A 48,064-nucleotide genomic window follows, 5' to 3' on the forward strand; every position below is an offset into this window, starting at 1 on the left:
GAAAGGTTCACGTACGGTTCTTAGAAGGGGGGAAGAGAGTAATCTCTTCTTCCTATTCGACTACAATGTTTTGTCAATTAACAATAGGGAGTTATATGGGATTAAATGTAGAAAATAATTATAAATATCGTTTTTATATGGGGTCTGTATTACCATATCCTGATGAGATATATTTCATACCCGCCTTGGACAAAAATCTACCCTTCTCGTCATTCTATTTAATCACTCATATCTGGGATCCATCCAATTTTTGAATAAACAGGTTTCGGATCAAGTATTACCATGCCCTCCCTATATGTAAGAAACCATGCGATGTGCTGTATTCCATGATTATTTTAGTTCAATTGGTGGAGGTGAGCAGGTTGCAACTATGCTTGCATACTGTCTCTCAGCTGATCTGATCACAACAGAATGTAAAGAAACAGCGTTACCTAAAAGCCTTGGTATCCCTATTTATTCGCTTGGAAAGATTATTCCATTTCCTGTTATGAAACAAATGTCCACAGCATGGCTTTTTTCCCGATCAAATTTTTCAGAATCATATAATTTTTTTGTTTTTAGTGGAAATTGGGCATCACATGCTTCAAAATTTCATCATCCCAATATCTGGTACTGCCATACTCCTGTTCGTGCATTTTATGATCTTGCTGATCTCTTTGAACAGAGGTTGCCGGTTTTTATGAGACCTCTTTACCGTGTCTGGGTTAAACACCAACGTAACGTAGATCAGAAGGTGGTTGCAGATATTGACAAAATAATAACTAATTCTCACAATACCGCAGCCAGGATCCTTCATTATTATGGGCGTAAGGCCCGGGTTGTTTATCCACCTGTTGATCTGGACCGGTTTTCATTCAAAGAATCTGGAGGGTTCTGGCTATCAGTAAACCGGTTGTACCCTGAAAAGCGGATAGAGCTTCAGGTAGAAGCATTTCGTTTGCTGCCTGAAGAGGAACTTCTGATAGTTGGCGGAGCAGGAAGCGGTGATCACGCGATTCGATATGCATCAAAAATTATGACGAATCTCCCATCCAATGTGAAGATGCTCGGTTCTGTCTCTTCTGAAGAATTAACTGATCTGTATAGTACATGCCGGGGATTGATATGTACTGCAATTGATGAGGATTTTGGAATAACTCCTTTGGAAGCGATGGCATCGGGAAAACCTGTGGTTGCTGTTAATGAGGGTGGTTTTCAGGAGACTGTTGTTCATGGAGAAACCGGGCTTCTTATTGAGCCTACTGTGAAGGCGATAATCAAGGCGGTCATAGAAGTAGGAGTCGATCCAATCAGGTACAAGGATGCTTGTATCAGGAGAGCTGAAGAGTTTGGTGGGGTGGACCGGTTTTGCATGGAGATCCGGGAAATTGTTTCAACTTTTTATTAAATTAATAGCGATAAAATATAAATAATTCATTTTTTGGCATGAGAGGTTTTTTCAACGTTGATATTTACCCGAGAATGGATACAAAAGTTACATTAATTACTGGAATTACGGGACAAGATGGGTCGATCTTTATATAACTTCTGTTAGTTAAAGAGATTTGAGGTTCATGGGCTCGTTCGTCGGGCATAATATCCTAAAGAACGATTTTTCTTACATAACGTCAATCTTTCAGACCTTGATATGATCTCTCATGTTCTCCATAATATCAAATTCGATGAAAACTATCACCTTGATACACAAAGCCATGTCCGTGTGAGTTTTGAGACACTGGATATGACGGGAATGAGACCGGTCTTGAGATAACCCGATAACTTCAAGAAAACGGGTCAATCAATCCGGAAGTCCGATTTTATAAGGCTTATTTAAGTGAGATGTTTGGGCATATTGCCCCTCCTTAGAATTCCGTTTACCTGTGCCAAGGTGCATTCATACTGGATACCACGCAATTACCGTGACGGATATGGCATGTTTTCATGCTATGGCATTCTCTTTAATCATAAATCATTGAGAGGTGGAGACACTTTCGTCACAGGAAAGATCACCCGGGGGATTGTAGCAATTCTATGGGGGAAAAAATTCACCTTGAAAATCTTGATGCCAACGCGACTGGGGTTTTTCTCCTAAGTATGTAGAACGGAGGTGATTTTTTTTGTAACAGGAAAAACCTGATGATTATATGATTGGGACCAGCGAGATCCACAATGTACAGAAATTTGTGGATTTTACTTTTAAATACGCTGAACTTGATTTTGAGAAGCATGTCCGAATTGATCCGAAGTACTTCCACCCGACTGAAGTAAAAGCATTTTAAGCAGACTCGCAGAAGTCAGAACAGAAGTTTGGGTGGAATGTCAGAATAATACTAGTGATTTGATGAAGGTCATGGGTGACGCTGCCATGGGTGTTTTGGACTTGATCTGGTTGGAGAAGGAGATGAAATAATCAGTAGGGAGTTCCCTGTTAGGTGGTGGAGGAAGGATTGATCCCCAATATCATAATACTTTATTTGTCAGAGTTTTCTATTATGAGCGTATATCCATTAGGGTGTGATTGTATGAAAAAAACAGCTTCAGTTTCTGAAACATCATGAAAACCGCAATATTTCATGACTATTTTGGTTCGATTGGAGGTGGGGAGAAAACTGTCGTCAGTATGGCGAAAATACTTGACGCAGATATTTTTACGACTGATATAGATGCTTTTTCGATCTTCAATTCTAAAGTTCCGGTCCACACACTTCGCCGGACAGTAAAAAAAAGCCCACTTAAACAAATTTCTACATCACTATCCTTTTCGCATTGTGATCTTCATGATGAGTTTGATTTTTTCCTCTTTACCGGCAACTGGAGTGTTCATGCAGCAGCTGTTCACCATCCAAATCTTTGGTACTGTTATACCCCAACTCGTGCGTTTTATGATAATTATCAGAATTTTCTGAATACAATGCATCCGGTTGTCAGACCAGCTTTTGCTGCTTGGGTTGCTTTTCATCGGCGCTGGAATGAGAAGGCTATCAAGTCGGTTGATTCTATCATTTCAATATCAAATACTATATCAGAGAGAGTGCAAACGTACCTGAATCGGGAGTCCTTAGTAATTTACCCACCTGTTGACACCAGACGGTACTCCTGCGTTGAGTATGGGGATTTTTGGCTCTCTGTGAACCGATTATATCCGGAAAAACGACTTGAACTCCAGATTGAAACTTTCAGGTCTCTTCCTGATGAGCATCTGGTTATCGTTGGGAGTTATTCCCGAGGTGATCAGGCTGAGGGGTATGCCCGGAAGATACTACATAATCTCCCTAAAAATGTCACATATATTGGGGAAGTAACTGAAGAAGAACTTATTTCATACTATGCCCGTTGTAAAGGGCATATCACTACCGCTTCTCATGAGGATTTCGGGTTAACCCCGGTTGAGGCGATGGCAAGTGGCAAACCGGTTGTAGCCGTCTGTGAAGGTGGATATCGTGAAACTGTAACAAATGCCACCGGAATTCTGACTTCGGCTGAAGTTCCAGTTCTGCGTGAAGCTGTCCATTTTTTATCTGAAAATCCAGAGTCATATCGTTCTGCATGTCTTCAACAGGCAACAAAGTTTGACAAAGATAATTTCGCAAAAAAAATTCGTGAGGCAGTATATAATGGAATGGCTAAAAGGGAGAATTTTCCGTGAGTCCGAAATACCCTTTGATTTCAGTGATAACTCCTTCGTATAATCAGGGACAGTTTATCAGAGAGACAATTGAGAGTGTACTTTCACAGGATTATCCTGCAATTGAGTACATTGTTGTCGATGGTGGTTCATCTGATGGGACAGTAAATATTCTACAAGAGTATGGGGATCGGATCATCTGGATATCTGAACCTGATGAGGGGCAGGCTGATGCGGTGAATAAAGGTGTAAGGCTGGCAAAAGGTGAATTTATTGGATGGTTAAATTCTGATGATATCTATGAACCTGGTGCTCTTTCCACGGTGATTGAGACGTTCCAAAAGAATCCTGATATTTCAGTGGTATACGGTGAGGCATGGCATATCACTAACTCCGGTCAGATTATTGCACGATACCCTATTGAACCGTTCAATTATCGCAGGCTGGCAGAGACCTGCTATATCTGTCAGCCTGCTTCTTTTATTCGCACTAATAGTTTTCTTGAGGCTGGTTTACTTCGTACTGATTTACACCTCTGTATGGATTATGAGTTCTGGATACGACTAGGGCATGAAAAACCATTTCTATACACTTCTAGAGTTCTTGCATCATCCCGTCTCTATCCTGAGAATAAGACGTTCTCACGAACTGATGAGGTTTTTCGGGAGGTAATGACCATGGTTTCTCAATATTATGGATATGTCCCGATTACCTGGGTCTATGGGTATCTTCAGAACCAGACAAGAGGGAAGTGGTCACTCCAATTTCCTGTTCAGGTGCTTATCACATTTATCCGAATGAATCGATCATGTGTATTAGGTGCCCTGCAGTACTGCGTCACCCTTTTCATTCCTTATCGAAATAATGGTCGGCTCACAGTAGATCTCATATCCCTGATTAAAAAATCTCGGACTATGGATGATCTCCGAAAAAAATTATAACTCCTTTATATTTAATTTTGGTGAATTTCTGCAACACTGCACTCATATGTAGGGACGACGAAAAAATAATGAAGTACTAATTGTCCGAACGCCCGATAGGAGTATGTATCAGTGGATATGAGATATGTTCGAGAATAAACGGATTCTTGTGACCGGTGGAGCAGGTTTTCTAGGAAGTAAAGTGATTGATGCGCTGATAGCACAAGGCATCTCCCGATCAGACATCATTGTTCCCAGAAGTGCTGATTATGATTTACGACATATGGAGAATTGTCATAAGGTTGTAAAAGATGTTGATATTGTCATCCACCTGGCTGCACGGGTCGGGGGGATTGGGTTTAATCAGGAACACCCTGCTGAACTTTTCTATGATAATGCCTCCATGGGTATTCATATGATGGAGGCGTCACGGCTGGCAGGAGTATCCAAATTTGTTGCGGTCGGGACGGTCTGCGCCTATCCAAAATTTACTCAAGTTCCATTTAGGGAAGAAGATCTCTGGAACGGGTATCCGGAAGAAACAAATGCTCCGTATGGTCTTGCCAAGAAGATGCTTCTTGTTCAGGCGCAGGCATACCGACAGCAGTATGGATTTAATGCAATTTTTCTCCTTCCGGTCAATTTGTATGGGCCGGGTGATAACTTCGATCCTGAAAGTTCTCATGTGATCCCAGCGTTAATCAAGAAGTTTGTTGATGCCAAACAGATGCATGCTCCAGTGGTTGAGGTATGGGGATCCGGGTCAGCATCAAGGGAGTTTCTCTACGTTGATGATGCTGCCCGGGGTATCGCTCTTGCTACCGCACGATATGACGGGATTGAGCCGGTAAACCTGGGTGCGGGGAGCGAGATATCAATTCGGGATCTGGTGGAGATTATTAAAACGCATGTTGGATATGAAGGAGAGGTAGTGTATGACACAACCAAACCAGATGGACAACCCAGGAGATGTTTGGATACGAGTCGGGCACGAATGTTCTTTGGATTTAACGCGGAGATGTCATTTGAAGAAGGGCTTAAAACGACGATTGGATGGTACGTGAATAATCCAATATCCTTCTAATTCGATATAATTTTAGCCAACCCATTACTAAATGAACATTATTAAATCGTAGATTTTACGATTTCCAAAAAATAGTGTTTTTACTTAATAATATTATAGGGAAAAAACGAGTATTACATGTCTCAAATTAACTTTTGTATATGCTACTTTGTTAAACAAATGGATGCAAAAAAAGAATTTTTATCATTCTAGGAGAATTGAATTATGGAAATAACCGTAGTCGGGGGAGGATATGTTGGACTGGTCACATCGGTTTGTTTTGCAGATATGGGGCATAGGGTCAGGATTATCGAGATTGACCCCCAAAAAGTGGAATTGATAAACAAGGGAATCCCCCCGATATATGAAGATAATCTTGAAGAGATACTAAAGAAAAATATAGGCAAGAATTTAACTGCCCAGTCAGATTACCAATTCATTGAAAAATCGGATGTTTTTTTTATCTGCGTCGGTACACCTCCTCAGGAGGATGGATCAGCCAATCTCCGCTATCTCTCACAAGCTGCTGAATCAATTGGACAGGCTTTGAGAGATTCAACAATCTTTCAGGTAATCACTGTAAAAAGCACAGTTCCCCCTGGAACTACAGAATCTGTTGTAATTCCGGCAGTTATAAAGAGTTCAGGGAGGACTAAAGACTCAATAGGATTCTGTATGAATCCTGAATTTCTCCGTGAAGGAAGAGCGATCAAAGATTTTAAAAATCCTGATCGAATTGTGATTGGAGGGAATTCAGATATTGCAATTCAGGTTGTGAGAGACGTATACTCAGGTTTTTCAGCACCAACTATCACAACTTCATTAAAAGCAGCAGAAATGATAAAATACGCATCTAATTCATTTCTAGCAATGAAAATTTCCTTTGCCAATGAGATCGGAAATTTATGCAAAAAACTGGGAATAAATGTTTATGATGTGATGAACGGTATAGGATATGATCATAGAATAAATCCATATTTCCTAAATGCAGGGCTTGGTTTTGGCGGAAGTTGTTTTCCCAAAGACGTGATGGCATTAATACGGTTAGCTGAAAAGAACGATTTGGACCCTCTCTTATTGCAGTCGGTAATTGCCGTCAATGAAAAACAGCCGAATAAGATCATATCTCTCTTGAAAGAACGTATTGGATCAGTGAGTGGTAAACGGATTGCTATCCTTGGACTGGCGTTTAAAGACAATACTGATGATGTCAGGGATTCAAGGGCAATTCCGGTCATACAAAGTCTTCTCGATGAAGGAGCAGATGTCGTTGCATATGATCCCATGGCAATTGCTTCTATGAAAATCTATTACCCGGATATCCAATATAGAAATACAGCTGGAGATGCCCTTGATGGAGCAGATGCCTGCCTCGTCCTCACCGAGTGGCCGGAATTCAGGGATATTGATACGTGTTTTGACCGGATGAAATCACGAGTAATTATTGAAGGTAGAAAAATTCTCTCGATTGAGGGAGTCGAAGGAATATGCTGGTAAATTATGGTGCAAAAAGTCAGAAAAGTAGTAATTCCGGCAGCAGGTCTAGGTACCAGATTTCTCCCCATAACAAAGGCTCAACCAAAAGAGATGCTACCGGTGGTGGATAAACCTGTCATCCAGTATGTTGTTGAGGAAGCAGTTGCATCCGGTATAGACGATATAATCATTGTTACGGGTAGAAACAAACGGGCAATCGAAGATCACTTTGACCGGTGCATTGAACTTGAGCATGTATTTCCATCAAACCAAGGATCAGGTGCCTCAGATGCTTATGTTGATTTGAGTGATATTCCTAACATTCATTACATCAGACAGAGGGAACCGAGGGGACTAGGAGATGCCATTCTACTATCAGAAAAACATTGTAATGATGAGCCCTTTGTTGTTCTTCTTGGAGACACCATCACAATAGCGCCTGAAAATGAGAAGACCTGTACAAGCCAAATGATTCATGCTTATACAAAATATGGTCAATCAATAATTGCAGTCGAACCGGTCCCAGAAAAGAAAATTCCGGATTATGGCATTATTGATGGTAATCTCATCGATAAAAATTTCTATGAAATTAAGAATATCGTAGAAAAACCTACCATAAGCGACGCCCCCTCAAATCTTGGTGCTATTGGATGTTACCTTTTCACTCCCGAAATTTTTTCATGTCTTAAACAGACCACTCCGGGTAAAGGAGGAGAGATTCAACTCACGGATGCGATAAAAAAACTTTCTCATTCTATAGGGATGATCACTAACTGTCGCAGGTATGATATTGGTGATAAGATTGGATGGATGAAAGCTTTTTTTGAGCTAGCTCTGTCACGTAAAGAATTTCATGATGATCTCATGTCAATTCTACAAGAAAAAGTATGTACAAGGAGAAATGAATGAGTACTTCAATTTCGAAGTCAGAGGATATTGAAATAATTCTCGCCGGTCTGAATAATGTCGATTTCAATGGTCAGACGATATTAGTAACCGGTGGATCCGGATTTCTCGGTTCCTGGATGTGTGAGGCCCTACTCAATAAAGGTGCAGAGGTCATTTGTCTTGATAATTATGCATCCGGAAGACCTGAAAATACAAATCACCTCCTTGATCACCCAGGTTTTACCAGAATAGTCCATGATATATCAAAACCATTTGATCCTAAACGGCAAATTAATCTGGTATGTCATCTCGCTTCCCGGGCAGGCCCACTTGAATTTGAACATTATCCTATCCAGATTCTAAAATCAAATACCTTAGGGACAATGCATTCGCTTGGCATTGCAAAAAAGTATGGTGCTCGCCTCTTATTCACTTCTACCAGTGAGATATATGGAGAAGCAACAGTGTTCCCAACACCTGAAACCTATCGGGGTAATGTTAATACTCTGGGTATCAGAGGATGTTATGATGAGGCGAAGCGGGCTGGTGAGGCCTATTGTATGGCATATCATCGTCAGCATGGTCTTGACGTCAGAATTGTCCGGATATTTAACACATACGGACCACGAATGCGCTCAGATGGGCATTATGGAAGGGTAATTCCCAGATTTTTATCACAGGCGAAAAATAATCAACCAATCACCATATTTGGAGATGGAACCCAGACCCGTTCATTTTGTTATGTGACCGATCAGATCATCGGGTTGCTGAGGCTGGCAGGGCTTCCGGGGTTGGCAGGGGAAGTGGTGAATATTGGGAATCCAACGGAGCATACTGTTATCGGTCTTGCAAATATAATAAAAAATCTCCTGAATTCATCATCTTCTTTTATGTATAATCCGCACCCCCAGGATGATCCTATGCGAAGATTTCCAGATATATCTAAAGCTAAAAAGTTACTCCATTTTGAGCCACAAATTGGTTTAGAAAAAGGGCTTATCCGTGTCATTGAGGGTACATATTAATGAAAATAACGCTGGTTGTCCCCGCATATAATGAAGAGCAGGCAATAGGCCCTGTTATTGAAGAATATTATCCATATGTTGATGAAATCCTTGTAGTTGATGATGGTTCATCAGACAAAACTTATGAAATCGCCTGTAGTTATTCTGATGAAAAAGTCTTTGTAAACAGGCACGAGCAAAATCAGGGAAAGGTCGGAGCACTAATGACTGGTGTAAAAAACGCCACTGGAGACATCATTGTATTTACTGATGCAGACTGCACATATCCTGCCCGATATATCCCTGCTTTTGTCGAAGAACTGAATAAAGGTGCTGATCTGGTTTTAGGTTCCCGGGTAATTCAATCTGAAAATATTCCATTATTTAATCGGGTAGGTAATACAATCTTTTCCACACTTGCGACCTACATCAGTGGTAAGGAGATTGTTGATGGACAGACCGGGATGCGGGCCTTTAAAAAAAGTATGTTTGATTCATTGCATGTCCAGGCAAAAGGTCTTGAATTTGAGACGAAGATGACAGTCCGTGCAGCAAAATTAGGATATATTATCGTTGAAATCCCCATTGAATATCGTGAGAGAGTTGGGGTTTCTAAACTTCATCCGGTGCGGGATGGATATCGAATGTTTCGTGCGTTGATATCCATTGCCTGGAACGAAACATCACCATTAGCGAAAATGATTTCGGTGCCTGGAATTCTGTTTATTGGAATTGGAATGGTTTTTGGAATTTATAGTATATACGAACGTGTTTCTCATTATTATCTAACTCATGAGTTTTACCCATTGATATCTGGCTTTTTGATCTTATTTGGGTTACAACTTTCTTCGATTGGCCTCATCATCGATTATCTGGCAAAAAAATTGGATAGAATTGAAGAGCGGTTGAAAAAATGAAAGAGGAATTATTTGAACCCTTGTTTAGGAAGATGAGAGTCAATCGCATTTTGCCTTGGATCCCAAAAAATGCAACGCTCTGTGATATTGGGTGTGGATTTGATGCTCAATTTTTAAAAATGATTTCGCCCTCTATTAAAAGGGGGTATGGGTTTGATCGAAAAGTTAACTCCAAACTTCAGGGAAATTTGACCATCCAATCTTATGATTTAAATAATCCTCTTCCACTTCCTGATAATTCGGTTGATTGTGTTACATTGCTTGCAGTACTTGAACATCTTTCAAATCCAATTACAGTTTTTGCAGAAATCAGACGGATATGCCGCTCCAATGGAAGGATTATTCTTACAACACCGACACCTCTTAGTAAACCCATTTTAGAATTCCTATCCTTCCGAATGGGGCTTGTAAGTTCCCAGGAAATTTCTGATCATAAACATTACTGGTCGCTAGAAGAAATTCGTAATCTGTTAAAACAGTTCGACTTTCATGTTGTTGAACTAAATACTTTTTCTATCGGATTAAACTCGTTTGCGGTTGCAGAAAAAGTGACTGAATGAATGTAATTATTATTATCATAATTGGGATTTTATTTGCCTCATTTGGACAGATACTCTGGAAAATTGGGATGAATGAAATTGGAGTTGTGAGTGAAATATCTGTTGAGGGAATTACACATATTGTTTTAAACCCATATATTTTCGGAGGACTTTTTAGTTATGGTATTGGAACGTTGTTCTGGTTAATTGCTCTTTCAAGAGCTGAGTTATCTTTTGTATATCCATTTATTGCATTAACATTTGTTATAATTTTTATGGCTTCTTTTTTTCTATTCCATGAAAATATTAGTTTTCAGAGATTAATTGGTGCTGTGATTATTGTGATTGGTATTGTGGTACTGGTAAAAGGGTAATTCTTCAATATAAATCATTATGAGTTTGACTATTAGTTTCAAAATAGAACATTGTGTAAAACCCATTTTTGGGATCCTTAATGATCTTAATGGTAGGATCAAAATCCGGAGTGTTTGGAAGAGGAGCATTCCACACCTGATCAGTTAACTCACTGGGTGGAACAAAAATTGTTTCACCGTCATTAGTGATATGTGCTGATACGTTCATATCGGGCATTGAAGGAAGTAGCCCTTTTTCATTTATTTTTAATAAACCGGTATCCTGATACAATCCAAGAAAAGTAATACCTGAAAAAATGATACATCCCATAATAAAATATTTTTTCCAGGTATTGCTCAATCGGGGATTAGGATATTTTATTTTTAAAAATGGGTACACAAATAATAGTAATGGAAAAGAATAAAGAAATCCAATTCCAAATCTGGGTTCTGGCGCTGAAACGAACCAGAATAGTAACCCTACAATTGTCACTAATAATGGATATAACATTATCAGGAAAGAGTTATTCCAATCTAAAATGATGTCTGAATTGTAAATATTATATAAAAAAATGAGTGTTACTATACATGCCACAATAATTAGTCCAATGCACAAAAAAAACCTGGGCGTAGTAATAATACGATGGAACCATTCATTCATCCATGAAATAGTACCTAATGACTCCATATAGTTTGGGCCAGGAAGTCTTGCCCATCCTGTTATGGCGTCTGCTTCAGCTTTTGTTTGTTGAGCAGAAACGGACCATGGAAAAAAAGATAACGAACCATATGATAATGGATAAATTGGGTTTCCAGATAGTAATATTCCCCTTATAATCAAAGGGATAGTTAAAAGGAAAAATATTAGGTAGCAATATTCAGGTATTGATCTCAACATGGTTTTTAGATCTGTAAAAAAAGTAAAGAGACCTGAGTTTTTTATATGGTTTAAATTAATTATCCTGATGAAAACTGCCAACAGTGTCATCGGTATCATAATCACTGCAGATAATTTAATGGCAGTAGAAAAGAGTGCCAGAATGAATGGTGCCCAGGTACAAAAATCATAAAGATCCGTTTTTTCTTCGATCATTTTTATGAGAAAGAAGAATTGAACCAACGTTAAAATGAAAACCGGGTAATCTGGAGATGGATTTGATAAATAGAATCTGGATTCAAATATTACCGGAAGTATGGAAAGAAGGAGAAACATTTCATGAGCAGATAATGGGTTTAATCCACCCTGTAATTGTTTAACGATACCTTTCAATGAGGAAGAAGACATTTCACTCCATCTGTCCTGTATGACTTCTGTCACCAGAGTTGAGTAAAAGAAGAAAAGAATTGCATTGATTATAAAAACTGGTCGATTAAACCATATTACACTCTGATCTATCATGGCACTGATGGGGAGCCATGCGCAATTAAACCCCAACCTCCCATGCAGATTTGCGAGGCCTAATGGAATTGGGTATTCAATCATCCATTTTATTGCAGGAAGGTGGTAAAGGCCTGTATCTGTTCCATGAATCCAATTATATACAGTACAGTAAAAAAGAAATAGAACACCAAAAAAAAGGGCTAATATTGAGAATTTCTGCTGAATTCTGATCTTATTCGTAATTAGATGAATACTTGTCATAACAATCCCTACAAAAAGGATTGCAATTGAGATTTCAGATGATATTGGAATAAATATATTTATCAAACTTGTTAATACGAAGATAATGATAAAACCAAAGATTCCATAATTCCAAATCAGATATTTATGGATCGGATACTTTTTTAGAACGTAGGTCGCAAAAAATGAGCCATATCCAAATAATGAAACAATCCAGGCAAAAAAGAGGAGAATTAATATAATTAGCTGTAAGGCAGGGTTCATTATTATGAATATGTTGGGTGAATTCTTTTTTATATTTTGGTAATTTTTTCTCCCGATTCGACTAAATCATAGGGTTTTACAGTTAATCATAATAATATAGAATTGCAACACCAGAAACTTAAGAATTTGTTTAATTCAAGTAGAGCAATTGAAAACAGTACAAAAATTCAGAATTTACTCAGAAAATTGGTTAAATTTTTTAATGACTCGGCTGATTGTATTTCTTTACGTTTAAAAATTGAGGATTTATTAGCATTTAACAAAAATGCAGTTATATGGGAGCCTTTATATAGTTACACTAAAACATCAGCCCATATAACTGCAAAATTGAATTCACTATTATTGGGAATAATGTTTTTACCTGATTCAGACGTAAAAAGAAAATTAAACATGTTGCTGAGTGATGAGTTTAGGAGGGAACTAATCCTATTCATACATGTGAAAAAAACCGTGGTTTTTTCGCTATCTTGATAAAATGAAATGAAAGACCTATTAAAAAATTAAACTCCTTACAGGCGGTGTTTAATGAATACTTACTTCTACTATCTTCTCACGATGTGATTTTCATTAAGGATCATGATGTCTTTTTGTTAATATTATCATAGGATATTGACCATATTTACAGAAAAGTTTAGGAAACCTCTCTTCAAGATAATACAGAATTTTCAGAATTTTTTTTCCCAATTTATTATTTGGAATTAACAATTTTTGAGTTGAACTATCGAAAGAACGCCAAGGAACCATTTTTATTGTGGCAATTTCATCAAATCTTCTCCACCATTTATTTGGATGTGGATAAAAATATAGATCATTTACTGTTCCTCCTTCCTTTTCTCTTTTTTTTCGATTAATAATTCTCAACAGTCCCTTTGCTATCCAGTTATTAAGGAAAAATGCATTTGGATTTGAATATACAATAATTATATTTTTCCCAGGTTTAGTAACATCAATTAATTTTCTAATAACTTCATCTTGATTATCTTTATCGATATGATAAATTGTGTGAAGACTAACTGAACAATCAAAAAAATTTTTCTTTAGATCAATGTCCAAAAAATTACCACAAATAAAGACTCCATGATCACCAATCTTCGCTTTCGCTTGATCTAATGCTCCTTGAGAAAGATCAACACAATATCTAAATAAAAAATTTTTAGAATATTCTAAATATTCTTTATATTGAATAGGCCCAGATGCCATATCTAGGATATTAACTCCAAAATCAGGAATATATTTAAGAACTCTTAATCTACATTTACTCACATATTCACGTGAGTTCTCTCTCAAATCTTCAAATCTTATAGCATCTTCTGTTTCATTTCCACTTATAATCCATCCGATTTCATCATAAAACGTTTTTACCGATATTTCCACATTATTTCTCATAAAAAAGCCTTATAATATAATATCATTGGTTAGATTAAATTTACGGACGATATAAAATTGCATTTATTTGCTAGAATCTATCCAACTAGTCAATATAGCACCCTCCTAAACATACCAATCAGCGGTCAGTTTAATTTTCTTTTTATGTCTGAATCAGTTAATAACGAGAATCCCAATAAAAGTGAGTGCATTTAAGTATCCAGTATTTGCTTTTATAATAATCAATTTTTATAATTTGTTCATTATCACCTATAGGCGAAAGTGACACCAATACAAGGTTCTGTGAAAATCATTATTCATATTTTTATTACAGCATATTATAAATCATTACGTAAGAAAATTAATGCGTGAAACTTTGATTTTACCAACTCAAGGAAGAATGAAAGAAAAAAAATCTCCCGATTATACCATTCTTAAACTTCGATGATAAAGCAGATTAGCGTTCATATATTGGTGGATGTATATCTCCATCTTATATTAGTAATTATTACTAGAGTTTAAGATGGAATTATTAATGGACGGAAAAAAAAACTTTAAGGACCCCAACAACATTGTTATTTTTTTTGTTCTCATTTTTTTCCTCATATATTATTTAATATTTAGGTGGGATAGTGTTTTCTGGGCACCATTGACCCCTACAGATGCATCTCATTATGTTGAAATCGCAGTTCATTTAACTCAAGGAGAAATCTTCCAGTCAGGTGGGTTTCCTTTTGGGTTTCCAGCACTTCTTGCCCTATCAATTTTAATAATGGGACCTGGAAGTTTTTCTTTGCAATTCCCTATTATTATTTGTTTAGTCCTGTGCCTTCTCGTTTTATATTTAATAGCAAAAAAGAAAATTGGTGTTTTGAATTCACTAATTTTAGTTTTTTTGGTAGGATTCTCGCCGTATCTTTTAATCTATAAAGGATGGGTGATGTCAGAAATCCCTTTCACTCTTGTGTTTCTATTTTTTGTGTTTCTCCTTGATAGAAATTATAACCCATATAATCATACTGCAAATCCCTTTGAAAATATATGTATAGGTATATCGGTTGGAATAGGATGTATGATTAGATCTGTAGGATATGTCCTGATACCGATTTTATTAATCACTCAACTAATTCATTTATTTATTGAAAACGATTATTCAAAAAAGAAATTATTTTCTCTATTCACTCCATATTTTGTGTTTGCTCTAATTTATATACCATATCTAATCATTTTTCGGTTTTGGGGACAGAAATACACCAGCCATACATATGGATGGTGGCAATGGGTTTATGCTAATATTTCGGGGTATGCAACGTGTCTTACAGTTTATTTTCCCGGAGGTAATTATTACTGGATTAATTCCCTTTTCTATACACTCTTTGTCTGTTTTCTTCTCTATTCTTTATCTGTTTTTTTTCGAAAAGAATATCCCATAATTATTTCCTTTTTTATTTATCTAATAGTTATAACACTCTGGCCTTTTGACCAAAGAGAACGATTTATTCTTCCAGTCTTCCCCATCTTTATTTACCTTGCCATTCGGGGTATTGATCACATTCAAGAAGTAATTTCTAGGTGTTTTGATCACGGTAACTTGCGTAGCAGATTATCTAAAGTTATTTTACCCGTTATTTGTGTTATATTTATTTTTGCTACCCTCTATTGTGATATACCCCTCTTTGTCAATCAATATCATATTTTTGGTGAACACCAAGCAATTATACAAAGAGATGAAGGTAATGACATTTTCCGTCCGTATGGTTACTTAAATTCATTAGATACGAATGAAAGTATGGAATTATTCCATTATATTAAAGGTAATATGGAAAAAACCAGTACAATCGCATTTCAGTTTAATGGATATCTAATGATGTATGTGGGTAAATTTACACCATGTGGATATCCAATAACTTCTTCGAGAGATGTGGAATTGATTCCAATAGCACAAAAATGTCATTCAGATTTTATTATTATTCATAACATTGATGAGGATGCAATAAAAATTTTAAACAGTGACACTAGATATCACCGAGTTTTTTTAAATACTATCTATAGTGTCTATAGCCATAATATTTTGAATTCTACGGACAATTCAAATTAAAGGGTTATTTCAGACAATCCCTTTGTTATTGCAATTCTTTATTCGTTAGTGGTAAACATGATATATTGTCTGGTGATCCTATCCCGGGTTATCGATAAATTTTCATCAAAATATATTGAATTTGGAAGAGGGAGATTCCATGTTTGATCAGTATTTTCTGGAATAATAATTCTTTCTCCGCTATTGGTGGTATTTATAGTATATGAAACCTCTGGAAATACTGGGATTTCACCATTGTTATTAAATAATCCTACGTAATATGGCCCCATCAACGTAGCTGAGATAAGGAATTGTCCGATGAGAATTACAATAAGGATTTTAACCAAATAGGATGAAAATGGTCTTTTTAGTATTATATACGGAAATAATAAAATAACAATTGGCAACGCATATAGAAATCCTAAAGCGAATCGAGTGTCTGGAGCACTCATAAACCAAAAGGTGAGTCCCGCAAGGATTAATACAAGAGGATAGCATGAGATGATAATTTTTTTACTCTCTTGTAATTCCATTTCAGGTTTCACTGAAAAATACAATACAATTCCTACTAAAATTAGTGCTCCACTGACTGTCACAATCAAAGGCATTTGGTGTACAATAAATTGGTCTATCCAATCCCATATCCAAGAGTTATTACCAAGTGAATCTTTATAATGAACTCCAGGAAGTCTAGCCCAGGCAGTAACATCCTCTGCTGCAACTCTAGTTGTTTCAGCAGAAGTAGCCCATGGTAAATAACTTTGTGAACCTATTGCTATAGGAAAAATCGGATTACCAGAGAGAATAATCCCCCTTATTGTCATGGGAATAAAAATGATCAGAAAAAAAAACCAACAATATCTAGGTATATTACGTAAAAAAGGGAAAATTGTTTTCGGTAGTATTGGCATCTCAACTAATTCCCTCGTTGATCTGATTTTTATTTGAGAAAAAAACAAAAAAAGTGCAGACATTAATAAGAGTAATATCGCTGATAATTTTATTGCAAATGCGAATGATGCAATTATGATTGAAATCCATGTTTGAAAATTATCGACTTCTGTTTCCTCTTCAACTAATTCAATTGCATTTCCTATCACTGTCAGTGTTAAGAGGAATATTGGAAAATCTGGTGAGGGGCTTGATAAGAATATTGGTGTCACATAGGTTACCGGAAGAATGGTCAATAAGAAAAACCAGTCCTTACAGTTCAGTGATCTAACAAACGTGGATATTTTTGAAGTAGATATTGAGAATATGTTCTGGCGGATTTCTTTGATGAATGGCTTTAAAATATCCCCAATAAGAGTTGTATAGAAAAAAAGAAGTATCCCATTGATCAAAAAAATGGGCCTATTCAATAATATACTCCCTTGATCAATTAAGGCACTTAATGGAAACCAGATACTATTAAACCCAAATCGAAAATGAAGGTTAGCCAGGCCAAAGGGTGTTATATTATTGATAATCCATTTAATTGCAGGCAGATGATATAGTCCAGTGTCATAATAGTTAGACCATCCAAAAATTACTGCATAATAAATGATGAATGTGACTAATCCATATAATACAATTATCTGATAATTTGGCTTTATTTTGATAAACTGTATGGATCCAAGAATTAATCCAATTATTAGAATAATACTTGCAATTAAAAGAGAAATTGGTAAGAAAATATTAATAATTGTTATTAAAGAACTTAAAAAAATGAGACCAAATAATCCTGATATCCAAATGATATTACTCGGAATAGGGCACTTCAAGGTGAAGAGTTTCGCAATGTAATGGCCATAACTATAAACCGCAACAATCCATCCCACAAAAAGAATGTAAAAAATTATGAAGTATAAAATATTGTCCATTTTTATATAATGTTGGAATAATGTTTAAACTGGAAAACTAAATACTCTTTGAAGTTTTTTATTAACATTAGATTAATTCTCACTTATGTTTATATATCATTTCTCAAACCTTTTATGAATAATATGTTGATAATTCAAGTAAATACTTCTGATATTTCCTGTGGTGGGGCAGAACAAATCAGTTGGCGACTACATGATTATTATAAAAAAAATAATTATGAATCGTATTTAGTAGTGGGTAAAAAGAATTCTTTTGAAACTACGGTTATTCAGATTCTAAATCAACATGTAAAATATGTTCAAATAATAGAAAATTGCCTTGGTAAAAAGGCCATAAATGATAAAGTTAATGGGAAAAGATCAATAACGCAAATGATTTATGATAGACGGTGGTTTATCGCTCAAACATTGCGTAGTATTCTAGATCCACAACTTATTATTTCTGATATAAAAGGGTATGAAGACTTTTCATATTCTGGCATCTGGGTTCTTTCATCACTTTTTTCAAATGGAAATGAAATATTTCATCTTCACAACTTACACGCCCGATATTTTGATTTAAATGCATTACCATTTTTATCTTCTCAATCTCCAGTAATCATAACTCTACATGATCTCTGGTGTTTTACTGGTCATTGTGCTATTCCTTTGAATTGTGAGAGATGGAAAACCGGGTGTGGTAATTGTCCTGGTTTACATCTCTACCCTCAAATACTCCATGATTCATCTCATAAAAATTGGTTGCATAAGAAACATGTATTTGAGTCATGTAACCTGTATATTGCTACTCCAAGTAAATGGCTTATGGATCAGGTAGGACATTCATTTTTAAAAAATACAGCAATGGACTGCCGTGTTATTCCTAATGGTGTTGATACATCAATATTTTATCCCCGCTCAAAGGAATATTCACGAAAAACTCTTGGACTGCCTAATAGTATAAAGATATTGCTTTTTGTCGCCAATGGAATCCGGAAAAACCCCTGGAAAGATTACATAACTTTTAAAAGGGCAGTAGAACTTTTATCAAATAAATATTCGGGAAAAATACTTGTTATAGGTCTTGGAGATAATACTCCGTCCTTGTTAATTAATGATATTGAGTTTCGGTTTGTTCCTTACCTCAATGATCCAAGTATTATAGCCCAATATTATTGTGCTGCTGATCTCTATGTACATCCTTCAAATTTTGAGACCTTTTCACTCACGATATTAGAAGCGAGAGCATGTAAAATTCCGGTTATTGCTAGCAATGTCTGTGCCATTCCGGAACAAATAATTGATGGAGTATCTGGATTTCTTTATTCTCCTGGGGATTACCAAGATCTATCTGAAAAAATCCTTATGCTATTACAGGATTCAGAATTGGCCAGCCAATTTGCTGAGCGAGCATATTCTGATATTTTATCCCGGTATACTGTGGAAATAATGGCAGAATCATATCTTTCGTGGTACAAGGAAATTAATGACAAAAGAGAAATTGGTGAGAAAGTTTGAAAATTTCGGTAATTACAGTCTGTCGTAATGCTGAAGAGGAAATCGAGAAAACCATATTATCGGTAATAAATCAAACCTATCAAAATTTTGAATATATAATTATTGATGGAGTTTCAACAGATAATACACTCTCAATTTTATCACAATATAAAAAATTTATAAATGTACTGATATCTGAACCTGATCATGGTATTTATGATGCTATGAATAAGGGGATTACCTACGCCACTGGTGACATTATATGTTTCATGAATGCTGGAGATTATTATTACTCATGTGATATTTTCCAAGAGGTGATTAATTCATTTAATAAATCCTTTCCCAAGCCTGATATTATTTATGGAGACACTCTCGTCCGATCAGAAGATAATAATGAAAACGTAGTGTCAGCACATCGGCGAACATTAACTGATTTTATATGGAGGGGGCCGATCTGCCATCAGTCAACTTTCGTGAATCGTAACTTATTTGGCCGAGGTTTTTCGAGACTATATCATATTTGTGCTGATTACGAGTGGTTATTATATTCGTTAATTTATCGGAACGCTCGTATTTCTTATATTCCCCGCCCTCTTTCAATCTATCAAATGGGAGGTTTCAGTGCTCAAAACCTATCATTGTATGATCAGGAACAATCAAGAATAATATTAAAATACTTGTTAATTTCAATTTTTCGCGTTTCACCTAAAGAAATAATTTCATTATACGATCAGGTTGGCTCAAAAAATTTCTTTATTAGGATTGCATATTTAATCAGATTAGGCTATTTAAATGTGAAGTAGGAATAATGGATCGGTCAAAATTTTATGAAATTATTTACATCGGTCGTTCATAAATACTTTGAATTATTAAATAGTTTTATTATGGACAGTTACGATTTTTAGGTTTCCATAATTTTTTTAATTAAAGGATGAATATGTAAATTTAAATCCAATTTTTCCTTGAATAATTTATAGCATCTTTCTTTACATCCTGAAAAGTTAATTTTCTGTAATATGTCTGGTATATCTTCAACATTGTTAATAGTGTACCCTGCTTGGTATTCCCTAATATATTCTCCAATAATACCATTCTGATTTGTCAGTACGGGAATTCCATGTTGTAAGTATGTTGCAATCTTTCCAGAACTAAGACCTAAATATTTTATATTTTTACCCGTATATATTGACTCGAATGTTGGATTGTATAATGCAATTCCTAGGTTAACTGAAAAAAGCATCTCACTTAAGTCCTGCAGTTCATTATAGGAATCAAATGAAATAAATATCGATTCAGTATCATATTGAAACTCCCAAAGGTCTTGATAATTTATTCCATATCTACTGTGTAAAACGAGAACCCAATTATCAGGCCATTTTTGAACTGTCATAATCAATTCTTCAATCATTGACCATTTGCTTATGGAACCTGCGAAGAGGGCAATCTTCTTTTCTTTAGGGATATTTAATTTTTCATGGAGATAGTGACTTTGTTTTCCGGTTCTGATTTCTCTCCCAGCAACTGGGATATTCACAATATTTGGCTGTGAAATTTGGTTTTCTTGAACTAATAAAGACGAACGTAATGGATCCTGACAGACCGCAAATGCTATCTCTTTACAAGCGGAAATTTCTGGTTTTTTGAATTCCTCACTCGTTTCATCAAGAAAGAATATTTCATATGATATCAAGGCGTAGGGAATATCAAATATTTTTGAAAAATAAGATGCTTCAATAATTCCATCTCTATCTATTCCGATAATAATTTTATATTTTGTTCTATCCCACAAATAATTGGATATTAATATGAATACGATATTATTTTTTCGAATGACTTTTTTTTTAAACAAAAAATCTCTTATTAAATAAATGGACCTATTAATTTTTTCCTTCCTAATATTATTATTTCTTCCTATCTGTGCGATTTTAAGAACAATTGGAATTTTTTTATTAAAAAAATATTTTCTCTTGCTGCTTGAATTATATAATAATAATTTCGATCCTACACAAGGAGTTTCTTGAAAAAAATTCATCTCTGGAGAAACAATATCAACATTATATCCGATATCACAAAGGATTTCGACAATACCTGAAAGGTTAGGATTAGTATTTATATTTCCTTCAGGATGGATAATTAGTATTTTTGGCTTGGTCATAGAATAATTGTTTATTATTTGATTTTGGAACTATCATTCATTTTGCCTACAATAGCAATATTCCATGTTTTTTCAGAAATTGTTCCTTCAATATTAGAAGCCGGAAATATCCGCATAATTTCTAATTGGCAATTTTCAAAAAAGTATGCAATTTCTTGAGCAAAGAAAAACCTCATCACATGCTCTTCCCTTGTTTCAGAAATAACCCGATCTCCTTGAATATCCCATACCTGAAATTTAACGGTAACACAATGTCGAAAACTATCAAGTTCTCCAGAAGAGGCACGGATGACTTTTCGGTCACCCTCTTCAATCACTTTTACTTTATCACTAGGCTTCTCATGAAGTACTGAAGGGCCATACCAGACATCGCAAATAAAAAGTCCACCGGGTTTGAGATGTTCCTGCACAGTTTGTAAGGCATGTTGAATGTCTTCATTTTTAAGGTGATATCCAAGGACCGCGAACATCATAATGACAACATCGAATTTTTCAGATGTTCGAAAGTCACGGATATCTGATTGATAAAACTTACAAGATAGTTCCTTTTCCTGGGCCTTCTTCCGGGCAATTTCAAGCATTTCTTCCGAGCGATCAACCCCACAGACCTGGTATCCTCTCTTTGCAAGCCGAAGTGTATGGTTACCTGTTCCACATCCTAGATCGAGAATAGATAGTACTGCCTGGTTTGCATGTTCCTTGATAATCTCCTCAAGAAGGTTGCATTCGGCATCGTAATCCTTGTCTTGATAGAGAAGATCATATGTATCTGCGTAGTCCTTTCCAAAGAGAGTATTCATGATGACAGAATCTCCTTTACTGCATTACTCACCGTTGCTATCTGCTCTGAAGTGATAGTTAGTCCTGAGGGAAGATATAAACCCTGCCCCGCAATTCTCTCTGCGATTGGATATTTTTCATCTTTGAACAATCCCATTTTTTGGAATACTGGTTGTTCATGCATTCCAATAAAAAAAGGGCGTGTTTCAATTCCTTTTTCTAATAATCTCAAAGAAAATTCAGTATTGTCCATTCCCGTTTCTTCAGAAAGAACAAAAGCATACATCCAGTAAACACTCTTAGCCCATTGCTCCTCAATGGGTAACTGTAGACCAGAGAGTTCCTCAAGTTGATGAGAATATTCTTGCGCCATCCATCTTTTTTTAGTAATGATATCATCCATTCTCTCTATCTGGGCAACTCCAAGAGCTGCTTGTATGTTAGTGAGCCGAAAGTTATTGCCGAGGGATTCGTGATAGAACCTCCTGGGAGGCTGAAAATAAAGGTTCAGATACGCCCGAGCTTTCTTCGCCAAAACCTCGTCATCGGTAAGGACCATACCGCCTTCTCCAGTAGTAATCAGTTTGTTTGCATAGAAACTGAAACAACTGAAGGTTCCAAAACTACCACATCTTCGCCATGTATTCGATGAATGGCATTGTGTCTGGTATTCAGCTCCATGGGCTTCAGCAGCGTCTTCTATGATTGCAAGATTATGATCTTCTGCTAGGTCTAACAGAGGATCCATGTCTACCGGGTGCCCATAGATATGTACAGGCATAATTGCCTTTGTTTTTGATGTGATTTTTTCTGCGACGTGATCAACGTCCATCGTCCAGAGTTTGGGATCACTATCGACAAGTACCGGAGTCCCATTATTATTCACTATTGCAAGGGCACATGAGATGATTGTAAAAGTTGGCATAATCACCTCATCGCCAGGTTTCAGACCTAAACAATGTACAGCGACATCAAGGGCTGTAGTGCCATTAGAGACTGCAATTCCATATTGGCGGTTACAATATGTAGCCCATTGTTCTTCGAACTGATCTATATATTTCCCGGCAGAAGATATCCAACCACTTTTGATGCAGTCGGTAATATTTTCCAGTTCTTTGCCACATAGGAAGGGTTCACTTACAGGGATCATAATATTACCCAACTTCCATTATTTGTCATTTTTTCCCACTTCATATCCGAAAATACTGCACTAATGTAGGACTTAAGATCTCCTAAATAATTTGCATTAAATTATTAATAATGAGATTTGGATGTGTTTTTTTCTCAATCTATTTCTAAATGATGATAAAAATCACACCTGTAAGTATCATTAGAGATATCAATTTCCGTTCTCTCCTTTAAATCTGACCTTATCCTGATCGCCACAGTATGGTCCTTGTTTGACCTCTACCATCTCTGTATCTTCAAGGAATTCAAAACCATGTCCACCAGATGCAAGAAGAATAACATCTCCTTTTATACATATCCATTCGTTAAGATATTTTTTGTCATCACTATAAAATGTGATTCTGACTTTACCTTTTCGGATAATGAGGGTCTCCTGGGTATACTGTATATTTCGCGTACAGAGGTTATGTACGTGTTCCTGAATGATATCACCTGTTTTGTGAGGGAGGAAACCCAACTGTTGGGAGAAGGAATTTGGGGTGAAGAACTCTATCTTATCAGAGGAATAGGATGCCGGAATGATAAGGGCTATCAATTGGTCTCCATTAGAAATTGACTTAATATTAGTCATATTAATATGTTTTCCCTATGTAAATATTGAAATGGTCGGTGAATTTATTAGCATCCATGTTTTTTAAATTTAGTGTAGATATTACTTTTTGGCTCAATGCTCGTTTACCTTTTTATAACATTTGTGATATTGATCAAATTTAAAATTGGAAACAGGTGGTTGATTTTAGTATTAAACCTTTTATGAAGAGATTCAGATATTCTTTATACGCATGTATACACATTTGATTGTCTATAAAAGATCAGTGGACATGGTCATTAATTTTCATAATAATTTCCCCGAGAAATAGTTGTCAGTTGTAATTGATCACATTCATTAGTCATTAATTTTCTTCTTCATGTTGGATATCGACTCGATGATTTCTCTTCCCTCATTAATCAGTGCAGGTATATCATATTTTTCTGCGATAAGGGAATGCAACTTATTCCCTATTTTTTTTGCATATTCAGGGTTTGAAATCAATGAAATGATTGCACGAGAAAAACTATCAGGTTCATCAGCAATTAAAATATCTATTTCGTGAGTAACTGGAATTCCCTCTGCTCCAAGTGTTGTTGATACCACAGGAATTTTGCATGCTCCCGCCTCTAATATCTTAAATCGTGTACCTGATTCAAATTTTAATGGTACAATTGCCACATCTGCATGGCATAGATAAGGAAGAACTATAGGTAACATACCTGTTATTGTTATGGATGGATCTTTGATGTCCTCCAAAATTTTGTTTGAATTATTTCCTATAATATACAAATGGATATTTGGGATCTCCTTTTTTATTAAGGGTAAAATTTTATCGATCACCCATCGGGCTGATTCCTCCATGGGACTATTCTCCCAAAAAGTTCCTGCAAGATAGATGCAAGGATGATGAAAATTCATAATTTTAGGGGGAATGAGTTTATAATTATTTAAATCAATAACATTAGAAAAAACCTTGATTTGATCGGGTTTTTTTGCATGTTTGCGATAATAATCAGCATCGATTTCAGAGACTGCTGTGGTAATATCTGCTAATTGTGTGCCCCATTGTTCTTCTTCTTCTTTTTCCTTTCCTTTATGAGTGATCTCTTTAATCTGGATTGGATCTGTCAGATATGGGATACCTCTGAGGATAAATCGTGACCATACGGAATCAGTATCACAAACCACAGGCAATGATGTTTTTTCTTTTAGAAATTTTACAAGAGGATATGAAATATTTCCGTATCCTAACCAGATAATATCTGGTTTTATCATCCGTATGATGTCTAAAAGATATTCTTCGTCATTTTTTTCATTAAACACACTGAAATGTGTTAATTTAAATAAAAGGCGAAAAATAGAGTTAATTTTTTTTTCTGTCCATTTGAGATTAGTTGCTGATGGAGAGATAAAAAAAAAGTCACACCAAGATTTATAGTAATCTATTTCTGCTCTTGATACCGGGGTCCTACAGTAAATTGTCAAATTAGAAATCTGCGATAATGCTTTTATGGAGTTTTCAATGCGGAGGAAGGGGCCCCCAACTGCTGGGTATTGTAACACCGGAGTTGTGAATAATATGCGGGGTTTTTTATTCATTTTTGAAAAAAATTATGTTAAAAGTATCATTTATTATTTCTCTTATTTTTTGATCTGCCTAAAGATGTTAATGGACCAATATGGGGCATTGAATATCCAGTTAGGTTTCTGGTGGCCATCGCTCTTCAGATAGGATTGGTATTCCTTTGATTATTGAATCAATAATGTAATCTCGTGCTTTATTTTTTCCTGGAAGTAAATCTGACAATGATTTGATTTTTAATTGAGGTTCTTTTCCCCAGGTGTAATGCATAATATCGACTTTAGTATAATAATGATATTGATAGAATAAAATAAATTTATATGCCTTTTCGATTTGTTTTTCTTGTTCGATTAAAATTTCTCCGTTGAGGCATCTCTCCAGATCCGAAAAATACTCCTCCGAGAAGACAGGATCTATTGTAAATCCGAAACCACGGTATGGGGAATGAGCAGTTGTAATTACGGGGATGCCTCTCCCTGCTAATTCTATTCCCACGGTTGTTGTATGAACTAAACCAACAGTGGTGAGCGGGATTAAATCATAAACAGTGCAGTCTACTTTAGTTGGCAGTAAAAAAACATTGTTTGGAATGGTAACCTTATTCAGGGAAAGAGCGATCTCAATTCGTTCTTTTGTTTCTGGGATTTCTGGATGTAATTCACCAGGATGTGGTTTAATTATTAACTGGTATTCTGAATGGATAGCGAACCATTTTATTGTCTGAATAATCCAATCAATCATATCTGAAAAAACGATTTGCTTGTTTAATGCTGCTAAATCCCATATTACGTTAGCGGCCAATATTGCGGTTTTTTTTCCCATATCAAATTTAGAAAAGTCAAAATGAACTGAGTTATGCGACTGTAATGAAGCCGTATCAAGTATCATCTCTCTACCGGTATATCGTGAATTGATCCAGTTTTTTACTTTCTCTACTTGTTGTTTATTTAATGGTTTATTCACAAATGATTTCCAGGAAGGCGAAAAATCAAGGTTCATGGCAGCATTATTGTATGCATAGCACCAGCCGTCCGGTCGTCCCCCTATCCAATGGGAATAAAATGGAATATTTTTTTCTTCACAAATATGTTGTAATAGTGCCCACATTCCATAATAACTATCATTGGTTACCACTCGATCAGGTTTGATCTCATTGATGAGATTTCGATATGCACAACTTAGTATCAGAAGATTCTGAAGGTACACTTTTCCAAGATTATTATAATCTGGAATTAAATGATAATCGCCGACTACGTAATTATTCACTAGAATGTCTTTTGCCCATTTTCCAAATAAAAAATTTCCTTCCTTATAATCTATCCAGTTATCATCCAAATGGGCTATTTTATTATGGACTTCTTTTAACTCCACAGAACTAATATATATTGACAACTTATATGGTTTAATGGGATTATTATGCCATAATAATTCAGATTGTTTCTGACAGTAATGGCAACTCATGGTAAAACCCTTTGTATTCCATACTCCACCGAAAACATTGCATTCAAAACTTTGAATAGAATCGCAATATGTCGGAATTATTGTCGCATTTCGTAATCGGAGAGCATAACTTAAAATTCTGTCATGAATAAAACATGGGGGATATATACTGAATGAAGGACCAATTAGGATTTTAATAGAATGATTCGATTTTATAATTGGAAACTGGTTTATTTCCTGATCAATGTTGTCGAGTAGATGCAAATAATCTTCAGGTTTAAAAAGAACACTTTTTAAATTTTGGATATTTTTTTTATAAAAAGAGAAAACCTTTGATATCATATTAAATAATCGAGAGTATCATAAAATTTATAGTTATTCAACTTTATCAATATTATTAACGGATTTTTTGATCTTTAATAAGTGCAATTTCAAGTCTTGAATTACTATCTTAATTACATGATGAAATCAATAGATTTGAGCATGCTATTTTTTCTTTACGCCCATAAAGGATTTTTGATCACTTATAAAATTTATACAGTTAATTTTTTGTATATCATTGTTTCGAACACATAATTTATAGAGAGACTACATCTTTTGTAATTTCGTTATTATGCACACCAAATACCATTGAACTAAAATAATCATAAATCGTATACCCATAATTATTATTATAATTATATGAACCTTTTTTGAGGTTGTACTATCAAGTAGCGCATTTATGTAAGATATGAAGAATCTTGGAGGTAAATAGGGCCGAAATAGATAGGGATATTTTGGGAGAGGGTTACTTTTTCCGAGAGTATCAATCTTTTTCGCCCATCTTTTATGAAACAAGGTTTCTTTCACTATATTGTAATCAGTGTGATCAATGATATTAATTAACATACATACTTCAGCAGGGTATTGAACATTAATAGAATTTTCATTCTTTTTTAAGAAATCTAATAAAAAAGGAGTTAATTCCTTCCTAAACAAGGAATATGTAAGGGTTCCTTTACCCCATGATTCATTAAAAAATAGAAATTTCGCTAACCTGAAATACTTATTTCGATTTGAATATATTGCAGGTTTTGTATTATCATAAATTACCTGATCATATGAATCAATAGTATTAAAATTAGAAAATGCCATTGAACAGGAATTTTGGTTTATCAAAGGGGAAAGACATTTTTCTATAAATGAATTATCCCAAAGATCATCATCCGATGCCAACATAAAGTAATCACCGGAAGATTTCTCTAATACAAATTTAAAATTAAACGCCATTCCATAATTCTCTTTCTGCCGAAAGTATTGAATCCGGTTATCCCGTGCCATAAACTCCCGAACTATTTCTTCTGTCTCCTGAGTTCGAGAACAATTATCCGAAACGATGATCTCAAGGTTCTTATATGTCTGTTCAGTGATACATTCCAATGTTCTCCGTAGACCCTCCGGTCGGTTATAGGTGGGAATCCCAATTGAAACCAATGGCATTACTTTATGAACTTCTAACAATCCCATGCACTAACTCACTTTTACGTCGTCTCTCTTCCTGGGCCAAGCGCATGCTGTAGGGGCAAGGTTAACCTCATGTGGTCCAACTATATACGTACCAGGTTTTCATTCTACTGCGTTTCGAGCTGTAAATATCCTTACTTGTTAGATGCGGAAAGAAGGGGGAAAAAGAAAGGACAACATCCATTGCCTACTTCTTCAAATACCCAGAAACCGCCTATTTGGTACACCCAAGTGATGGATTAAAAATAAATAGCTCATCTTGTAACCGTTTTTCTCTTCGTCAGATCAACTAAAGAAAATCTTGTAATATCACCACAGTGTTATTTATCCTTCCTAACTGTGTGTAGTCCAAGGCTGCCTGCTACTCGTATGTATTTTACAGGTCACTCTAGTATTCTGAAATGTAACATCACCCAATATTCGACCATGATCATTATTCATCTGTGATCCGAAGGTTCATGGTATACGTATTAATTATCCTCACGAAAGAAGAACGACTAATTTATCCTTTTTAAATATCCATCCGGAGCAACAGTTAATAATATTTTTTCTTCAATTTTTTTATCTATTTGAAATTTGGTGTTCTCTTTTAAAAATTCCCAGACTGCCGTTTTTGGATTATTACCTTTATCCCAAGGTCTATCTGGGAATGAGCCTTTAGGTAGATCCTCAATAGCTGTATCAAAAACGACGCAATAACTTCCGAGAGTAACTAACGGTGAATATAACTCCAATTCTCGTAATACATGCTGATGTGTATGATTAGAATCAAGGGAAACCAATATTCTTCTGCAACCCTGGGCCATTTGAATGACTTTGTCAACGATTTCCTGACTAGTACTATCACCCTCTAACAACACGATTCGTTTATACATTGGATGTTTTTCAATTGCCTCACGGTTATGGGGTCTAATATCAATATCTATCCCTATGACTATGCCTTCTTCCCCAATTAATTCAAGCATTGAAGCCGAAAAAATAAGGGACCCCCCATGTGCAATACCGGTTTCAATTATTAAATCAGGCTTAATATTCCAGATAATCTCTTGCATTGCCATTATATCTTGAGGTATTTGAATTATCGGACGACCAAGCCATGTAAAATCGTATCCATACTTATTCTCGCTTATTGTCCTAAAATAATCTCGAGAAACTTCTAGTAAAGTTGGATCCATAATATTCGTTGAATTATTTTTTTTAAAACCATTTAGTTATACTTGTATAATTGGGCACTTTATATTTTTATCTCGAAGAATCTTTCTCATTTCTATGACGTAAGAACCAGTTGGGATAATGATTACACTATAATTTGAAATCTTATCAAAAATTTTTAAGGGTAATATCTTTTTACCCATAATGGTATGTTTTTGTTTGCTCTCATCTTTATCAATGATCCCAATGATATTACATGCTTGTAATTCACTCATTCCAAGAATTAACCCCATATAACTTGAAAATCCCCATATATATGTGGGTAGTTGGTTTTGCATAAGTTCTTGAATATCCTTGGAATTAGCAGAGTAAGACATTAAAACATTTGTAACTGTATCAGAAAGGGTAAAATCGGGTATTTTCTGCTGTTTTAATCCCTTTTTTATTACAATATAAATACATTCTCCTTTCCCAAACCCACCTTTTATAAATGTAGTTCCCTTGAGGATCAAATCAAATCCATTATTTTTTGCTAAATTCGTGAGGTGATGATAATCAAAATGGTTGATATGTTCATGAGAGAAATCAAATAATGGATAATTATTAAAGGATGGATAATTTTTAGCATTTGGGACTTCAAGATAAACGATGCCTTCTTCCCCTAAATTTTGACTAATATATTGCAATGCTAAATTTAAGTCAAAAATATGTTCCAATACATTTGAGGCTATAATAACATCAAATTTTGTGGAAAAAAGAGAAATCTGTTGAAAAGAACCTTGAATCGTATTAATTCCATAATTATGGTTCAAGTAATCGACAAATTGAGGAAGCAATTCTAATGCATAGAGATTAGTATATCCTTGGTTTTTTAGATTAATTAATAATCCACCTTTTCCACAACCAATATCTAGGATTTTGGATGTGCTTGGTTTATACGATTGAATCAGTTGGGTAATTATTTCATATCGTATCAATTCTTCTGGAATGATGGATCCACTTCCAATGCAATTCCCGGTGAAATTATATTCTTTTTGTGCATAATATCTTTCGTAATCCTCTTCTTTTGAATCGGTATCGTTAAAGAGAAAACCACAACTAACACAAGCTACTAAATTATTATTTCCATGAATTGGGCAATCATCAAACTGAATATAATTTAATGGGATTATCAATTTTACATCATTGCTTTCACAGATTGGACACTTTCTAAAGGAATTCATATTAATATCACATACCAAATTCATTCACTATTTATTTTGGGACTTGTACCTGCTATTAATATATTTCCATCGGAAGGTAGTTTCTTCTCTAATGAAGAATTTGGAGGTAATTAATAGAATTTTGTTACTCATTGTGATCTATTAAAGGTTCATCAAAAACGGTTTGATAATATCTGTGATATCCTCTCTCCATACATTTTTTACATTTTATACTTTTTCTCCGAATAGATTCTATCTCTGATGCTGAAATCTTCATAAAATTTTCAGCAACAATTCCTTCTGAATAACAATTACAAAAAGCTACACTTAAATCAGAGGATATTCTCATTATTGAATAATATTCACATGGAAATGATTTGGATTCTAGTGCCAGTTCATGCGTTTTTTCGACACTATTCACTATCATCTGTTGTGCTGTTTTTATTTCATTGGGAACTTCTTTTCCTCGTAATATGTTATCTACCATCTCCAATGATAATATATTTGCATGAATTGGTCTGCATACAAAATTTAATTTCTCACACAAAATTCGAAACTTATAATAGTCCTGTATTCTATTCTTGTATAATAAGAAAAAAATTTCAATTGTTGTAGATAATTGATGTTTATCTTTAAGTTCTTTAAGTTTTAACAAATTTGAGTATAATGTTGTCCATTTTCCCCCTTGGTGTGTAATCTCATAATTATCTCCCCACCCTGAAACTGAGATCCGAATCCATGTAGGCTCCGCAAGAATAGTTTTTGTAATATCCCCTGATATTGCTAAATTTGTAGAAATACCACATCCAATATTATTTTCATTACAAATGCGGATAAATTTATCAATATCTGGGTTTAAGAGTGGTTCACCTAAACCAAATAAATCGATTGTTCCAACAAAGGGATCCTCTGCTAATATCTTTTTTAACAGTTGTCCAAATGTTTTTACAGACATATTACATGGTTTACGCAAACTCTTTGTAATCCCAAACGAGCAAGAAATACAGGATAAATTACAATAATTTGTTGGTTGAATTAGGTACTCAAATTTTTGAATAGTAGAAAGATTATAAAAGTCTTCCCCCTCAATTAAACCTGCATTTTTGCAAATTTGGGTTATTTCAGGACCGAAAGAACGGGTAGTGATTATTATAAACGATTTATGCTTTTCATATTGAGAATTAAAAAAGACATCTGGTGTATAGCACCGTTCATGATAAATATCCTCATTAACCAAAGGTGAACTATCGATATACCCTACAAATTTTAAATTATTTCTTACTAATACCTTTTTAATTCCCAATCCTGCATTTCGTGCTCCCCAAAGATAGATGTTTTTATCTTTAAGCTGTTGAAAGGCTTCTGAAAATTTTATAGTATCATGATTTTGATTATTTATCATTAAAATCCCGGCTTTAATTTATGATATTATTAATTCGTTTCGCTCGTTCGCTATAATATTTCATACTGTTAAATTTTTCCCGATACTTAATAAGGTCCTCTATACTCATAGCATAAGGTTTGATATAAAATTCATTGTGATTATCCGCATTAAATTGAATATCCCCTTTCCAAAAGTCATTTGAGGAATATGTAGAAATTAGGCATCCCCCGGTTTCAGCACGAAAATATAGGTCTGTTTCAGGAAATGGAATTAAATTTGCTACATAGTTCATATCCAGTTTGAGTTCTTTCATTAATTGAATTGTGTCCTCTAATGTAGATGTGGTTTCTTCCGGAAATCCCATAATAAATAAACCAAATGTGAATATATCATACTTTTTACATAGTTTTGAGGCCTCCTGAATATTCTTGCGTGACACTTTTTTTCCAATAACATGTTCACGAATGTAATCATTTCCATGCTCTATAGGTAGTTTTACCATTACACAACCTGCTTTAGATAAAGCTTCAACGACTTCTTCTTGTATATTTCCAAGATATATCCCGTTGGTAAGAGAAAACTGAATATCCAGGCCTCTATTTAAAATTTCCTGACAAATATTAAGGACATGATTCCTATTCACAGTTAAATTATCATCAATAAATTCAAAATATCGTTGTCGGTAACGATTATACAATAATTCTATCTCATCAACAACTAATTTAGGGCTTCGTAATCGTAATTTACCTCCCATAAATTTTTTTACCGAACAAAAAGAGCATGAAAAGGGACAGCCTCTAGAAGATAAAATGGGAACGACAAGGTTAATGTTTTGATTTTTCGGATTCCAATATGATGAATGATCGGAATAATAATTCTCCAACTGAATTAAATTCCATAATGGAATTCCATAATCATCAAGATTTAACGAGAAAAAATTCCGAGAATTTATTATTATTTTGGATCTTTCTCTTAAAGCCAAGGCATCAATCTTCTTAATATTATCAATATCATTTACCTGCAGAGATGATGCTAATTCAGCCATTGTTTCCTCACCTTCTCCAAGACAGATATAAGATATTTCAGGGCAATTATTCAAGATATCGTAGGCAAAATATGTTGGGTGTAACCCTCCGGTAGAGATCGGGATTTCTGGGTATGTGTTATACAGGATTTTTGCAGTCTCCCGAACCCATAAAAATTTCATGGAATCAAAACAATTCAACCCTATGAGTCCCGGCCTTTTGAGATGAATCTCTTTTTCAATTACATCAGCAAAAAACTCCGGTGGTGAAATATTATCGGGGATATGCAGTATTGAAAAATCAATGATGATTGGGTTATGCCCTTTTTTTTGTAAATATGATGCAATATATAATATCCCCACTGGAATGGTTTCTTTATTATTTCGAACCTCCTGGGTCCTGGGAAAAGAAACAAGAATTACATTCATAAATTATTTTTTCCCTTACAAATTGAATTAGTTAAATCACACAAAGTTTTCAGTTGCATATCATCAGGAAAAAAGGAGAAATAATGAAAAACACTCCCCTTTGATGGACTACAAAAAATCGGAGACATAGACTCTGTAATACCTAAAGTATGAATATCTCTATTATTTGGAAGTGATAATAAATTAGAATAGAGATGGGATATTTTTGTTTCACCTAATGATAATAAAAATAATTTACATCCCATATTAGGGTGGTTTATAGGATTATTATTTGAATCTTTAAGAACATGGTTTTTTTGAGGTATTTTTAATAATTCGCGATATATCTTATGCCAGCGATTCCGAGTTTTTTTAATACTCATCTTATGAATAACTTGATCTATGGCATATTCTGCCATTTTTTGCCTGATATTTGGATTATAGTAAAGGAATTCAATAGCCTTTTGATATTCCTCAATGGTGGATGCAACAATACCTGATTTATATTGTTCAACAATAAATCGTTCAGGGCCATTATCAAGAACCACAGGGACAACTCCACATGCCATTGCTTCTATAAGAACTTGCTCACCCGTTCCATAATTTTCTTTGCACAAGGGGTAACCAAATACATCAAGTTTTGACAAAATTGGTTTAATATTTTTTAGGGGTCCTGTAAAATCAAATATATTCAGGTACCCTTTATCATCTGCTTCTTTTTGCAGATGATTATGGTCATCTCCCCCGCAAACAATAAATTTTTTATCTGGAATTTGAATAGAATAACATATTTCTAAAAAATCGCGATGCATTTTTGAATAAGAAACAGTTCCAATATATCCGATATTAAAAAATGAATGATCTAAATGATGAACTCCTTCAACATGTTCATATCCTGCGGTTTCAAAAACAAGTTTTAAGTTTTTTTCTCTCCACTCTACAGTTTGTCTTTTGATGGCATCTGAGGATAAACTATATTCTGTAGATATTACAAAAAAGTCTGGATAAAGTAAAACCTGATCTGTGAAAATGTTTGGTGGATGATGACCATTTACATGAGACCATATCACAGCTCTAAATTGGGGAAAAGAATCGATAGATAAAAATCGATATAGTAATGGATGATTCCAGAAATGAATATGCACAATATCAGTTTCTTTTATTTTGCTTTCTAACAACTGATAATCGGTAATCCCATTCTCAAATAATTCGATTCCAAATTTTTTAGACCATTCTTTTGTATCGTTGTTTGCATAATCAAGGCAGATTAATTGATGAAAAAAATCTTCTTGTTCATGAGATGATCCAATAAAATTACGTAGAACACGCCCAACACCTCCTCCCATGTGAGGAACAATATGTAATATTTTGTACATTTTAGTTATCCTTTATTACCGTGGCCCATTTGATGAATTGTTGGAGAAACAAGATTTGGGTAATATTAATCTACAAAATGGTCTTGAATTTAGAAATATTATTTGATTATTATCAATCCAATCATTTTTTTTCCCTCAAGAAATTCTCATCATTTTTCAATAGAAGATTATGTATTTTTTTCCCCTCCCCCCAAAAAGCCATTGGTTCATATTCTTGGTAAGGAAAATAACCTAGATTTAGGTTTAATCCAGATCCATGTGAGAGAATATATTCCTCCACTAATCGTCGAATGGAAATTGGATTCCCACTACAACAATTTATCACTCCATTACATTCTGGATGTTCTGCAACCAATGCAATTCGGTGGGCTACTTCCTCCACGGGAAGATAATCGCGTAGTTGCTCACCACCTGACATATTAAATATGTCATCTTTATGATCTAATGCTGAATTAAGCTGAGCAAAAAGGCTATTTGGATTTTGGCCAGTTCCGTAAGTGTAAAAGAGACGGACCCATTGAAGTGTGAAGGAAATATTTTGTTGATATATTTGTAAAAATTTACGTAGTGTGTCTTTCGCTATCCCATACGAAGTAATAGGTTCAGTATGGGTTTCTTCAGATAACTTTCCATATTGCATACCATATTCCAAACATGTTCCAGCAACTAAGACCTGTTTTACTCCAGATTTTACCATCTTTATAATAAAATGGTAACTCGCAGGAAGATTTTCCTCATAATGGAACATTGCATGATAATTCGGAAGACCAGCCCAGGCCAAATGAATCAAGATTTCTGGTTCTCCGAACAACTCTCTTATATTTAAGTTTGGATCTTGCATATCAGCAATAACAAATTTAACCTTCCCCCACCAAGAAAGTAGTTCTGCCTTTTTCTGATGACGCGAAAAAGCGATGACGTTATGCCCTTTATTATGGAGTTCATTAACGACATGATGGCCAATAAACCCTGTGGCTCCAGTAACCAATATAGTTTTCTTTTTACTCATTATTTGAGCCCATTTTTATCCACAATGATTTCCAATTAACGTCCGATTAATTACTCCAATAATTGTCGTCGCTCTCTCATCTTAATATTGTGATAGAGGGGATTGGGGCGACTAAAATTCCACCCCATTCTGATATATATTTCAAGTTAGAAGAAATTTCGCTGGAGATATTCCAGGGAAATACTATCACAACATCCGGTTTATCCTCTTTAATCCTATTAGGATGATATATTGGAATATGTGATCCAGGAAGAAAAAAACCCTGTTTATGTGGCGAAGCATCAACTACATATCTGATAAGATTGGTTCCTTTAATACCGCAGGCATTAAGTAATGTATTTCCTTTCGCAGCAGCTCCATATCCTATTACTAATTTCCCGTCTTGTTTTTTTTCAAGCAGAAAACTCATAAACTTTTCCGTAATTTCTTCGACTTTCTTTTGAAAATCAATATATCGTTCAGAAGTATTTAAACCATACTTTTTTTCTTCAGCAATACAATCAGTAACAGTTTTATTGCATGGATATCTTTTTGATTCTGCATGACATGCATAAATTCTCAATGATCCACCATGAGTGGGTAATCTTTCAATATCATAGATTCGAAGACGATGTCGGGAGAAGAGTTCTAGTACTGTCATCAATGAAAGATAAGAATAATGTTCATGGTAGATAGTATCAAATTGGACTTTCCTCAATAACTCCAAAATGTGTGGAAATTCCATTGTGATGGTTCCTTCTGGTGATAAAATCAATTTAAGACTCTCAACAAACCCGTTGATGTCAGGTACGTGAGCAAGAACGTTATTACCGATAACCAAATCTTGAGTACCATTTTTATCAATAATTTCTTGAGCAACCCGAATCGAAAAAAAATCCCGAATCGTTTCAATACCTCGCTCCTCTGCAGATTCAGCCGGCCCTGTCGCTGGATCTACTCCGATACAGGGAATACCATTCTCCACAAAAAATTGAAGCAGATACCCATCATTAGATGCTATCTCAAGTACCTTTGACTTTTGATGAAGCCCCAAACGAGGAATGATCATAGAGACGTATTCATATGCGTGATTTACCCAGGATATTGAATATGAGCTGAAATAACGGTAATCCCTTGAGAATATATCTATTGCTTGCTTATATTGATCAATCTGCATCAACCAACATGACTCACAAACCAGAACTCTTAACGGATAGTAGATCTCAGGTAAGTTGAGCTCTTTTGAGGATAAGTAACCATTCGAAGGAGGAGCATGATTGAGATCGCAGACAATACGCGAAATTGGGGAACCACACAACCTGCAATTCATAAAATTACCCCCAAAAAGTCGCTGTTAATATACTGGTGATTTAGATCCCGCTCTGAAATTTCTCCAATTTGAATCGGCCACTTAATTGCAATTTTTGGATCCATAACTGAAAGGCCGTCCTCACATTCTGGTGAATAATAATTGGTATGAAAATATAGGAGCTCTGAATTGCTTGATAAAACTTGGAACCCATGAGCACACCCCTCAGGAATGACAATCATTTTGTGTTCCTCTTCTGATAGAATAACCCCAAACCACTTCAAAAATGTTGGCGAGTTCGTCCTGATATCGACCACTACGTCAAATACCTTTCCCCTGATGCACTGAATTAGCTTCATCTCAGCTTTTGGAGGATACTGAAAATGCAGACCGCGTATAGTACCAGATGTTCGGGTATAAGAGTGGTTAATCTGAGCAATATGACGGTTACCCATAATCTTTACAAGTTCTTCTGCACAATAAAGACGTGAAAACCATCCCCGTTCATCTGATATGCGTTGTAATTCTACAATAAAAACGCCGGAAATTGATGTCTCTATAAAGATCATTTAACCAGATCCATGTATTCAATAATATCCTGAATTGATCTGGAAGAAACCAGATTACCGTTGTAGAGATAATCGTAATACCAATTCGCTGTCTTCTCAATTGCTTGTTGGTTTTTCCAGAGTGGTGACCATCCTAAAATATCGCGACTTTTTTCAACAGAAAGGTTAAGTACAGGTGTTTCATGAAAATCAGATGACTTCACAACAGGTTTTGCACACTTCTCAGGCCAAGCCCCAATAAATCGATCTATTAATTCCTGAACTGTCAGACAATCATTGCTATCAGGACCAAAATTGAATGCCGAACAGAATGTCTCCTCCCTTGTTGTTAGAAGTGTACTAGCTAGGAGCAGATATCCATACAATGGTTCAAGAACATGTTGCCATGGTCTGATAGCTTGTGGATTTCGTAGAATTATCGGTTCTTTTGCAACAATGGAACGAAACATATCCGGGATAATTCGGTCAGATGCAAAATCACCACCTCCAATGACATTTCCTGCACGGACAGTTGCAAGAGCAATTTGGTGTTCATTCAGTTTTTCAGGAGTAAAATATGAACATCTATAAGATTCGCAGATGATCTCAACTGCTGCCTTACTGGCACTATATGGATCTGACCCCCCTAGTCGGTCACTTTCCTGAAAGCAGGAAGTTCTCCCTTCAACCGCATAGCACTTATCACTGGTTACAATGATTACTATGACTGGTTGCCCATTTTCTCTAATCGCCTCAAGTAGAGCGATAGTTCCCATAATATTCACATCATGGGTTTCTCTTGGATTAAGATACCCATAGGTGACTAAAGGCTGAGCGGCAAAATGAAAGATTACATCCGGACGAAATTCCATAAGAACTTTCTTAAGAATATCCCGATCTCTGATATCTGCCAATAGTTCATCATGTAAGTATTCCTTAATTCCAACTATATTATAATGGGATTCAGCAGCTGCAGGTAAGGAATATCCATATACATGTGAACCGATGAGGGAAAGCCATAGAGTAAGCCATGATCCTTTAAAACCGGTATGTCCGGTAATAAAAGTTTTTTTCCCGGTAAATATATCAATAGGAGAGGTCACTGGGGGGGCACCTTCCAGAATGCCTTATTTTCTGCCCAAAGGTGATTTAAATATTGAACATCACGAAGTGTATCCATACATGCCCATTTTCCTGAGTGCCGATATATCATCAATTCTCCCTTTTCAGCAAGTAACTCTAATAATCCTGTCTCAAAATCACATAAATCATCCAAAGTTAGATAATCGAAGATTTTCCGATTACAAATATAATATCCTCCGTTGACATAATGAGTTGATACCTCAGGTTTTTCCTTGAATTTCACAATCTGATCCCCTATTATTTTCATCTCGCCGAACTGGGAAGCTGGAGAGACCCCGGTCAGAGTTACCATCTTTCCATGAGACTGATGGAAAGTAATTAACTGATCGAGATTGAGATCTGATAAGCCGTCTCCATAGGTCATAAGAAAGAGGTCATCATGTACGAACTTTTCAATTCTTTTAATACGGGCACCTTTCAAACTTAATTCTCCGGTATCAACGAGAGTAACCTTCCAACCGGCAACCTCATCATGACGGGGATAAAAGGTCATCTTACTCTCTGCTCCGAATTCTATGGAGACATCGGAGTTCATAAGTTCATAATGATAGAAATACTCTTTTATCTGATCCCCCTTATAACCCAATGCTAAAATAAATTCCTGATGTCCGAATCGGGAGTATAACTGCATGATATGCCAGAGAATTGGTCTACCTCCAATAGGAACCATCGGTTTTGGACGAAATTCGGTTTCTTCTTTAAGACGGGTCCCCAGACCACCACAGAGTATTACGACCTGCATCAGGTTTTTGCTCCTAAAAATAATGTTCCCCGGGAAGATATGCTATTTCGGGTATGATATTTAGTTTTTATTCGCCCGTTTCAATAAAAGTATCTCGATCAGCGACTCGAGATACAACAACAACCATCACATAACAATGACATATTGTGAGTCTGTCGATGTAATCACAACCACTAATATTATGTTTGTCATTTTATGAATATACCTTCTTCATAACTCGTCAAATAATTTGTCTTCCCTCAATCCCGATCAGCGGTTCGGGCTTACCGGGTCTCTTCTGGAAGATGGCATAATATCCACCCTCAAGGATTATTGCTGTTATCCTATTTGATCCACATTCCATTCTAAAGATGGTCTGATAACTCCCGGTATCACACCGCCGTATCCTGATATTCGTGAAGGAACACCCTCAATGGGATCTGTTATATTAAACATAAGAGCATGTTTTTCCCAAAAACTAACCCTCATCCCAGTATGAATAAAGGTGAGAGCAAGATGGACTGAATACAACCCATCGTTCATAAAATTAGCAGGGATCTCACACTTTGCAATATATTCACCGGATTTACATGATTGATCATAATTCCATGAGGGACTCGTGATAAATGCACATTGTCCCTGACTATCATATATATGAAAATTTGGGGAAGGGATTTTTGGAACATCGTTGAGTATTTTATATTGCATACAAATAAAGAATGATTTATTAATTGAAATTTCAAAAACCTGCTCTCCCGAACGGTTTTCTATCCATGCTGCGCACAAGGTTCCTTGATGATCTCCTGGAGGGTTATCTACATGTGAATAATCAATAGTGGCAGGATTAACACAATTATTACCCATCTGATATGAAGCAATGACATCACTAGTATGTCCGATAAGTTTTATTTTTCCCGAATCTAACAATATGCACTCATTGCATAGAGAAGATATCATAGGCATATTATGGCTTACGAATAAAACTGTCCTCCCACCTTTAGATATCTCTTGCATCTTTCCCAAACACTTTTTCTGGAAATCTGCATCCCCAACCGCTAAAACCTCATCAACCACTAAAATCTCCGGCTCCATATGGGCTGCTACAGCAAATGCAAGACGGACATACATGCCACTTGAATAACGCTTAACTGGGGTATCAATAAATTTATCTACTCCGGAAAATGAAACGATTTCATCAAATTTTGAATTTATTTCATTTTTCGTCATTCCTAATATTGCACCATTTAAAAAAATATTCTCTCTGCCGGTCAGTTCAGGATGAAACCCAGTTCCTACCTCTAATAAACTTGCGATACGTCCTTTCACATTTATTTTACCGGATGTAGGTGCTGTCACTCGTGATAATATTTTTAATAATGTAGACTTTCCAGCACCATTACGTCCGATGATGCCAAGAATATCTCCTTTCCTGACTTCAAATGAAATATCTTTAAGTGCCCAAAATTGTTCATTTGAACCGGTTTTAAATCCTAATAACTCAGAATTCACTTTTGTATTAGGGTCATCCCTCCCAAGAAATCTTGCCCATTTGCTTTGGAGGTCTTTTGATAATAATCCATGACTTATTACCCCAAGGCGATACTGCTTAGAAAGATTCTTTATCTGGATCACTACATCATTCATATTTCTTCCCTCATGACTACACAGTATCCATGAAGGTCTTTTCGACCTTGTTGAAAAGTAGTATTCCAAAGATCAGAATGATCACTGTCATGATAATACTCATTTCCCATACCCAAGGTCGTATTGCTCCACTCCCGAGAAAAGCATATCTGAATACCTCAACAATTGCAGTCATTGGGTTTAATGCAAAGATCCATTGCCATTTCTCCGGGATCTGTGAAAGTGGATAGACTATTGGGGTTGCATACATCCAGAGTTGTACCCCAAATCCCACTGCAAAGATAAGATCTCGATACTTCGTTGTCAGACTGGATATGAGGATGCCCATTCCAAGACCTAATGCTGCCATTTGGATAAGGAGCAGAGGGATAACAATGATCCATAATGTTAACTTAACCGATGATCCAACTAATATATAATAACCTAAGAATATCAGAAACAGACTAAACTGGATAAAAAAAGTCAACAGGTTCGTGATCACCACAGATATGGGTACTACCAACCGGGGAAAATATACTTTGCCAAATATTCCGGCGTTTTCAATAAAGGTATTCGAAGTCTTAGTCATACAATTTGCAAAGTATGTCCAAGCAACAATACCTGCCATGTAAAACAGGATTTGTGGTATCCCATCAGTCGGGATTTGTGCAATATTTCCAAATACTACTGTGAATACGATGGTTGTGAATAATGGTTGTAAAAAGAACCAGACTGGTCCGAGTATTGTCTGTTTATAAATTGATACAAAATCTCGTCGGACAAGGAGGAGAATAAGATCCCTATAACGCCAGATTTCAGCAAGATTGATATCAAGCCATCCGGCTCGTGGACGGATCTCTAAAGTCCAATTAGTGTCTGTTATCTTATTCATTGAAATCAGATACTCAAAATTATGAATTGATTAGAAACAATCCTATCTATTAAAGGAAATAAAATACTTATACCTTACATCCCGCACCATTGATGTAAGAACTAATATTTCTTATTTGCATAACTGTGATGATACAATAAGCATAAATGAAAATGAAATCTCAAAAATTCATAGAGATTTTTTCCATGGGTGAGGATTATTAGTTATACCTCCAGTTCCGCTAATAAATGGCGAATTTCCTCTTTTGATAGCAATGGCAAATCTCTTGATGAATATATTCCTTCTGATAATTCTCTGAATCCTGCAGGAATATTAGGCTTTATAGTTTTATTCCCATATGGTCTTTCCTTTGGCAAAATTAGGTACATGCTATCACTTTCATATGCAGCGATGGTTTCATCTGTAGTCATGAGTACTTCATCGATTTTTTCACCACCCCTCAATCCTATGATTTGTGTTTCAATATCATTTGGAGTATATCCGTAATGTGATGCAAACATTTCCTTCATTACCTCTCCAAGGTCCTGTATCCTAATTACCGGCATTTTAAGGATAAATATTTCTTTTCCCTCAGCAAGTATTCCTGCTATAAGTATGAGTTTTGCAGCAGATGGGATATCCATTATAAATCGTCTCATATCTGGATGTGTGATGGAAATGGGACCCCCCTTTCTTATTTGTTTTAGAAATGTCGGGATAACCGATCCACGGGAATTAAGGACATTACCAAATCTAACACAGGAAAAGGCGGTTTTCTTATGTCCTCGATAAGAATTCGCAGAAATAGTGAGACGTTCTGCAAGAAGTTTGGTTGCACCCATTACATTCGAAGGGTTTACTGCTTTATCTGTACTAACAGTAATAATTTTTCCGACTCCCTGAATCAGGCCTGCTTCGAGAACGTTTTGTGTTCCGAGCACATTGGTCTTAATCGCGTCAAAGGGGTTAAATTCACAAATTGGCACATGTTTAAGAGCTGCTGCATGGAAGACGATATCAACATGTTCCATTGCCATAACTAACCTTGCTTTATCTCTGATATCACCAATGAGTGGTCTCAATTTTTGTGAGTTAAGATCCTGTTCAAGATCAAAGAGAGCTGTCTCATTATTATCAAAAACACGGATAAATTCCGGATCAAGTTGAATGATCTCCCTAACCAGAACAGATCCAATGGATCCCACCCCGCCGGTTATCAATACCCTTTTTCCTTGGTAAAAATCTTTGAGATTCATTGATTTTCCTGATAAAACTCTCCCACTGCTTCAACAACTGTCCTTAAGTCTTCATCAGACATTCCAGGATATATGGGCAGACTTACAATATTTTCAGCCACTGTTTCAGTAATGGGAAGCGATATCTCATATCCGAGTTTTTTCTTATAATAATGAGTAAGATGAACCGGTGGGAAATATATCTTGCTCATTATGCCCTTTGAGGTCAGAAATTCCATAAGTCTGTTTCTATCTAATAATCGGACTGAAAATAATTGATATACATGATCATACCCGTATGGGGATAGCATAGGCGATGCTTTAGGCGCATATTTTTTAAGAAGAGTGACATATTTTTCAGCAATCTTTTTTCTCATTTGGATCATTGTATCAACTTTCTGAAGTTGAGTTAACCCAAGTGAAGCAGCTATATTTGAAAGCCTGAAATTATATCCTAAGGTGATATAATCCATTGGTTCCTGGGATGAAAAATAATCCGATGTCTCAAGTCGTCCATGGGATCTGATAAGTTTCATCTTTTCATAGAGTTTCCGTGAGTCGGTTACAATTGCTCCTCCCTCTCCTGTAGTGATTATTTTATTCTGGCAGAATGAGAGCATGGCTGAATCTCCAAATGTTCCAACTTTCACTCCTTTTATTTTTGCGCCAAAGGATTCTGCAGCATCTTCAATCAGAATCAGGTTATGATCATCTGCAATTTCCCGCAATTCATGTATCATGCAGGGGCATCCACCATAATGCACTGGAATGATTGCCTTTGTTTTCGGAGTGATGTGTTCAAGGACACTTTCAGGGCTCAGACCAAGGGTTTTCTCTTCGATATCAGCAAATACCGGTTTCGCCCCGACAAACAATGGAGCGTTTGCTGTCGCGATGAAAGTAAATGACGGAACAATAACCTCATCACTCTTTCCGACCTCATAGGCAAGTAGCGAAGCATGAAGTGCTGAAGTTCCAGAGTTGAAAGTCAGACAGTATTTTGTTCCGATATTTTCTGAAAGATCATGTTCAAAATGGGTAACTTCTGATCCAACTGCCCAATTCATCCCAGAAGAAAGAGTAGTCGTTATTGCATTGAGATCATTTTGATCCCAATACATCTTAAAAAGTGGTATATTCCAAGTCATATTGTGGTATTAACTTCATTTTTAGATATTTTCCGAATAACCTTTGCTGGTACACCATAAGCAATCACTCCTTGAGGAACATTAGCATTCACAAAACTGAAGGCCCCAATTATAGATCCTTCACCTATAGTTACTCCTGGCATTATCACCGAATGTGTCCCAATACAACACCTCTTCTTAAGAACAACCTTCCCTTGTTTCTTGTCAATTGTCGAGATAGAATAAATTGAGCAATGAGATCCTATTTGCACTAGTTCTTCTATCTCAACTCCATACTTAGCATTAATGTAGGTAAATGCTCCAATATCGGTTTTGTACCCTAGTTTAAAATTATCAACACATTTAACAATCCAGTGAAATTTTGTTGGTTCGCCATCAATGATCTCTGGATAATTCCAGGTTTCGAATCTTTCATTCATAAGGATATATGTTTAAAATTGGAGCATAAAACTCAGTGAATCAAACCTATTATTTGAGGTCACTCCATTCTAACCATTCATCAGCTTCAAAATCACGATTAACTTGCCTACCGATAACATATCGGAATTCATCCGGATGTATTCCGGTACCTGGTCTTTTGTAATCAATATCCCCAAAACTTATAACTTCTCCTTCCTTCATTGGTTGTCGAATAACGATTCTTCGTCGGAATTTTTTCCTCTTCTCCTCTTCTTCATCGGTTACCGTTCTGACTGCCGACCCAATAGATGTAAAAACATTACAACCTTCACGTACTATTATTTCCATCTCATTTGGATTTGCAGATATCGCGTGATCCCAACCATCCATTTCTTTATCTAATGTAAAATGTTTTTCAATGATACATGCTCCAATGGCAATGGCAGCAAGGGGGATCGCAGTACCAAGGGTGTGATCACTAAACCCTACAGGAAGGTCGAATGCCATTTGTAACATAGGGATATTTTTTAGATGGATGGTATTGTAGGCTGGAGGATATATAGAAACACAGTGTAACAGAGCTATTGGCCCGGATCCATTCTTCTTCAGTGTATTCACCGCTCGTTCAATCTCTCCAAGAGTGGCCATACCGGTAGATAGAATTACTGGCTTTCCTTTCCCCCCGATATATTCAAGTAAAGGAATATGATTGATATCCATGGATGCAATTTTAAATGCCGGTATAGCTAATGACTCAAGGAGATCAACTTCTTCTTTTGAGAAACAACTGGAAAGAAAAGTCATGCCCTTTTCTTTACAGTAATGCAATATCTCCTTATGTTGCTGTGGAGTAAACTGGTATCGCTCCACCATCTCCAACAAAGAGCCAAAATGCTTTTTTTTATCTGCATACTGGGTGTTTCGGCTGTATTCTGTTAGGGATATTAATGAACCTGCAGACCATGATTGAAATTTTACTGCATCAACTCCTGATAACACCGCTGCATCAATCATTTGTCTACACAGATTCATATCTCCATTATGGTTTGATCCTATCTCAGCGATAATATAGGGTTTTTCACCAGAACCAATGGGCCGATTATTAATTATCAGTTTTTCCATATGTTATCGAGATGTGGGTGGGCTACCATATCCCACCATATGTGTTCAGATGGTAATTCATTTAATTTTTGAATATAAAGGAGTAGTTTATCCTGATCCTGTTTCATGATACTTAAAAATGTTCGAATTTTATCCTCTTGTTCTTCCAACTGGGTTTTATGTTGAGAAGGGATATGTGATAATGAACTGATAACAAGAAGATAATGGTTGAGAGCCATTTCTGCCGCTTTTAGAATATATTCCTGTGTAAAAGGCGGAATTATTCTGGCAGTGTTCATACCATACTGTCGGTATTTCATCCGCGGAATGATATCAAACGAGAACCGAGCCCCCCGAATCCATGCAGATGTTGCAAGAAACCAGTCTACAAGAACACAATTATCAGGAATTGGTAAAATTTTTTCTAGAATATTTGTAGTATATATGGTATTTGAAAGTCCAAATACATTATTACATAAAGGGATTTTTGATGCTATTATCGATTCTTTAGGGTATTGGAATATACTACCCAATGGCTTCCCTGCTTCGTTGATAATGGTTAAGGCACACCCTCCAACATCGCATATTTTGAGCATATTACGTGCAGCTTCTACACGATTTGGTTCAAGAATATCATCACTGTCTACGAAAATTATCGCGTCATAATTTTTCATTATCTGTTTAATTGCTCGTTGACGTAATGATGAAGGTGATTCATCTGATTTTCGCTCTATGTATGTAATCCTATCGTTCGAACCAAAATACGGCTTTACTTCATTCTCCTGAATTCTGTCAAGGCCAACCCAGGTGTCAAAATCAAGATCAGACTGATCCCAAAGAGAACTAAAAAAGTCATTCAAAAAGCGTTTTCCTTCAGGATAAATGGTAGTAAATAGTGCAAGAGTTTTCTTGTTCATCAAAGTAATCCATTCCGATTTTTCATGAGCATTTCTGCCATGTTCCAGTCATCTTCAGTGTCGATATCAACTCCATGATCCCAAGCTATCTCCCATCCGGTTTTGTTTTCGCAATGGAATGTCTTTTCGCGTCTTAATGCATCTGCAGAGATCCACCAGATAGCCCCAGTAGGACAAAATAACTCTGGAAGATCCTGACTTCTTTCTTTAACTCTATCCTCAAAAATGGGATGCATCATTTTCCGACTATCTCTTTTCATTGCCCACCATGGATTTTGCCATCCATAATGGGTTATTGAAATTTGAGAATCTGCATCCTCCGTTCTGAATTGTGTAAAACTATTTATTATATCCTCTTCAGTTCTTAAAGGGCAATTTGACATTAATTGGGCAATAAAATTAAATTTCGTTCCTTCAGGATCAATTTGATTTAAGGCATCTAATGTTACTTCTGATACTGGAGTATAATCATCAGCAAGAGAATGAGTACGGATAAACGGAATTTCAGCACCAAATTGTTTTGAGACTTCTGCAATTTCTGGGTCATCCGTCGACACAATTACCTGCCTAAAGAGCCCTGATTTTAGAGCTGCCTGTATGGTGTATACAATGATAGGAAGTCCACAAAAATCGAGGACATTTTTCCGAGGTATTCGTTTTGAACCTCCTCGAGCAGGAATGATTGCAAGACATGAAAAACGATTATTTCCTTTTTGATCCTTATACATAGTTGCACCTTATATTAAAGAAACATTAAAGCATTGGTTTTTTATCCTAATATGAGATTCATATCACATTAAAATACTATTATATCGGCCCTGTTTCAATATTGCTTGTAAATATCGACACCGGTTCATTCTGAGTTGCTGGGCGAACATAGACCCAGTCAGCGGTCATGGTCCCTGC

The 48,064-nt window shown here is 35.8% G+C and carries 44 protein-coding genes; 16 read left to right on the top strand and 28 right to left on the bottom strand.

Going from position 1 to position 48,064, the window contains the following annotated elements; all coding sequences use genetic code 11:
* The first annotated feature begins 307 nt into the window (after positions 1-307).
* The 13 genes from DK846_RS13760 to DK846_RS13810 all read left to right on the top strand — a co-directional run bounded on the left by DK846_RS13760 (position 308) and on the right by DK846_RS13810 (position 10,785).
* Positions 308-1,387 carry a glycosyltransferase gene (locus tag DK846_RS13760; RefSeq protein ID WP_109969545.1) on the top strand — a complete coding sequence of 360 codons (1,080 nt, stop codon included), beginning with the start codon at positions 308-310 and terminating at the stop codon, positions 1,385-1,387.
* A gap of 240 nt (positions 1,388-1,627) precedes the next feature.
* Positions 1,628-1,750, top strand: coding sequence for a GDP-mannose 4,6-dehydratase (locus DK846_RS18055; RefSeq protein WP_245926561.1), 123 nt, complete (start codon positions 1,628-1,630; stop codon positions 1,748-1,750).
* Positions 1,751-1,867: 117 nt separating this feature from the next.
* On the top strand, positions 1,868-2,071 hold the full coding sequence (locus DK846_RS18060) for a GDP-mannose 4,6-dehydratase (protein WP_245926564.1): 204 nt from the start codon (positions 1,868-1,870) through the stop codon (positions 2,069-2,071).
* 52 nt (positions 2,072-2,123) lie between these two features.
* A complete protein-coding gene (locus tag DK846_RS18170; protein WP_281269835.1) occupies positions 2,124-2,258 on the top strand; it encodes a hypothetical protein in 135 nt (44 codons plus the stop codon).
* A gap of 275 nt (positions 2,259-2,533) precedes the next feature.
* Entirely contained in the window at positions 2,534-3,625 is a 1,092-nt protein-coding gene (locus DK846_RS13770; protein ID WP_109969546.1) for a glycosyltransferase, read from the top strand.
* Positions 3,622-4,545, top strand: coding sequence for a glycosyltransferase family 2 protein (locus DK846_RS13775; protein WP_109969547.1), 924 nt, complete (start codon positions 3,622-3,624; stop codon positions 4,543-4,545). Before DK846_RS13770 ends, DK846_RS13775 begins: the two co-directional genes overlap by 4 nt.
* Positions 4,546-4,669: 124 nt before the next feature.
* A complete protein-coding gene (locus DK846_RS13780) occupies positions 4,670-5,608 on the top strand; it encodes a GDP-L-fucose synthase family protein (protein ID WP_109969548.1) in 939 nt (312 codons plus the stop codon).
* A 204-nt stretch (positions 5,609-5,812) separates the two neighbouring features.
* Complete coding sequence (locus DK846_RS13785) at positions 5,813-7,084, top strand: UDP-glucose dehydrogenase family protein (RefSeq protein WP_109969549.1); 1,272 nt, start codon at positions 5,813-5,815, stop codon at positions 7,082-7,084.
* Between the two features lie 3 nt (positions 7,085-7,087).
* On the top strand, positions 7,088-7,972 hold the full coding sequence (gene galU, locus DK846_RS13790; RefSeq protein WP_109969550.1) for a UTP--glucose-1-phosphate uridylyltransferase GalU: 885 nt from the start codon (positions 7,088-7,090) through the stop codon (positions 7,970-7,972).
* Positions 7,969-8,976 (top strand): UDP-glucuronic acid decarboxylase family protein, encoded by a 1,008-nt coding sequence (locus DK846_RS13795; protein WP_109969551.1) that lies wholly within the window; start codon positions 7,969-7,971, stop codon positions 8,974-8,976. The genes galU and DK846_RS13795 overlap by 4 nt, the downstream gene beginning before the upstream one ends.
* Entirely contained in the window at positions 8,976-9,872 is an 897-nt protein-coding gene (locus DK846_RS13800) for a glycosyltransferase family 2 protein (protein WP_109969552.1), read from the top strand. The genes DK846_RS13795 and DK846_RS13800 overlap by 1 nt, the downstream gene beginning before the upstream one ends.
* Entirely contained in the window at positions 9,869-10,432 is a 564-nt protein-coding gene (locus DK846_RS13805) for a class I SAM-dependent methyltransferase (RefSeq protein ID WP_109969553.1), read from the top strand. The genes DK846_RS13800 and DK846_RS13805 overlap by 4 nt, the downstream gene beginning before the upstream one ends.
* On the top strand, positions 10,429-10,785 hold the full coding sequence (locus DK846_RS13810; protein ID WP_109969554.1) for an EamA family transporter: 357 nt from the start codon (positions 10,429-10,431) through the stop codon (positions 10,783-10,785). The genes DK846_RS13805 and DK846_RS13810 overlap by 4 nt, the downstream gene beginning before the upstream one ends.
* 4 nt (positions 10,786-10,789) lie before the next feature.
* Here DK846_RS13810 and DK846_RS13815 read toward each other — a convergent pair whose 3' ends face one another.
* Together DK846_RS13815 and DK846_RS13825 are read right to left on the bottom strand one after the other, a co-directional pair.
* Positions 10,790-12,649: an LIC_10190 family membrane protein gene (locus tag DK846_RS13815; RefSeq protein ID WP_109969555.1), complete on the bottom strand. Its 1,860-nt coding sequence runs from the start codon at positions 12,647-12,649 to the stop codon at positions 10,790-10,792.
* Between the two features lie 567 nt (positions 12,650-13,216).
* Entirely contained in the window at positions 13,217-14,023 is an 807-nt protein-coding gene (locus tag DK846_RS13825) for a class I SAM-dependent methyltransferase (RefSeq protein ID WP_181391793.1), read from the bottom strand.
* 640 nt (positions 14,024-14,663) lie between these two features.
* On the opposite strand from DK846_RS13825, the gene DK846_RS13830 reads away from it, so the two are divergent.
* Entirely contained in the window at positions 14,664-16,112 is a 1,449-nt protein-coding gene (locus tag DK846_RS13830) for a glycosyltransferase family 39 protein (RefSeq protein ID WP_181391794.1), read from the top strand.
* Between the two features lie 38 nt (positions 16,113-16,150).
* Here the strand turns inward: DK846_RS13830 and DK846_RS13835 are convergent, their stop codons facing one another.
* The gene (locus DK846_RS13835) at positions 16,151-17,953 is read right to left on the bottom strand and encodes an LIC_10190 family membrane protein (RefSeq protein ID WP_109969559.1); all 1,803 of its coding nucleotides are present in this window, start codon (positions 17,951-17,953) and stop codon (positions 16,151-16,153) included.
* 123 nt (positions 17,954-18,076) lie between these two features.
* On the opposite strand from DK846_RS13835, the gene DK846_RS13840 reads away from it, so the two are divergent.
* Both DK846_RS13840 and DK846_RS13845 read left to right on the top strand, forming a co-directional pair.
* A complete protein-coding gene (locus DK846_RS13840; protein WP_181391796.1) occupies positions 18,077-19,450 on the top strand; it encodes a glycosyltransferase in 1,374 nt (457 codons plus the stop codon).
* Positions 19,447-20,232, top strand: a complete 786-nt coding sequence (locus DK846_RS13845) for a glycosyltransferase family 2 protein (protein ID WP_109969561.1) — start codon at positions 19,447-19,449, stop codon at positions 20,230-20,232. The genes DK846_RS13840 and DK846_RS13845 overlap by 4 nt, the downstream gene beginning before the upstream one ends.
* A 98-nt stretch (positions 20,233-20,330) precedes the next feature.
* Here DK846_RS13845 and DK846_RS13850 read toward each other — a convergent pair whose 3' ends face one another.
* From DK846_RS13850 to pseF, 25 genes are all read right to left on the bottom strand, one after another.
* Positions 20,331-21,584, bottom strand: coding sequence for a hypothetical protein (locus tag DK846_RS13850; protein WP_109969562.1), 1,254 nt, complete (start codon positions 21,582-21,584; stop codon positions 20,331-20,333).
* 14 nt (positions 21,585-21,598) lie between these two features.
* On the bottom strand, positions 21,599-22,384 hold the full coding sequence (locus tag DK846_RS13855; protein WP_109969563.1) for a class I SAM-dependent DNA methyltransferase: 786 nt from the start codon (positions 22,382-22,384) through the stop codon (positions 21,599-21,601).
* Entirely contained in the window at positions 22,381-23,514 is a 1,134-nt protein-coding gene (locus DK846_RS13860; protein WP_109969564.1) for a DegT/DnrJ/EryC1/StrS family aminotransferase, read from the bottom strand. The genes DK846_RS13855 and DK846_RS13860 overlap by 4 nt, the downstream gene beginning before the upstream one ends.
* Positions 23,515-23,703: 189 nt before the next feature.
* On the bottom strand, positions 23,704-24,123 hold the full coding sequence (locus tag DK846_RS13865) for a cupin domain-containing protein (RefSeq protein WP_109969565.1): 420 nt from the start codon (positions 24,121-24,123) through the stop codon (positions 23,704-23,706).
* Between the two features lie 315 nt (positions 24,124-24,438).
* On the bottom strand, positions 24,439-25,683 hold the full coding sequence (locus DK846_RS13870; protein ID WP_109969566.1) for a glycosyltransferase family 4 protein: 1,245 nt from the start codon (positions 25,681-25,683) through the stop codon (positions 24,439-24,441).
* Positions 25,684-25,783: 100 nt separating this feature from the next.
* Positions 25,784-27,448: a hypothetical protein gene (locus DK846_RS13875; RefSeq protein ID WP_109969567.1), complete on the bottom strand. Its 1,665-nt coding sequence runs from the start codon at positions 27,446-27,448 to the stop codon at positions 25,784-25,786.
* Positions 27,449-27,694: 246 nt separating this feature from the next.
* Entirely contained in the window at positions 27,695-28,612 is a 918-nt protein-coding gene (locus tag DK846_RS13880; protein WP_109969568.1) for a glycosyltransferase family 2 protein, read from the bottom strand.
* Positions 28,613-29,106: 494 nt separating this feature from the next.
* The gene (locus DK846_RS13885) at positions 29,107-29,784 is read right to left on the bottom strand and encodes a cephalosporin hydroxylase family protein (protein WP_109969569.1); all 678 of its coding nucleotides are present in this window, start codon (positions 29,782-29,784) and stop codon (positions 29,107-29,109) included.
* Positions 29,785-29,820: 36 nt separating this feature from the next.
* Positions 29,821-30,984 (bottom strand): class I SAM-dependent methyltransferase, encoded by a 1,164-nt coding sequence (locus DK846_RS13890; RefSeq protein ID WP_181391797.1) that lies wholly within the window; start codon positions 30,982-30,984, stop codon positions 29,821-29,823.
* A 124-nt stretch (positions 30,985-31,108) separates the two neighbouring features.
* Entirely contained in the window at positions 31,109-32,365 is a 1,257-nt protein-coding gene (locus DK846_RS13895) for a radical SAM protein (RefSeq protein ID WP_109969571.1), read from the bottom strand.
* A 13-nt stretch (positions 32,366-32,378) separates the two neighbouring features.
* The gene (locus DK846_RS13900) at positions 32,379-33,800 is read right to left on the bottom strand and encodes a B12-binding domain-containing radical SAM protein (RefSeq protein WP_109969572.1); all 1,422 of its coding nucleotides are present in this window, start codon (positions 33,798-33,800) and stop codon (positions 32,379-32,381) included.
* Positions 33,797-35,155, bottom strand: coding sequence for a glycosyltransferase family 4 protein (locus DK846_RS13905; RefSeq protein WP_109969573.1), 1,359 nt, complete (start codon positions 35,153-35,155; stop codon positions 33,797-33,799). Before DK846_RS13905 ends, DK846_RS13900 begins: the two co-directional genes overlap by 4 nt.
* A gap of 121 nt (positions 35,156-35,276) precedes the next feature.
* On the bottom strand, positions 35,277-36,164 hold the full coding sequence (locus DK846_RS13910) for an NAD-dependent epimerase/dehydratase family protein (protein ID WP_109969574.1): 888 nt from the start codon (positions 36,162-36,164) through the stop codon (positions 35,277-35,279).
* 76 nt (positions 36,165-36,240) lie between these two features.
* Positions 36,241-37,473: a class I SAM-dependent methyltransferase gene (locus DK846_RS13915; RefSeq protein ID WP_109969575.1), complete on the bottom strand. Its 1,233-nt coding sequence runs from the start codon at positions 37,471-37,473 to the stop codon at positions 36,241-36,243.
* The gene (gene rfbC / locus DK846_RS13920) at positions 37,470-38,021 is read right to left on the bottom strand and encodes a dTDP-4-dehydrorhamnose 3,5-epimerase (RefSeq protein WP_109969576.1); all 552 of its coding nucleotides are present in this window, start codon (positions 38,019-38,021) and stop codon (positions 37,470-37,472) included. Before rfbC ends, DK846_RS13915 begins: the two co-directional genes overlap by 4 nt.
* Positions 38,018-39,103, bottom strand: coding sequence for a CDP-glucose 4,6-dehydratase (gene rfbG / locus DK846_RS13925; RefSeq protein WP_181391798.1), 1,086 nt, complete (start codon positions 39,101-39,103; stop codon positions 38,018-38,020). The genes rfbC and rfbG overlap by 4 nt, the downstream gene beginning before the upstream one ends.
* Complete coding sequence (gene rfbF, locus DK846_RS13930; RefSeq protein WP_109969578.1) at positions 39,100-39,885, bottom strand: glucose-1-phosphate cytidylyltransferase; 786 nt, start codon at positions 39,883-39,885, stop codon at positions 39,100-39,102. Before rfbF ends, rfbG begins: the two co-directional genes overlap by 4 nt.
* A gap of 318 nt (positions 39,886-40,203) precedes the next feature.
* Complete coding sequence (locus tag DK846_RS13935; protein ID WP_109969579.1) at positions 40,204-41,508, bottom strand: ABC transporter ATP-binding protein; 1,305 nt, start codon at positions 41,506-41,508, stop codon at positions 40,204-40,206.
* Positions 41,509-41,524: 16 nt separating this feature from the next.
* On the bottom strand, positions 41,525-42,379 hold the full coding sequence (locus DK846_RS13940; RefSeq protein ID WP_109969580.1) for an ABC transporter permease: 855 nt from the start codon (positions 42,377-42,379) through the stop codon (positions 41,525-41,527).
* 203 nt (positions 42,380-42,582) lie between these two features.
* Positions 42,583-43,614, bottom strand: a complete 1,032-nt coding sequence (locus DK846_RS13945; protein ID WP_109969581.1) for an SDR family NAD(P)-dependent oxidoreductase — start codon at positions 43,612-43,614, stop codon at positions 42,583-42,585.
* Positions 43,611-44,714 carry a DegT/DnrJ/EryC1/StrS family aminotransferase gene (locus DK846_RS13950; protein ID WP_245926563.1) on the bottom strand — a complete coding sequence of 368 codons (1,104 nt, stop codon included), beginning with the start codon at positions 44,712-44,714 and terminating at the stop codon, positions 43,611-43,613. The genes DK846_RS13945 and DK846_RS13950 overlap by 4 nt, the downstream gene beginning before the upstream one ends.
* A 23-nt stretch (positions 44,715-44,737) precedes the next feature.
* On the bottom strand, positions 44,738-45,160 hold the full coding sequence (locus tag DK846_RS13955) for an acyltransferase (RefSeq protein WP_109969583.1): 423 nt from the start codon (positions 45,158-45,160) through the stop codon (positions 44,738-44,740).
* 49 nt (positions 45,161-45,209) lie between these two features.
* Complete coding sequence (locus tag DK846_RS13960) at positions 45,210-46,172, bottom strand: N-acetylneuraminate synthase family protein (protein WP_219970724.1); 963 nt, start codon at positions 46,170-46,172, stop codon at positions 45,210-45,212.
* Positions 46,173-46,249: 77 nt separating this feature from the next.
* Positions 46,250-47,158, bottom strand: coding sequence for a glycosyltransferase family 2 protein (locus tag DK846_RS13965; protein WP_109969585.1), 909 nt, complete (start codon positions 47,156-47,158; stop codon positions 46,250-46,252).
* Complete coding sequence (pseF, locus tag DK846_RS13970; protein ID WP_109969586.1) at positions 47,158-47,886, bottom strand: pseudaminic acid cytidylyltransferase; 729 nt, start codon at positions 47,884-47,886, stop codon at positions 47,158-47,160. The genes DK846_RS13965 and pseF overlap by 1 nt, the downstream gene beginning before the upstream one ends.
* Positions 47,887-48,064: the final 178 nt, after the last annotated feature.

Source organism: Methanospirillum lacunae, assembly GCF_003173355.1.
GTDB classification, from domain to species: domain Archaea; phylum Halobacteriota; class Methanomicrobia; order Methanomicrobiales; family Methanospirillaceae; genus Methanospirillum; species Methanospirillum lacunae.

What these genes read in the sequence shown, in the direction of transcription:
- DK846_RS13760 (WP_109969545.1), top strand. Translation starts at nt 308, where the DNA reads ATGCGATGTGCTGTATTCCATGATTATTTTAGTTCAATTGGTGGAGGT.
- DK846_RS18055 (WP_245926561.1), top strand. Translation starts at nt 1,628, where the DNA reads ATGATCTCTCATGTTCTCCATAATATCAAATTCGATGAAAACTATCAC.
- DK846_RS18170 (WP_281269835.1), top strand. Translation starts at nt 2,124, where the DNA reads ATGATTGGGACCAGCGAGATCCACAATGTACAGAAATTTGTGGATTTT.
- DK846_RS13770 (WP_109969546.1), top strand. Translation starts at nt 2,534, where the DNA reads ATGAAAACCGCAATATTTCATGACTATTTTGGTTCGATTGGAGGTGGG.
- DK846_RS13780 (WP_109969548.1), top strand. Translation starts at nt 4,670, where the DNA reads ATGTTCGAGAATAAACGGATTCTTGTGACCGGTGGAGCAGGTTTTCTA.
- DK846_RS13785 (WP_109969549.1), top strand. Translation starts at nt 5,813, where the DNA reads ATGGAAATAACCGTAGTCGGGGGAGGATATGTTGGACTGGTCACATCG.
- galU (WP_109969550.1), top strand. Translation starts at nt 7,088, where the DNA reads ATGGTGCAAAAAGTCAGAAAAGTAGTAATTCCGGCAGCAGGTCTAGGT.
- DK846_RS13795 (WP_109969551.1), top strand. Translation starts at nt 7,969, where the DNA reads ATGAGTACTTCAATTTCGAAGTCAGAGGATATTGAAATAATTCTCGCC.
- DK846_RS13800 (WP_109969552.1), top strand. Translation starts at nt 8,976, where the DNA reads ATGAAAATAACGCTGGTTGTCCCCGCATATAATGAAGAGCAGGCAATA.
- DK846_RS13805 (WP_109969553.1), top strand. Translation starts at nt 9,869, where the DNA reads ATGAAAGAGGAATTATTTGAACCCTTGTTTAGGAAGATGAGAGTCAAT.
- DK846_RS13810 (WP_109969554.1), top strand. Translation starts at nt 10,429, where the DNA reads ATGAATGTAATTATTATTATCATAATTGGGATTTTATTTGCCTCATTT.
- DK846_RS13815 (WP_109969555.1), bottom strand. Translation starts at nt 12,649, where the DNA reads ATGAACCCTGCCTTACAGCTAATTATATTAATTCTCCTCTTTTTTGCC.
- DK846_RS13835 (WP_109969559.1), bottom strand. Translation starts at nt 17,953, where the DNA reads ATGGACAATATTTTATACTTCATAATTTTTTACATTCTTTTTGTGGGA.
- DK846_RS13840 (WP_181391796.1), top strand. Translation starts at nt 18,077, where the DNA reads ATGTTGATAATTCAAGTAAATACTTCTGATATTTCCTGTGGTGGGGCA.
- DK846_RS13850 (WP_109969562.1), bottom strand. Translation starts at nt 21,584, where the DNA reads ATGACCAAGCCAAAAATACTAATTATCCATCCTGAAGGAAATATAAAT.
- DK846_RS13855 (WP_109969563.1), bottom strand. Translation starts at nt 22,384, where the DNA reads ATGAATACTCTCTTTGGAAAGGACTACGCAGATACATATGATCTTCTC.
- DK846_RS13860 (WP_109969564.1), bottom strand. Translation starts at nt 23,514, where the DNA reads ATGATCCCTGTAAGTGAACCCTTCCTATGTGGCAAAGAACTGGAAAAT.
- DK846_RS13865 (WP_109969565.1), bottom strand. Translation starts at nt 24,123, where the DNA reads ATGACTAATATTAAGTCAATTTCTAATGGAGACCAATTGATAGCCCTT.
- DK846_RS13870 (WP_109969566.1), bottom strand. Translation starts at nt 25,683, where the DNA reads ATGAATAAAAAACCCCGCATATTATTCACAACTCCGGTGTTACAATAC.
- DK846_RS13875 (WP_109969567.1), bottom strand. Translation starts at nt 27,448, where the DNA reads ATGATATCAAAGGTTTTCTCTTTTTATAAAAAAAATATCCAAAATTTA.
- DK846_RS13880 (WP_109969568.1), bottom strand. Translation starts at nt 28,612, where the DNA reads ATGGGATTGTTAGAAGTTCATAAAGTAATGCCATTGGTTTCAATTGGG.
- DK846_RS13885 (WP_109969569.1), bottom strand. Translation starts at nt 29,784, where the DNA reads ATGGATCCAACTTTACTAGAAGTTTCTCGAGATTATTTTAGGACAATA.
- DK846_RS13890 (WP_181391797.1), bottom strand. Translation starts at nt 30,984, where the DNA reads ATGAATTCCTTTAGAAAGTGTCCAATCTGTGAAAGCAATGATGTAAAA.
- DK846_RS13895 (WP_109969571.1), bottom strand. Translation starts at nt 32,365, where the DNA reads ATGATAAATAATCAAAATCATGATACTATAAAATTTTCAGAAGCCTTT.
- DK846_RS13900 (WP_109969572.1), bottom strand. Translation starts at nt 33,800, where the DNA reads ATGAATGTAATTCTTGTTTCTTTTCCCAGGACCCAGGAGGTTCGAAAT.
- DK846_RS13905 (WP_109969573.1), bottom strand. Translation starts at nt 35,155, where the DNA reads ATGTACAAAATATTACATATTGTTCCTCACATGGGAGGAGGTGTTGGG.
- DK846_RS13910 (WP_109969574.1), bottom strand. Translation starts at nt 36,164, where the DNA reads ATGAGTAAAAAGAAAACTATATTGGTTACTGGAGCCACAGGGTTTATT.
- DK846_RS13915 (WP_109969575.1), bottom strand. Translation starts at nt 37,473, where the DNA reads ATGAATTGCAGGTTGTGTGGTTCCCCAATTTCGCGTATTGTCTGCGAT.
- rfbC (WP_109969576.1), bottom strand. Translation starts at nt 38,021, where the DNA reads ATGATCTTTATAGAGACATCAATTTCCGGCGTTTTTATTGTAGAATTA.
- rfbF (WP_109969578.1), bottom strand. Translation starts at nt 39,885, where the DNA reads ATGCAGGTCGTAATACTCTGTGGTGGTCTGGGGACCCGTCTTAAAGAA.
- DK846_RS13935 (WP_109969579.1), bottom strand. Translation starts at nt 41,508, where the DNA reads ATGAATGATGTAGTGATCCAGATAAAGAATCTTTCTAAGCAGTATCGC.
- DK846_RS13940 (WP_109969580.1), bottom strand. Translation starts at nt 42,379, where the DNA reads ATGAATAAGATAACAGACACTAATTGGACTTTAGAGATCCGTCCACGA.
- DK846_RS13945 (WP_109969581.1), bottom strand. Translation starts at nt 43,614, where the DNA reads ATGAATCTCAAAGATTTTTACCAAGGAAAAAGGGTATTGATAACCGGC.
- DK846_RS13950 (WP_245926563.1), bottom strand. Translation starts at nt 44,714, where the DNA reads ATGTATTGGGATCAAAATGATCTCAATGCAATAACGACTACTCTTTCT.
- DK846_RS13955 (WP_109969583.1), bottom strand. Translation starts at nt 45,160, where the DNA reads ATGAATGAAAGATTCGAAACCTGGAATTATCCAGAGATCATTGATGGC.
- DK846_RS13960 (WP_219970724.1), bottom strand. Translation starts at nt 46,172, where the DNA reads ATGAATCTGTGTAGACAAATGATTGATGCAGCGGTGTTATCAGGAGTT.
- DK846_RS13965 (WP_109969585.1), bottom strand. Translation starts at nt 47,158, where the DNA reads ATGAACAAGAAAACTCTTGCACTATTTACTACCATTTATCCTGAAGGA.
- pseF (WP_109969586.1), bottom strand. Translation starts at nt 47,886, where the DNA reads ATGTATAAGGATCAAAAAGGAAATAATCGTTTTTCATGTCTTGCAATC.